Below are 56492 nucleotides of genomic sequence, written 5' to 3'. Positions count from 1 at the left end.
GGGTCAGCCCCAGGCCGATGCAGGCCAGCAGGCGGCCCAGCCTGAGCCACTCCGGCAGCGGGCCTAGCCGGGACCGCCCCTTGAGCAGGCCAGGCAGCAGCCGCAGCGAGAAGATGAGCAGCAGAGCGAGCAGCAGCGGAGTCTGACTGGCACGGGTCAGCCCCCAGTAGACTGCCAGCGGGTAGAGCAGCAGGGCCCCACCGGCCAGCCAGGAGATCCAGCGCGTCATGATTTGGCGCGAATCGGCATCAGGCGTCGGCCAGCAGACGCTCGACCGCATCCACCACGTCGTTGACGCTGCGCACCGACTTGAACTCCTCCGGCTTGATCTTCTTGCCGGTCAGCTTCTGCAGGTGCACCACCAGATCGATGGCGTCGATGCTGTCGAGCTCGAGATCCTGGTAGAGACGGGCCTCGGGGGTGACGGCCTCTTCGTCGACTTCGAACAGCTCGACGAGGGCGGCCTTGATCTGGGCAAAGATGTCATCACGGGTCATGGCTCAGGCCTCCCCTTTCGACTGGGCCTGCACCAGGGCGACCAGGGCCGCGACACAGGCGAAGTGGCGACGGGTATTTTCATCCTCGGCGGAGAGCACGATGCCGTAGCGGCCCTTGATGGCGAGGCCCAGTTCCAGCGCATCGATGGAGTCCAGCCCCAACCCGTCACCGAACAACGGTGCCTGGCTGTCGATGTCGTCAGGGGTGAGCCCCTCGAGGTTGAGACTGTCGATGATGAGTTGTTTTATCTCTAGGTGCAGGTCTTGCATAACTGTTCCATACGCTGTCATTGGGGCCCCGGTTGCAGGGCCCGGGTGAGAAACCGGGTCAACTGGCGGGCGGCCAGCGCACTGCTCTGGCCGGTGGCGACCACGTCTTGTGCCGCCACTTGCTGCAGAAATTCTATGGTGAACGTTGGCTTATTTTCCGGGATCTTGAACCATTTGTCCTGCTTGGTGAGAAAACGGGCGCTGCAGTGGATCCGCACCAGTTGCACCGGCACCTGGCCGCGCACCGCCAGCTGGGCCGCACCACGCTGCAACTTGATCGCCTCCCCCGGGGTAGTGCGGGTCCCTTCCGGGAAGATCAGCAGCAGGCCGCCGGCCCGGATCCGCGCCATGCACAGGGCCAGCAGATCCTCTCCCGCCACATTGGGCAGGTAGTCGGCCGCCCGCACCACACCACCGATGAAGGGGTTGCGCCAGAGGGACTGCTTGACGATGCAGTCGCACACCGGCATCTCGGCCGCCAGGATGACGTAGTCGAGCAGGCTGGGGTGATTGGCCACCACCAGGGCACCTTGCAAGTCTGCTGGCATGCCTTTCACCCGATAATCCAGCACCCCCCAGCCGCGCAGCATGCCCAAAAACAGCCGGAAGCTGTGGCGGATGCTGAGCTGAGCCAGGGTGCGGCGGCGCTCCCCGCGCAAGCAGAGCGCCAGCAGCGGAAACCAGCACAGGGAGAGCAGCAGGCCGCCCACCCCGAACAGGGTGAAGCCAAGGGCCGTGCCGATCAGCCGCCAGCCCCGGTTCAGCGCCGCTGCCATGCCCACTCCTGGCGGCCATCGCAAAGGGTCAGGGTCGGTTCATGCCGCAGCAGGGCCCGCCAGAAGGCCAGGCTCTGCGGCAGCGAACGGGCAGTGGGTTCCACTACGGGTCGCACGCCTTCGCAGCGCCACTGTTCGCCCGCCTCAAGCACCATCCCCAGGGCGTGGGGCGGCGCCTCATCCGGCAGCCAGGGGCGATGAAACTCGGGTACCGGCCCCTCGAAGGCCACCAGCATCACCCGCCGGGCACCGGCCTGCAGGGCCGCCACTGCCTCGGTCAGACCCGCCATCATGCTGCTTTCCCCTGCCGCCAGCGAGGTCATGGGGATGGCGGCCTTACCCTGGATGGAGCAGAGCCCTGCGGCAGTATTGTGCACCGACATGGAGAAGTCGGTGGGCGACAGCGTCTGCCCATCCGCCAGCGCCTGCAGCAGCGTCATGGAGCGGGCCAGCTCGCCATGGCGGCTGGCGAAGATGGCGTAATCGACAGCATGGCGAGCCAGCAGGCATAACCCCACCTGCACCGCCAGCCGGGACCCTTGGCTCAGGCGGCGCGCCATCATCATGGGGAGCAAGGGGGTAGCGGGAAAGGACGGGTCGACGGGCCAACGGCCCTGCTGTGCCCACCCCTGCCAGGCGGCCTCATCGGCCAGACCCGGAGACAGTGCCTGGCTATCCAGCAGCGAGAAAGAGAGCATATTTCAGGCAACCTGTCCTTAAAACGGTGGGTGGGAGCGAAGACGATAAAAAGCACTCATCCGGCTGGCAGAGCCTGTTCCACGGCATGGAATGGCGTCATCAGGTTAATACCGGTCGGATAATACCATTATTCATCAAAAATAATAGCTGGCGCAGATTATCCACCGCCTTGATGATTGAAAATAAATGATTTGTGTTGTCTTATTGCCATCCGCAAGTGGTGAATATTCTCTCCAAGGAATATATTATGAAACTCGTTAATAAAATTTGCATGGTGTTGACCTGTGTCCTGTTGGCCGCCTGTTCCACCAGCCAGCCCATTCGCAATATGGCCGCCAATCCGGTTGCTTTTAATTTGACCGATGAGCAGGTTGCCAATGCTATTATTACGGCCGGAACCAGCAAGAGCTGGGTGATGAAAAAAGAGCGGCCCGGGCTTATTCGTGGCCAGGTCAATGTGCGTCAACATCAGGCGGTGATCGATATTCCCTATAGCGCTCGCGATTATTCCATCAATTATGTGAGCAGCGTCAACCTTGATGACAAGGGCAAGGGCAGCATCCATCGCAGTTATAACCGTTGGGTGCTGGGTCTGAATCAGGCCATCCAGACCGAACTCGCCCGCGCCCAAAACCATTAATCCGGCAGGAGCCACCCCGTGAAGCATTATCAGACAGACCCCTACAACGCGCTGGAGGCCATCAGCGAAGCCCAGAAAATCGCTTTCGCCCCCATGCTGTTTCAAGCCAGCTGGTGTCTGCGCGAGACCGGGGTGCTCGCCTTTCTCGAGAGCCGCGGCCAGCAGGGCGCGCCGCTGGCCGACATCGCCCAGGCATGTGCGCTGAGCGAATACGGCGCCGGCGTTCTGCTGGACATGGGGCTCGGTGGTGGACTCTGCTATCTGGCCGAGGAGCACTATCTGCTGGGGCGGGTCGGCAAGTATCTGCTGAACGACCCCATGACCCGGGTCAATCTCGACTTCACCCAGCACCTCTGCTATCAGCCCCTCGCCCACCTGCTCGACGCCATCCGTCAGGGCACCCCGGCCGGCCTGCAGGTATTCGGTCCCTGGCAGACCCTCTACCCGCACCTGAGCGAGCTGCCGGAAGAGGCCCGCCGCAGCTGGTTTGCCTTCGATCACTTCTACTCCGACTGGGCGTTCCAGCAGGCGCTGGACAAGGTATTCGGCTATGAACCGCACCACCTCTACGATCTGGGCGGCAACACCGGCAAGTGGGCCCTGGCCTGCGCCCAGCGGGATCCCGCACTGCGGGTCACCATCCTGGACTTGCCCGAGCAGCTGGCGCTCGCTCGCCGCAACATCGAGGCGGCGGGGCTGACGGAGCGAATCCAGGGCCATCCGGTGGATCTGCTGCAACCGGGCCCCCTGCCCGGTGAGGCCGACATCTGGTGGATGAGCCAGTTCCTCGACTGCTTCAGCCACGAGCAGATCGTCGCCATCCTGAACCGGATCCGGCTGGCCATGAAACCGGACGCCCGGGTCTGCATCCTGGAGCTGTTCTGGGACAGGCAGGCCTTCGAAGCCGCCAGTTTCAGTCTCAACGCCACCTCCCTCTACTTCACCAGCCTGGCCAACGGCAACAGCCGCTTCTACCACTCCAAAGAGCTGTACCAGTGCCTGCGCGAGGCGCATTTCCATGTGGAGGCCGAGCACGAGATCCCGGGACCGGGCCACACCCTGCTGGTTGCCCGCCCGCTGCACACGAGGCCATAATGCCGACATCGACATGAAGATGATGATGAAACGAAAAGGAGCACGGCATGCCGCGTAACTGCATGGCACTGATGGCGCTCGGCCTGGCCCTGGGCAGCCTGATCAGCGGCTGCGCCGACATCAAGGAGGCGGGCCGCACCGTGGGTCACACCACCCGGGACGTGACCCGGGAGATTGGCCACACCACCCGGGATGTGACCCGCGAGATAGGTCATGGCACCCGGGATGCGGTCAAGCAGGTGGGGGATGAGATCAGCAAATGACAACGGGGGCCGAGGCCCCTGTTGTCATGAGGGCGTCAACCGCTCCACAGGGCCATCAGCCGGGACCATGGTCTCCTCCTGCTCGTGCGACAGCCCGGCGAAGGCATCGGTCAACGCCTTGATGGCGAAATCCGCCTTGCTTTAAATGCCGTAGTTGTGGGCCCGGCACCAGACATTATTCATTCATCTTTTCTCTCCCTCGTGGGCATGCATCACAGCAGCCTCAGGCTGCCCGTGAACGGCTGCCTGCCATTCGCCCAAGTTCAAAAAGGAAAGACAAAAACCACATTAAAAACAATTAATTAATATATTCCTGACGGACTGACGGCAGAACTGGTGCGGTAAAAAAGAGTTCAATGTCGATGGATAAATCATGAACAAATTCATCCACGACAACAGCCCATTAATTAGACTGCTGTCATTGCGCCAAGCAATAATTCAATATGCAGTGATTGCCGACCATTACGTAGATCCATATTAAATGCATCATCAATATCGCCGGCAATTATCCAATCAATAATAAAAATACTGTCTGACATTCTGTATCCCGCAATTCAGGTGATGCCATCCGCTGTTTCCACCCTCTATTTATTGCGAAAACGGATGGCCACGCTTTTCAATCAAGATAAGGATATATGATGAAAAAGTCCCTGCTGGCCGGTGCCCTGCTGCTCTGCCCCGCCGCCTTCGCTGCCACAGTGCACTGGGAATACAGCGGCGAGGCCGGCCCGGCGAAATGGGCCAGCCTGACCCCGGAATATGGCCAGTGCGCCGGCAGCAACCAGTCGCCAGTCAACCTCTCGGGTCTGGTGGAGGCCGAACTGGCGCCGTTGCAGTTCCACTACCTGCCGGGTGGCAAGACGCTGGTTAACAACGGCCACACGGTGCAGGTCGACTATGCCCCCGGCAGCAGCCTGGAGCTCGATGGCATGAGCTTCGAACTCAAGCAGTTCCACTTCCACGCCCCCAGCGAAAACCTCATCGAGGGCAGATCCTATCCGCTTGAGGGGCACCTGGTGCATGCCAACGCCAAGGGGGAGCTGGCGGTAGTGGCGGTGATGTTCGAGCCGGGCCAGGCCAATGGGGCACTGAGCCAGGCCTGGCAGGACCTGCCAGCCAAGGCGGGGGAGATCCACGCCTTCAAGGAAGCGGTCTCGGCGGAGTCACTGCTGCCCGCCCAGCGCGACTACTACCGCTTCAGCGGCTCCCTGACCACGCCGCCCTGCTCGGAAGGGGTCCGCTGGCTGGTGATGAAGCAGCCGGTGCAGGTGGGCCAGGCCCAGATCGACGCCTTCAAGGCGGTGATGCACCACCCCAACAACAGGCCAGTCCAGCCCCTCAACGGTCGCCTGGTGCTGCAATAACGCCCCCGGCAACTCACAGAGCCGAGATGAAAAAAGAGGGCCCGCTGGCCCTCTTTTCTATTCACCACGAGCCGTTACAGGCTGGCGGCAATCTTTGCCCCCAGGGCCGCGTTGTTGAGCACCAGCTGGATGTTCGCCGCCAGGGAGTTGCCGCCGGTCAGCTCGCACACCCGGGCCAGCAGGAAGGGGGTGGACTCCTTGCCCTTGACCCCCTGCTCGTCTGCCTCTCGCAGCGCCTGGGCAATGGCCGCGTCTATGTCGGCCTTGGGCATGGCGAACTCGGTCGGGATGGGGTTGGTGACCACGGCGCCGCCGGCCAGGCCCAGCTCCCACTTGAGGCGCAGCGCCTCGGCGATGGCCGCCGGGGTATCGAGGCGGTAATCCACCTTGAAGCCGCTCTCCCGGGTGTAGAAGGCGGGCAACTCCTCGGTCTGGTAGCCGATGACCGGCACCCCCTGGGTCTCCAGGTACTCCAGGGTCAGACCGATGTCGAGGATGGACTTGGCGCCGGCACAGACCACGGCCACCGGGGTCTGGGCAAACTCCTGCAGGTCGGCGGAGATGTCGAAGGTCTCCTGGGCGCAGCGGTGCACGCCGCCGATGCCGCCGGTGGCGAACACCCGGATCCCCGCCATGGCGGCGATGATCATGGTGGACGCGACCGTGGTCGCCCCCAGACCCTTGTTGGCCAGCACGAAGGGGATGTCGCGACGGCTGCACTTGGTGGCGGCATGACCGGCACGGCCCAGCGCCTCCAGGGCCCCCTCATCCAGACCCACCTTGAGGCGGCCATCGATGATGGCGATGGTGGCCGGCACGGCGCCGTTGTCCCGCACCACCTGCTCCACCTGGCGCGCCGTCTCCACGTTCTGCGGATAGGGCATGCCGTGGGAGATGATGGTGGACTCCAGGGCAACGACGGGTTTGCCGGCGGCCAGGGCTTCGGCGACTTCAGGTTGGATATCGAGGTAAGCGTTCAACATGGGTACTCCTCCAGCATGCGTTCAACGGCGGCCTTGGATAGGCCGGAAAAGACGGTATCGGAACAATTGACGGTGAGGGCGGCGCAGCCGAGGGCGAACCGGGTCGCCTCCATGATGCCCTGCTCCAGCAACCAGGCGTGGGCCAGCCCTGCCATGAAGGCATCGCCGCCGCCGGTCACGTTGACGACAGGGCTGCCGAGCACGGGCAGATGGCCCTGGCACTCCCCGTCGCTGTAGAAGATCCCCTGATCGCCGAGGCTCAGGAACAGCCGCTGCACCCCGGCGCGGTGGAACCAGGCCGCCGCCATGGGCCAGGTATCTGGCCCGGCGATGCGGAAGCCGCACAGCTGTTCCGCCTCACTGCGGTTCGGCTTGAGGGTGTGGATGCGGTGCAGCCAGGGGCGGATCTTCTCCACCTTGGCCACAGAGACGGTGTCGACGAAGATGATGTGCTCACCCTGGCGCTCAAACAGCCAGTCCAGGGTGTGGGTGGCGAGGTTGGTGTCGAGGACCCAGAGCCGCGCCGCCTGCAGAAAACCGCTCAAGGGGGTGAGCCTGGCCGGAGTCAGCTCGTCTATGATGCCCATGTCGTTGACGGCGCAGCTCATCTCGCCGCTGCCATCGTGCAGGCTGAGGTAGCAGGAGGTGGCCTGCCCCTCCAGCACCAGCACCTGGCGCACGTCGACCCCGGCGCGCTGGCTCACCTCCAGCAGGTGATGGCCGTACTGATCGTTGCCCACCGCGGTCAGCAGCCGGGTGTCGGTGCCGAGCCGCGCCAGGTTCTCGGCGATGTTGCGCCCCACCCCACCGGCGGAGGTGCGCACTCGACCCGGGTTGGAGTCGCCGATACGCAGGTTGTCGTGGCTGCAGCCGCAGATATCCATGTTGGCGCCGCCGATCACCACGGCGTAGGGGCCTTCGCGCAGCACATAGCCGCGCCCCTGCACATAACCCTGGCGCATCAGGCTGGAGATATGGCTCGCCAGCGCCGAGCGGCTGATACCCAGTCTGTCTGCCAGCTCCTGCTGGGCAATCATGGGATCCTGGCGCAGCAGGGCGAGGATCTCCTGTTCACGTTCCGTCATAGACAAACATCCAGTTACAAACGTTTGTCCATTATTTCCGAAAAACGTTTTCCCGCCATCCTCTCGTGCAAGAAATGTCGGGTCAGCCACAAAAAATCACCGGGCAGTGCCCGGCGATCAAAACATGGTTTTCAGATGATGCCACTCAACCCAGCTGCACCCAGACCTCGCCCCCCTCCAGCCTCACCGGCCAGCAGGCGACGCTCAGGGCCGGATCATCCAGGCAGCGACCGTCCATCAGGGCGTAGCGCTGTTTGTAGAGGGGGGAGGCAACCACGGGCTCGCCCCCGGCGTCTCCCACCAGGCCGCGCCCCAGCACCGCCACCCCGGCCAGGGGATCCACCCCGTCCAGGGCATAGACCCGCTCTCCGAGGCGAAACAGCGCCAGCACCCGCCCATTCAGCCAGGCGCTGCGCCCAGCCTGCTCCGGCAGCGCCGCCAGCTCGCACACCCGATGCCAGGCCCCGGTCGCTGACTGCAAGGTCTCTTCTTTTATGTCGCTCATACCACCTCCTTGATACTGATATCCGGTACCCATTGCCCCCGCTCCTCACGGCGCGGCGGCGTCTCGTCCTCGGGCCGGTTGACGAAGGCCTCGAACAGCTTGAGCTTGTCAGGATCCGCCAATGTGCTCTTCCACTCGCACTGCCAGGTGCCGACTATCTCCCCCATCATGGCCTCCAGCTCGTCCCCGATGCCGAGCCTGTCTTCGATGATCACCGACCTGAGGTAGTCGAGCCCCCCTTCCATGTTCTCCATCCAGACCGAGGTGCGTTGCAGCCTGTCCCCGGTGCGCACATAGAACATCAGCAGCCGGTCGATGTAGCGGATCAGGGTCTGCTCGTCGAGATCGGTGGCGAACAGGTCGGCGTGGCGCGGCCGCATGCCGCCGTTGCCGCACACATAGAGGTTCCAACCCCGCTCGGTGGCGATGACGCCGATGTCCTTGCTCTGGGCTTCGGCACACTCCCGGGTACAGCCTGAGACCGCAAACTTCAGCTTGTGGGGCGCCCGCAGCCCCTTGTAGCGGTGCTCCAGGGTCTGGGTCAGGGTCATGGAGTCCTGTACCCCGTAGCGACACCAGGTCGAGCCAACGCAGGACTTCACGGTGCGCACCGACTTGCCGTAGGCCTGGCCGGTCTCGAACCCCGCCGCCACCAGCTCGCCCCAGATGGCGGGCAGCTGGTCGACCCGGGCACCGAACAAGTCGATGCGCTGGCCGCCGGTGATCTTGGTGTAGAGGCCGTACTTGCGCGCCACCTCCCCGATGGTGATGAGGCCGTCAGGGGTGATCTCCCCCCCCGGGATGCGCGGCACCACAGAGTAGGTGCCGTCCTTTTGCAGGTTCGCGAGGAAGGCGTCATTGGTGTCCTGCAACCCGCGATGGGGCTTCTCCAGCACGTGCTCGTTCCAGAGCGACGCCAGGATAGAGGCCACCGTCGGCTTGCAGATGTCGCACCCCAGCCCCTGGCCGTGCTTGTCCCGCAGCGCCTCGAAGCTCTTCAGCTCGCCGACCCGGGCCAGGTGATAGAGCTCCTGGCGGCCGTAGGCGAAGTGTTCGCACAGCCCCTTGTCCGCCTCCACACCTAGGTCCGCCAGGGTCTGATCCACCACCTGCTTGAGCAGGTTGCTGCAACCGCCGCAGCCGGTGCCCGCCCTGGTACAGCTCTTCACCGCCGACAGCTCGTGGTTGCCCGCCCGAACGGCGGCCACCACCTCCCCCTTGCTGACGTTGTGGCAGGAGCAGAGGATGGCGCTGTCCGGCAGCACCAGGGGGGCGGGGGCGGCGCCTGCCTCCCCCACCAGCAGGGAGAGCGGCGGCTGGGGCAGTGCCACCCCGTTCTGGTAGTACTGCAGCAGCCGCTCATAATCGGCGCCGTCCCCCACCAGGATGGCGCCGAGCAGGCGGCTCCCCTCGCCGTCGGTCACCAGCTTCTTGTAGATGCCCTTGACCCTGTCCAGCAGCAGCAGCTCCTGGGCACCGGCGGTGCTGGCGTGGGCGTCGCCGATGGAGCCCACGTCCACCCCCATCAGCTTGAGCTTGGTGGACATGTCGGCCCCGACAAAGCGGGTCTCGCCACCGCACAGGCTGGCCACGGCGGCCCGGGCCATCTGGTAGCCTGGGGCCACCAGGCCGAAGATGCGCCCCTGCCAGAGCGCGCACTCGCCGATGGCGAGGATGGCGGGATCCGAGCTGTGGCAGCCGTCGTCGATGCAGATGCCGCCGCGCTCCCCGACCGCCAACCCGGATTGCCGGGCCAGGGCGTCGGCGGGGCGGATGCCTGCGGAGAACAGCAGCACGTCGGTCTCAAGGTGGGTGCCGTCCTTGAAACGCAGGCGGTGGCGAGCCTGCTCCCCCTGCTCTATGCATTCGGTGGCCTTCTCCACCAGCACCTCGACCCCGAGGGCCTGGATCTTGTCTCGCAGCACGGCGCCACCGCTCTCGTCGAGCTGCACCGGCATCAGCCTGGGGGCGAACTCCACCACCTGGGTCTTGAGGCCGAGCAGGCGCAGGGCGTTGGCCGCCTCCAGCCCCAGCAGGCCGCCACCTATGACCACGCCGCTGCGGGCCTGGGCGCAAGCATCGCGGATGGCGGCGAGATCCCCCAGGGTGCGGTAGACGAAACACCCCTCCCGCTGATGGCCGGGGATGGGGGGCACGAAGGGAACCGAGCCGGTCGCCAGCACCAGACGGTCGTAAGGGAACTGCTCGCCGTTGGCCAGGGTCAGGGTGCGGGCGGCCCGGTCGAGCACCTCCACCTCGGCCCCCAGCCGCAGCGTTATGCTGCTCTCTTCATACCAGGCGGGATCCGCCATGCGCAGCGCCTCCGGGGCCTTGCCGCCGAACACCTCGGAGAGGTGCACCCTGTCGTAGGCGGAGTCAGGCTCGGCCCCGAACACGGTCACCTCGAAGCGCGCCAGCCCGCCCGCCGCCACCAGCTGCTCGACGAAGTGGTGACCCACCATGCCGTTGCCCACCACCAGCAGGCGTTGCTTTTCGGCGGATCCGGCGCTCTGGCGATCGATCAGGTCCACGCCATCGCCGATCACCCACTGTTGCTCTTTGTCAGCCATATCTCTCTTCCTTGAATCCGGTGGGCTCAGGCGCGCAGCTTGCTGCGCACTTTCTCGGCCGCCTTGAGGGGGGTCACCTTGCGCTGCTTCTCGTAGAGGAAGCGCAGCACCTGCTGGCGCAGCTTGTGGTAGTGGGGGTCATCCGCCAGGGCGACCCTGTCTCTGGGCCTTGGCAGGTCCACCGTCAGGATCTCGCCGACGGTGGCACTGGGGCCGTTGGTCATCATGCAGATGCGATCGGAGAGCAGCACCGCCTCGTCCACGTCGTGGGTGATCATGATGACGGTGTTGCCAAGCTCCGCCTGGATCGCCATCAGGGCATCCTGCAGATGGGCCCGGGTCAGGGCGTCGAGGGCGCCGAACGGCTCGTCCATCAGCAACACCTTGGGGGAGAGCGACAGGGCGCGGGCGATCCCGACCCGCTGCTTCATCCCCCCCGACAGCTCGTGGGGCATCTTCTGGCTGGCGTGATCCATCTGCACCAGGGAGAGGTAGTAGTCCACCCGCTCCGCCACCGCCCGCTTGTCAGACTCCACCTGGGCCACCGCCAGCGCCACGTTCTGCTGGACGCTGAGCCAGGGCAGCAGGGCGTGGTTCTGGAACACCATAGCCCGCTCGGGCCCCGGCCCCGCCACCTCGCGGCCATCGAGGATGATGCCGCCGAGGGTCGGCTCCAGCAGCCCGGCCACCAGGTTGAGCACCGTGCTCTTGCCGCAGCCCGAGTGACCGATGAGGGAGACGAACTCCCCCTTCTCGATGCGCAGGTTGACCCGGCTGAGGGCCTCGAAGCTGCCCTGCTCCGTCTCGAACGAGATGCCGACGTCGCTTATCTCCAGATAACTCTTCATTGGCTCTTCTCCTGCCTGAATAGGAATGTGATTAACGCAGCACCTGGCGCTTGTCCCAGGACAACCAATGCTGCAGGGCCTGTACTGCCCGGGTTTTCTCGCAGCGTCGTTAGCGCAGTACCTGGCGCTTGTCCCAGGACAACCACTGCTGCAGGGCCAGCATGCCCCTGTCCAGGGCGCAGCCGATGAGGCCTATGGTGATCACCGCCACCATGATGCGGGCCAGGGAGGCCGAGCCGCCGCTCTGGAACTCGTCCCACACGAACTTGCCGAGCCCGGGGTTCTGGGCCAGCATCTCAGCCGCGATCAGCACCATCCAGGCCACCCCCAGGGAAAGCCGCAACCCGGTGAAGATCATGGGCAGGGCCCCGGGCAGCACGATGCGGTGCACATGGGTCACAAAGGAGAGGCGCAGCACCCGGCTGACGTTGTGCAGATCCCCATCCAGCCCCGCCACCCCCACTGCGGTGTTGATCAGGGTCGGCCAGAGGGAGCAGAGGGTCACCGTCAGGGCCGAGGTGAGGAAGGATTTGGCGAGCCAGGGGCTCGGGTTTGCGTAGAGGGCGCTCACCACCAGCGTGATGAGGGGCAGCCAGGCCAGGGGCGACACCGGCTTGAGCAGCTGGATCACCGGGTTGGCGGCGCGATAGAGCCCCTGGTTCATGCCGAGCAGCACCCCGCACGGGATGGCGATCAGGGTCGCCAGAGTGAAGCCGCACAGCACGGTGAGCAGGCTGGTGGCTATCTGATCGAAGAAGGTGGGGCGCCCTGTGTAGGGGCGCAGCTTCACCTCGGCCGCCGGATCCGCCGCCAGCCTTGCCGCGTTGCGAACCTGCTGGCGCTCGAGGAAGGCGCTCGCCTTCTCCCGCTCCGCCAGATGCTCCTGCCCCAGGGACCAGAGCTGGCTGGCGGTGGCGAGCGGCCCCGGCAGGGTGCCCAGACTGGTCTGCACCTGGCTCGCCCCCCACTGCCAGAGGCCGAGGAACAGCAGCACGCCGAGCAGGGGCTGCACCAGGGTTTTCCAATCAATGATTTTCCACTGAAGTCGTTTCATTGCGCTCTCCTCGCTCATTGCACCCGCTCATCGCCCTTGAGGCCGATGGCGAACTGCTGCAGATAGGCGTTGGGGTGGCGGCCGTCGTAGATGAGGCCGTCGATGAAGCCATCCTGGGGGCCGCGATAGCCCTGCTCGCTGGCAAAGTCCGGGAAGTCCGTGGCCTTGAGCTTGCCCTCGGCGATCAGCGCCTCGGCGGCCTGGCGATAGACGCCCGGTTGATAGACTGCCTTGGCCACCTGCTCGAACCAGGCGTCCGGCCTGGCGTCGGGGATCTGGCCCCAGCGCCGCATCTGGGTCAGATACCAGATGGCGTCGGAGTAATAGGGGTAGGTGGCGTGGTGGCGGAAGAAGACGTTGAAGTCAGGCAGCTGGCGCTTGTCCCCCCTGGCATACTCGAAGGTGCCGGTCATGGAGCTGGCGATCACCGCCTCGTCGGCCCCCACGTACTCGGGCTTGGCCAGCAGCTTGGCCGCCTCGCGCCGGTTGCCGTTCTCTTCCGCATCCAGCCACCAGGCCGCCCGCAGCAACGCCTTCACCAGCCGCACATGGGTGTTGGGGTGGCGCTCGGCCCACTGCCGGGTGACGCCGAACACCTTCTCCGGATTGTTGCGCCAGATCTCCTGATCCGTGATGACGGGCACCCCTATGCCCCTGGCGACCGCCTGCTGGTTCCAGGGCTCACCCACGCTGTAGCCGGCTATGGTGCCCGCCTCCAGGGTGGCGGGCATCTGGGGCGGCGGCGTCACCGACAGCAGCACGTCCGCCTGGCGCTGGCCCGAGTTGTCGCCGAGCTTGGGGGCATAGAAGCCGGGGTGCAGGCCGCCTGCCGCCAGCCAGTACCTCAGCTCGTAGTTGTGGGGGGAGACGGGGAACACCATCCCCATGTTGAACGGCTTGCCCCCCTGACGGTAGTCCGCTACCACGGGCTTGAGGGCGGCGGCGTTCACCGGGGGCGGCACCTGGCCCGCCTTCGCCTTGGGCAGCTGGGGCGCCATGGCGGCCCAGACGCTGTTGGCCACCGTGATGGCGTTGCCGTTGAGATCCATGGCAAAGGCCGTCACCAGCTCGGCCTGGGTGCCGATGCCGATGTGGGCCGCCAGGGGCTGGCCCGCCAGCATCTGGGCGCCGTCCAGCTCGCCGTCTATCACCCGATCCAGCAGGATCTTCCAGTTCGCCTGGGCTTCCAGGGTCACATAGAGCCCCTCGTCCTCGAAGTAGCCCCGCTCGTAGGCCACCGCCAGCGGCGCCATGTCGGTCAGCTTGATAAAGCCGAGCCTGAGCTCCTCCTGCTCGGGGGCACCCACAGCCGCCAGCACCGGCAGCGACAGCGCCGCCAGCAGCAGCCCCGCACATCCTTGTCGTCCCTTCATTGCATCTCCTCGCTCGGTTCAGGGTCTGGGCATTCGCGCCAGTCTGTCGGGGGGATCGCTGTGCTGCCTCGTTGCAGCGCTGCGACCCGGACAGCGTGTTGCGACCAAAAAAAGCCCCACCGATCCGGGATCGGTGGGGCCTCTTTGCCCTGTTGCAGCGAGGTGGCCGATCTGGCCCCTCACTGCGTCTCTTCACTTCATTGCACTCGTCTTCTTGTTATTTTGTTATTCACTTTCCGTGCCAGCTCGTCCAAGCCGCATCGGGCGGCCCTTTCCGGTCTTTGTCTCCCCGCTTTTTCCCCCAACTTGCCTCAATTAGGCGCAATTGCACCAAAACGGTTTGCCAGCGGGGCGCTCAGGCGGGCAATGCCTGCAGCAGTTGCCGCGCCAGCTCCCCCAGGCTCAGGTGGCGGCTCATGGCGGTGCTGCGCATCAGGCGGTAGGCCTGATCCTCGTCCAGCCCCTGATGGCGCATCAGGCGCCCCTTGGCCTGCTCGATGAGCCGCCGCTCCTCCAGCTTCTGGCGCAGCTCGCTCTCGGTCTGCATCAGGGCCTGCACCATGGCGAGCTGGCTGCGGGCGAGGCGCAGCCACTGCTCCACCGGCTCCCGCTCGCCGCACGGATGGGGCACCAGCAGCACCCCCTGCTGCAACAAGGCGAGCTGGGTGTCGCCCCCCAGCCGCTCGCAGAACAAGAGGCGCGGCAAGCCGGGCCAGAGGGAGAGGCCGAGGCGCACCTCGGCGCCGAACTGGCGGCAACTGACCAGCAGGGCGTCCCCCTGATCCATCGGGGTCAGCAGCTGGCGGGTGTCGAGTATCCTGGGCTGATGGCCGTAGTGGCTGACCAGCAGGGCCAGGCGATTGGCCTGGCCCGGATCATCGGCGTGGATCAGCAGGCGGGAGGGGGGGCCGTCCTGGCCCCGGGGAAGAGTAGTCATGGCGCTCCTTGCCAACGGCTATCGCAACGTGTCTGCCGAAAATGCCGCAACATGAAGGCCAACTATTTGAATCTACCTCCTTTTTATCCATCAGGAGGTAGTGGGGGTAGAGGGGAAAAACCGGCTCAGGCCACCCGCTCCATGGTCTGGTTCAGCAGGGCCTGCAGCTCGGCGCCCAGGTTCACCACCTCCCCCATGATCATCAGCACGGGACTCTGGCCGAGCAGGGCACGGGCGGCCTGCTCCAGTCCCTCCAGCCTGGCGTGATGGATCTGCTGGCGCGCACTGCACCCGGCCACCACCAGGGCCACCGGCAGATCCCCGGATGCCCCCGCCGCCAGCAGCCCCTGCCGGATCTGGGCCGCCCGCTCCAACCCCATGTAGAACACCAGGGTGTGGCCGGCCCGGGTCAGCCCCTGCCAGCCTCTATAGTCCCCCTCGTCCATCAGATGGCCCGTCACCAGGGTCAGGGAGCGGGCCAACCCCCTGTGGGTCAGGGGGATCAGGGTGCTGGCGGCGCAGCCCAGAGCCGCCGTGATGCCGGGCACCAGCTCGGCCTCTATGCCGTGGCGGGCCAGATGCAGCGCCTCCTCCCCGCCCCGGCCGAATACCAGGGGATCCCCCCCCTTGAGGCGTACCACCCGCTTGCCGGTGCGGGCCAGGGCCAGCAGCAGGGCGTTGATCTCCTCCTGGGTCGGGCTCGGCTCGCCGCAGCGCTTGCCCACGTCGAAGCGGGCCGCCCCCTGGGGGATCCGGGTCAGGATCTCGCTCCCCACCAGGCGGTCATAGACCACCACCTCTGCCGCCTCTATGCGGTGCAGGGCGCGCAGGGTCAACAATTCGAGGGGCCCTGGGCCCGCTCCTACCAGACTGATTTGGCTCATCGCACACTCCTTGTGTTGCTGCCCAGGCCTCAGGCCTAGGCGATATAGACATGCTTGATCAACAGCTTGTCGATCTCTGGCAGGCAGGTACCGCAGTTGCTGCCGCAGCCAAGCAGGGCCTGCAGCCCCGCCAGCTCGCTCACCCCCTGCCGGGTGATGGCATCGACGATGCGCTGCTCCGACACCCGCAGGCAGGAGCAGACCAGCCGGCTCTCCCCGGCCAGGGCCAGGCTCAGGGTCTGGCTCAGGGCCCCCGCCTGCAGCGGCGTGCCGAGCAGGCTGGCCAGCAGATCCACCTTGATGTCAGGGTGCCGCTCCCCCACCAGCAAGATGCCCTCGATGCGGTCCCCGGCCAGGGCCAGGGCGAGCCAGCCCTCCTTCAGGGGCAGCCGCAGCCAGTGCCCCTCCGACCCCAACCGCTGCCACAGCCCCTGGGGGCTGTCGGACCAGGAGGCCAGCAGGGTGCAGTTGCCCTCGGGCAGGGGGCGCCTGGCCCACCAGTCCACCGGCTCGCGCCAGTCATGGCGGCCGCACCAGAGCCCCTGCCAGCGGGTGGCCTGCGCCCTGGCCTGCACCCGCCCCTGCTTGAACATGGGCTGACCGGAGAGGGGATCCACCACGGCGGCGATGAGGCGGTTGACCGCCCCCTGGCTGCACTGGCTGTCGGTCCAGTGCATGGGCAGGAAGGCCTCCCCCTCCCTGAGCCCCTCGTCCAGCCCCACCAGCAGCAGGGCCTCGCCGAGCTCGCTGTGAAGGCGCACCAGATCCCCCTCCCTGGCACCGAGCGCCAGCAGGCTGGCGGCCCCCACCCGCACCCTGGGCCAGGGCTCGGCCTCCTGCAGACGGGGCACGTGGCCGGTGCGGGTCATGGTGTGCCACTGATCCCGCAGCCGGCCGCTGTTGAGGAGCAGGGGGAGATCCTCTCCTGGCTCGGCCTTCGGCTGCGGGGGGAAGTGCTGGGCCAGGGGCAGCAGGCGGGCCCGGCCATCCGGGGTGGCGAAGCGCCCGTCCTCGAACAAGCGGGCACGGCCCCGGGGCCAGTCGGCGTTGACGGGCCAGCTCAAGGGTTCCAGCGCCTCGAATTCGGCGCGGCTGAGGCGGGCCAGCCCCGAGATGTCGAACTGGCGAGCCCCGTCGTTTTCAAACCCGGAGAGGGCGGCATGCTCGCAGAAGATCTCATGCTCGTGCTCATAGGCGAACCCCTCGCCAAAGCCGAGTCGACGGGCGAGCCGGGTCAGCGCCCACCAGTCGGGCCTGGCCTCCCCCGGCAGGGGCAGGAAGGCGCGCTGGCGGCTGATGGTGCGCTCGGAGTTGGTGACGGTGCCGCTCTTCTCCCCCCAGGCGGCGGCCGGCAGCAGCAGGTGGGCGAGGCGCGCCGTGTCGGTGTTAGCCGTCACCTCGGAGACCACCAGCAGCTCGCAGCGGCTCAGGGCCTCGCGCACCCGGTTGCCGTCCGGCAGGGAGACCGCCGGGTTGGTGCCGAGCACCCAGAGGGCGCGGATCTCCCCCCTGTGCACCGCCTCGAACAACTCGACCGCCTTGTGCCCCGGTCCGCGCACCATGGTCGGGCTTCCCCAGAAGCGCTGCACCCGATCGCACTCGGCCTCGCCAAAGCCCATGTGGGCGGCGAGCTGGGTCGCGAGCCCCCCCACCTCGCGCCCCCCCATGGCGTTGGGTTGCCCCGTCATGGAGAAGGGGGCCGCCCCCGGCTTGCCGATGCGGCCGCACAGCAAGTGGGCGTTGATGATGGCGTTGGCCTTGTCCACCCCCTGGTTGGACTGGTTGATCCCCTGGCAGAACAGGGTGACCGTCCTGGGGGTGCGGGCAAACAGCTGGTAGAAGCCGAGCAGATCGCTGCGGGAGAGGCCGCAGCTGCGGGCCACCTCGTCCAGTTGCCAGGCGGGGTCGTCCAGCGCCGCCGCCAGCGCCTCGAAGCCGCTCACATGTTGCGCCACATAGGCCTGGTCCCAGCCGTCGCTGTCGAGCAGGTAACGGCACAGACCGTTCCAGAGCGCCACGTCGCTGCCGGGCTTGAGGGCCAGATGCAGATCCCCCTGCTCCGCCGTCATGGTGCGGCGGGGATCCAGCACCACCAGCCTGAGCTCGGGGCGGCGCGCCCGCGCCTGCTGCAGGCGGCGAAACAGCACGGGGTGGGTCCAGGCGGTGTTGGCACCGGTGAGCACCACCAGATCCGCGAGCTCCAGATCCTCGTAGCAGGCTGGCACCAGATCCTCCCCGAAGGCGCGCTGGTGGGCCACCACCGCCGACGACATGCAGAGCCGGGAGTTGGTGTCCACGTTGGCACTGCCGAGGTACCCCTTCATCAGCTTGTTGGCGACGTAGTAATCTTCGGTGGTGAGCTGGCCAGACAGATAGATGCCGATGGCCTCGGGCCCGGACTGGGCCATGATGGTGGCAAGGCGATCAGCCAGGGTGTCCAGCGCCTCCTCCCAGCCGATGCGCTGCCCCAGCCAGCGCGGATAGAGCAGGCGATCGGGGAAGGCCAGGCTCTCCAGCAGGCTGGCCCCCTTGACGCACAGGGCGCCGCCGTTGGCCGGATGATCTTCATCCCCCTGCAGTTGCCAGCGCTCCCCCTCCCGGCTCAACCGGATGCCACACCCCACTCCACAATAGGCACAGGTGGTCTTCATTCCCTCGCTCCTTGTCGCCGGCAGCCCCCGGGGGCCGCCCCTTGTCCCGTTTGATGGCAGGCCCATAAAAAAAGCGTCCGCCCCCCTGCGGGGACGGACGCCTTTGTCCGGATGAGCCTGGATCATCTTGTATGGGGAAGGGACTGCAAACCCCGCGCCAGGATGCCAGGTGCGCCGCCATTGGGTGCCAGGGTGCAGGGCTGCGCCAGGGCGGTGCAACTGCTCCCTTGTTGGGCCCGCCGGACGGGAGTCGGCGCCACAGGCTGGGCAAGGGGCGCGCCGGGGGTATAATGCGCCGCCACAGAGGAGAACGAGATGAAAGAGTCAGGTTACGACGCCGCGCAGCGGGTCGATGCACGGCCGGATGCGGCCCCCGATTATTGCGCCATCGGGCTGGTCAATCCCAAGTCACCGGAGAACGTGGGGGCCGTGATGCGGGCCGCCGGCTGCTACGGGGCAGAAGAGGTCTACTACACGGGTCAGCGCTTCGAGCTGGCACGGCGTTTTGCCACCGACACCAAGCAGATGGTGGAGAAGATCCCCCTGCTCGGGGTCGAGGATCTGCTGGACTTCGTCCCCGAGGGCTGCACCCCTGTGCTGGTGGATCTCATCGAGGGAGCCACGTCTCTGCCGGACTACGAGCACCCCGCGCGGGCCTTCTACATCTTCGGCCCTGAGGATGGCACCCTGGAGCCCGCCCGCTTCGCGGCGGTGAAGGAGGTGATCTACGTACCGACGCAGGGTTGCATGAATCTGGCGGCTTCGGTCAATGTGATCCTCTACGATCGGCTGGCCAAGCAGCTGCGTGCCAAGTAAACAACAGGTGTTCTACGTAACCACACCTCAGGGTTGCATGAACCTCGCGGCCTCGGTCAATGTTATCCTCTACGATCGGCTGGCCAAGACGCTGAAGGCTGAAGGCTGAGCAAGACGGTGATCTACGTGACCACAGCCAATGGCTGCATGAACCTCGCCGCCTCGGTCAATGTCATCCTCTACGACCGGCTGGCCAAGACGCTGAGGGCTGAAGGCTGAATGCCAAGCAAGAAGATGAGCCTGGTGGCCAGCCAGCAGGCCGCCTCAATCCTGTGATGGCGCCTCCCTGCGCACCTTGGCCTCCTGCTCCCTGATAAAGTCCTGGTAGTCGTCGTAGAGCCGGTTTTCCCGATAGATACGTGCCAGTGTCCCCTCCCTTATCAGGGTGCGCATGCCGGGATCCCAGAGCCCATGCAGCTGCCTGCCCTTCTCGTTGTCGGCGAAGATGGGGTAGGTCGGGATCCAGCGCAGGAACACCTGTGCCAGTTCGGGCGGGAGGGCGTCCCTGGGGTAGAGGGCACCGTCGGTCAGGTAGTAGCGATAGCGCCCCTTGAGCAGCAATTGCAGCGCCATCTCATGGCTGTCTATCTCGAACCAGCGCATGGGCACCGGGATGAACTTGTCAAAGGCCCAGCCCCGCAGCCAGAGCACCTCCTGCTCCTTGAGGCTCTGCTCGCCGTCCCAGTGCGGCAACCAGCGGCTCTGCATCACCACGCTCACATAATCCGCCGAGTCGGGGTAATCGGGCTGATGGGTGCCTTTCACCTCTCCACGATAGACCCCCATCGCCATGTCCCCCGCCTTCTGGGACACCACCGCCAGCGCCCGCTTGTAAGGGACCAGGTGCGGGCGCACCACATAGCCCTCGGGCTCATAGATGGCGCGCACTATGTCCAGATAGACACCTTCGCCATCCTGCTGGCAGAAGCCGGGCCAGTCATCGCAATAGACATGCAGGGTATCCGCCCGCACGGGCCAGATGAGCAGCAGGCAGCAGAACAGAAAAAGACGAACCATGGGTTTCCTCAGTGGTATGACCGTCGGCAGGCGCTCATCGCCAGGCGGTCCGTTCAGGCATACTGATAGCATAGAAAGCCAGCGTGCCCGGTGACATTTTTCCCGATTTTGCGAGCGGGTCGAGGGTTATTGCCCCCTCGATCGGTATCATGAACCATAAGATTCATTAGTGACCTAACTGAGGGGAGCCTTCTCATGCCAACCATCAAATCCCTGCTCTGTCCCGTCGATTTTTCCGAGATGTCCAAGGCCGTGCTCGACTACGCCGTCTTCATGGCCCAGAGCCATCAGGCCGAGCTCAAGCTGGTCCACGTGGTGGATCAGCTGCACGGTTTCGACAGCTACAAGATCCTGCACATGACCGCCATCGAGATCACCCACGAGATGGAGCGTCAGGCCAAGAGCCAGCTCAAGGAGCTGGTCGCCAGCCTGCCCATCTCGGCCAAGTTCGAGGTGCGCTTCGGCCGCGCCGCCGACGAGATAGTGATCCAGGCGAAGGAAGACAAGGTGGATCTGCTGGTCATGGGCAGCCACGGTCGCTCCGGCATCAGCCACCTGCTGGTGGGCAGCGTGGCGGAGTCCGTGGTGCGCCACGCCCCCTGCCCGGTGCTGGTGGTGCGCAAGTAACTCCAGCCCCCGACCACAAGGCCAGCCCATGCTGGCCTTTTTGCTCTCTATGCCCCCTCAACCGTGGGCATAGATGACGCTGCCCCCCTTGATGGTGTCTATGATGGCCCTGGACTGCTCCCTTGGCAGGGCCGGGCAACCCCAGCTGCGGCCCAGCTTGTCATATTTTTGCAGGTGTCTCGGGCTCGCATAGTCAGCCCCGTGCACCACGATGGCGCGCTTGCGGGCATTGCTGTTCTTGCCGGGACTGAGTCCGTCCAGGCGCAGGGAGTAGCCGTGCTTGCCCTGGTAGGTTTCGGCGGTGCGATAGACCCCGAGGGAACTCTGCCGGGAATTCATCTGGTTGGAGAACTGGCGCGCCGCCAGCTCCCCCGAATTGCGACCGTGGCTGACCCAGGTGTGGTAGAGCAGCTTGTGGCGCTTCACGTCGATGACGAAGAGGCGGCGCATGGTCGAGGGTTTGCTGTAGTCGATGATGGTGAGTATGGGTTTGCGCTTGTGGCGCACATCTTGATAGCCCTGCAGGGCCTTGCGGAACACCTGCTTGTCCAGCTTGCCCGCCAGACCCAGCTGGCGATAGAGATCCTGATCCCAGCTGGCGTGACTGTTGCTGCTGAAGCAGAGGGCCCCCAGCAGCAGCGGCAGCCCCAGCCAGAGGCTGGCCAGCCGCGACATCCAATACTGTCGCTTCATCCTTGAAGTCGCTCCCCTTCCTGAACTGGCGCTCTGAATGACGCCATGTCTCGCTGGATAGTTATATGCAAGCCACTGATAGTGCGCAATAAAAAACCACAAAAATGCCGACCTGAGTCGGCATTGACGGCACTGTGCTGACGACCTGGCTCAGGCACGGATCAGATAGTCCGCCTGACCGACCCACTTGTAGCTGGTCAGCTCGGTCAGCCCCATGGGGCCACGGGCGTGCAGCATCTGGGTCGAGACCGCGACTTCGGCCCCCAGGCCAAACTGGCCGCCATCGGTGAAGCGGGTGGAGGCGTTGACGTAGACCGCCGCCGAACCGGCACCGTTGACGAAGCGCTCCGCATTGGCGAGATCGTTGGTCAGGATGGCGTCGGAGTGGCCGGCGTTGTGCTGGCGCATGTGGGCGAGCGCCTCGTTGACGTCCGCCACCAGCTTGATCCCCAGGGTCAGCCCCAGCCACTCGGTGTCGAAATCTTCCGCTCCCGCCTCGCACAGATTGTCGCTGCCGGCCAGCAGCGCCATGGCGTTGAGCGCCCCCACCAGGGTCACCTTGCGCTCGTTCATCAGTGCCACCAGTTGCGGCAGGAAGGTGGCGGCCACCTTCTCGTGTACCAGCAGGGTATCGAGGGCGTTGCAGGCGGAGGGGCGTTGCACCTTGGCGTTGTCGATGACCGCCAGGGAGCGCGCCAGATCGGCGCTCTCGTCCACGAAGATGTGGCTGATGCCAAAGCCACCGATGATGACGGGGATGGAGCTGTTCTCCTTGCACATCTTGTGCAGCCCGGCGCCGCCGCGGGGGATGATCATGTCCACATAGCGATCGAGGCGCAGCAGCTCGCCCACCAGGGCCCGGTCAGGGTTGTCGATGTACTGCACCGCATCACCAGGCAAGCCCGAGGCCGCCAGCGCGCGCTGGATCACCCGTACCAGCTCCAGATTGGAGTGGAAGGTCTCGCGCCCACCGCGCAAGATGCTGGCGTTGCCGGTCTTGAGGCAGAGGCTGGCGATGTCGATGGTGACGTTGGGACGCGCCTCGTAGATGACGCCGATGACCCCTATGGGCACCCGGCGGCGGGAGAGGCGCAGGCCGTTCTCCAGCACCCGGCTGTCGATTTCGGCGCCGACCGGATCGTCAAGGGAGATCACCTTGCGCACGTCCGCCACTATGCCGGCGAGGCGGGCGGGGTTGAGCAGCAGGCGATCCAGCATGGCTTCCGACAGGCCGGCGTCGCGGCCTGCCGCGATATCCTTCTCGTTGGCAGCCAGGATCTGCGCACTGTGCGCCTCCAGTTCATCGGCGATGGCGGCCAGCGCACGGTTTTTCTGCGCCGTGCTGATGGTCGCCAGCTGATAGGCGGCCTCGCGGGCCGCCTGCCCCATTCTCTCCAGACTCATAATGTGGTTCCTTTCTGAGTGCCGCCTTACGGCAGCACCATGTCATCTCTATGAATGGTCCATGGCCCCGTTACTTCAGGCTCTGGGCCGATGCATCACAGCAGCACCATATCGTCTCTGTGGATGGCCCATGACTCCATAGCCATGGCCGCAGCCGCAGGGTCTATCAGGGCCGACAGCTCACAACAGCACCATGTCGTCTCGGTGGATGGCAACGGCGCCATAGCCGTAACCCAGCACGGCCTCTATCTGATCCGAGTGTACGCCCCGCAGCTTCTCAAGCTCCAGATGATCGTAACGGCAGATGCCGCGGGCCAGCTCGCTCCCCTGGGGGCCCAGGATCCGCACCACGTCGCCTCGGACGAAGTCTCCCTTGACCGCGACTATGCCCTTGGGCAGCAGGCTGGAGCCCTTCTCCTGCATGGCGGCCACGGCCCCCTGATCCACCTGGACTTCCCCGTGGGGGGGCGGCCCTGCCAGGATCCAGCTCTTGCGCCCTTCCAGCGGCGAGGCCAGGGCCGGGAACAGGGTGCCCACCCGCTCGCCGGCGGCGAGGCGACCGATCACTTCCGGGATCTGGCCGGTGGCGATCACCACGTTGACCCCGGCACGGCGCGCCACATCGGCGGCCTGCAGCTTGGTGGCCATGCCGCCGGTCCCCAGACCGCTGACGCTGTCACCGGCGAGGGATCGCAGGGTATCGTCTATGGTCTGCACCTCTTCGATGAGCTGGGCATCCGGGTTGGTGCGGGGATCCGCGGTGAAGAGCCCCTTCTGGTCGGTGAGCAGGATCAGCAGATCCGCATCCGCCAGGATGGCGGCGCGGGCGGAGAGGTTGTCGTTGTCCCCCACCTTGATCTCGGCGGTAGCCACGGCGTCGTTCTCGTTGATGACGGGGATGATGCGGTGATCGAGCAGGGTGCGCAGGGTGTCGCGGGCATTGAGGTAACGCTCCCTGTCCTCCAGATCGGCGCGGGTCAGCAACATCTGGCCGATGTGCAGGCCGTAGAGGTTGAACAGGTCCTGCCATACCCGGATGAGCTGGGTCTGGCCCACCGCCGCCAGCATCTGCTTGTTGGGCAGGGTCGGCGCCAGCGGAGGGTGCCCCAGGAGCTCACGCCCGGCGGCGATGGCGCCAGAGGTCACCAGAACGACACGGTGTCCGTGTCGATGCAGGGCGGCACACTGCCTGACCAGCTCCACCATGTGGGCACGGTTGAGACGGGCAGATCCCCCGGTGAGCACGCTGGTGCCCAATTTGACGACTATGGTTCTGTTTTCCATGGGAACAAAGGGTTAGAAAAGTAAGGAATCCCTTTATACCCACGGCCCTGTTGCCCTGCAAGGCAATTAAGCCTCACCGCTGTCATGGCAAAGAAGGAGGCCCTGCGGATCCATGACCGCAGGGCCCGGGCGGATCAGGCCGCTGTCACATTCAGCTCGGCGGTGACCTGCTTGGCAGGAGACAAGGTGCACTCCAGCAGGGTCAGCTTGGCGCTGATGAGTTTGTAGAAGTGGTTGAGGGTACGCTCGACTTCGGCCTGATGCTTCTTGGGCAGCGGCTTGTCGATCCACGCCCCGTCCGCATTGTAGAAGCCAACCTGATAGTGATAGCGGAAGCTGTGGTCCTCCTGCTCCAGCACTAGCCACCAGCCCCAGAACTCCCGCTTGTCCGGCGCCGGTTTGGCGCTGACGCAGACGGAAAGGCAGTCGAAGCGGTAGCGTCCCTCCTCGCACAGATCCTCGCGCAGATAGGGGCCAATGGCCGCGAATTGCCGCAACAATCGCTTGTAGGTCACTCTTTCTGACATGCTAACCTCCCTGTTGAACAAGCCATACCATCACATGATGATGTTACATTTTTAGTTCTATATCATGTACATAAGTGTTTCTTTAGCCAATCTACCGTCTCTTTGAGCGCCTCGTCATACACCTCCAGCAGAGGCTGTTTGTCAAACACCACCGCCTTGCCATTGCGGCTGGCGGAGGCCAGGGCCCGGACATCCTGCTCGGGACAGATGAAGTCACGCTTGTGGCCGATGCTCAGGATGGGCACAGAGGTGCGACTCCCCAGCAATCCCTGGGTCTTGAGGGAGAAGACCTGGCACTTGGTGCGCAGCAGATCCCACTGGGCCGCATCGGCCCCCAGGCGGTTCGCCAGCCCGTCCCGCATCATGCGCGGACAGCGGGCAAACATCTCCTGATTGGTAAACACCTGATTGATGCCGGCCCCGATGCAGACCACAGTCCTGAGCTTGAAGGGTTCGATGAAGGCGAGGCGCGCCGCCACATTGCCGGCGAGGCGGAACCCCACCATGGCGATGCGCTGATGATCGACCCAGGCCACCTCGGAGAGGTGGTTGAGCACCGCCTGGTGCAGGCGACTGGTGTCCTGCACCAGCGGCCAGTGCTCCGCATAGCCGGTTCCCGGCATGTCCAGGGACAGCATGCCGATGCCGTGGGGCTCGAGGCACTTGAAGTAGAAGTTGAGGAAGTCGACCTGGAGGGCGTCGATGCCGCCGCTGACGATGACCAGAGGCACAGGCCTGTCGGTGGTGGGCAGGTGCAGGTAGCCCTGAATGGTCTTGCCCCGGAACGGGACCTGCAGCTCCTTGAGGGGCACCTTGAACAGCCTGCCAGCCTCGCGGTAGGCCATGTTGCAGAGCAACTGGGCCTGATCCGCCAGCTCGTCATTCTTGAGGTGGGGATAGCTCGCGATGGAGTAGTAGCGCACCGCCTTGAGCAGATTCTTCAGCGCTCCGGCGCTATCGCCCTGGCTGACCAGCTCGCGCCCGGCATTGAAATAGCGGCCAGCCAGCTGGCTCCACTCATAGACCCAGTTGCCGGGCACATAACCCTTGATGGTATCCAGATAGCGCTCGTGGCTGCGTTCTCCCTGCCCCATGGCGATGCGGGCCAGGGTCTGCTCCACTTCCACCGGATCCGCCCCCTGCCAGGCCCAGGTCGGCCGGCGCAGCAGGCGATACCAATGGGGCGACAGGGCGCCGTCGATGAAACTCTCGGCCAGGGAGCTGTCCTGCTCTTCGACCGGGCTGGAGTTGGATATTTCGGAGGTTTCCAATACCTTTTTGACCCGGGTGAACAGCTTTTCCGTCAGGTTGGTATCGTCGTTTGGTTCCAAGATGGTGACTCTTCTGTCTCAAACAATGGCCCATCTTAACCACTTTTCACCGCGGGCAGCCACATCATAAACACATAAGGCCCCAAACAGGGGCCTTATGAAACCGTCTTGCCATAGGCGCGAGCAACCCGCCCCCGCAGCAGTCAGGGGCGGTGCGCCAAGGCAGCGTCGATTACTCTTCGTCGCAGATAGGGTTGGCAAACTCCAGCGCCATGTCCCAGGGCTGCTCAATCCAGGTGTCCTGCGGGATGGCCACTTCGAAGTCATCCACCAGCGGCTCGCCCATGGGCTTGGCGAAGATGGTGATGAACTTGGCCTTGGGATAGAGGTCACGGATCGCCTTGGCGGTGCCACCGGTATCCACCAGATCGTCCACTACCAGCCAGCCTTCGCCGTCACCAGCGGTGGTGGCGGCCTTGACGACCACCAGCTCACGCTGGCTGTTGTGGTCATAGCTGGAGATGCAGAGGGTTTCGACGTTGCGAATGCCAAGTTCGCGGGCCATCAGGGCAGCCGGTACCAGGCCACCACGGCTGACCGCGATGATCCCTTTCCACTGGCTGACGGGCAGTTGGCGACGGGCCAGACGGCGCGCTTCACGTTGCAGGTTATCCCACGACACATAGAATTTCTTTGGCATGCTATCGATCTCAACGAGTTATAAAGGCAATCACTTAAGACGTAAGAGTCCCGGCAGACACACGGGATCCGGTAAATTCTGGCCCCCGTTTCCTGAATTTTGCTTGCACTTTTGCGGCCTCAGGGGTGAACCCTCGGCAGCAAAAAGCAGATGCATTGAAAGCAGGACGGGCATGGCTGGCGGCCATATCGATCGAAACCCAGACCTCAGGCCAGCTATTGGGCCGGTATGATAGCACCCTTTGCAGATAAAATGACTGGCAAACGTATGCGAAAAACAGGAAAAGTCGGCCATCTCCTGCCAGCTTCGCCTCCCCTCGGGGCCAGGTCCTCATCAACAGGGTGCTCATTTGAAGAGCAAACCTCGAATTTCGGGTAAAAAAATAGCAGGGGGAGGATGGAACCCTCACACACCTGCTGCTTTTCTGCTTTCTCTATCAGCCTGGCTGACTGCCCGTCTTAACGACGACCGGCGTAGGGGTTCGGATAGTTGAAACCCTGGGTATAGAGAGACTGGGCAAACCAATAGGTTGAATTGCTGCCTGACATATTAAAACTCCTGATTGCTTAACAAGTTACGTACCTATAATGCGGGTTCAGATCCTTGAACAGACACTCGGTTCCGTGGAGGCGCACTTGCTTTGCTTCGGTTCCATGGAGGCATTGATTGTCATCCTGACAAGTGGTTGACCCACGGCGGCTAATTTACCACCCGGCGGCAAAAAGACAATATTTTTGTGATGCACATCACGAATTTCATCTTCTGCTGGTACACATAGGCAAGGCAGTCATGTCCGCCATTCAGGCTCCCTTTATCAGCACAAGCAGACCGCAATTTGCGCAGATCGCTCACATTTTTGTGTGATTGACTGTATTATCGTTACCCTCTTCTGCGGCCCACTGGGCCCTGTCCATTTCCGTGCTGGTAAGGAGTCCCGACGTGGCACAGCTTAGTTCTCTGTCTCCCAAGTTGATTTGGCAATTCTTCGAGCAGATCTGCTCCATTCCCCACCCCTCCAAGCACGAGGCCAAGTTGAGCGCCTGGATAGTGCAGTGGGCCCAGGGAGAAGGCCTGGCGGTCAAGCAGGACGCCGTGGGCAACATCATCATCAAGAAGCCGGCCACCCCGGGCATGGAAAACCGCAAGGCCGTGGTGCTGCAGGCCCACATCGACATGGTGCCCCAGGCCAATGCCGATACCCAGCACGACTTCACCAAAGACCCTATCGATGCCTACATCGACGGTGAATGGGTCACCGCCCGTGGCACCACCCTGGGCGCCGACAACGGCATGGGCATGGCAGGCTGCCTGGCCGTGCTGGCGGACAAGACCATCAAGCACGGCCCGCTGGAAGTCCTGCTGACCACCGACGAAGAGACCGGCATGACAGGCGCCTTCGGCCTGGAGGCGGGCTGGCTGGAGGGCGAGATCCTGCTCAACACCGACTCCGAAGAGGATGGCGAGGTCTACATGGGCTGCGCCGGCGGCGTGGATGCCAATATCCGCTTCCCGCTGGAGCTGGTTGCCGCCACTGAAGGGGAAGGCTTCGAGCTGCAGGTCAAGGGGCTGCGTGGCGGTCACTCCGGGGTCGACATCCACCGCGGTCGTGGCAACGCCAACAAGCTGCTGGTACGCCTGCTCAAGGCCGCCGAGCCGCTGGGGGTGCGTCTGGCCGAGATAAGCGGCGGCACCCTGCGTAACGCCATCCCCCGCGAAGCCCGCGCCACCCTGCTGGTGCCCACCGCCAGCGTCAGCGAGTTCAAGGCCCTGGTTGACCGCTACGCCGGCATCTACCAGAGCGAGCTGGCCGCCACAGAAGCGAACCTGACCGTGTTGCTAAGCGCCCGGGACACGCCCGCCAAGCTGATGAGCGAATCCCTCCAGACCCGCCTGCTGGACGCCCTGGTGGCCTGCCCCAACGGGGTGATGCGCATGAGCGACGCCATCCCGGGCGTCACCGAGACCTCCACCAACCTGGGGGTCATCAAGACCCTCGACGGCGAGGTCTATGTGCAGTGCCTGATCCGCTCCCTCATCGACTCCGGTCGCGAGAGCGTAGAGCAGATGACCCGCGCCCTGTTCAGCCTGGCGGGCGCCAGCTGTGAATTCACCGGCGCCTACCCGGGCTGGGCACCGAACGTGGACTCCCCCGTCATGGCCCTGGTGCGCAACAGCTACCAGACCCTGTTCGGCGAGATGCCGAACGTCATGGTGATCCACGCCGGCCTCGAGTGCGGTCTGTTCAAGAGCGCCTACCCGGATTGGGACATGGTCTCCTTCGGCCCGACCATCCGCGGCGCCCACGCGCCGGGCGAGAAGGTACACATCCCGGCGGTCGAGCGCTTCTGGCAACTGCTGGTCCACGTGCTGGAACAGATCCCGGCCAAGTAAGCACTGCCTCCCCTGCCGCTTCATGCCCCGCCCAGTGCGGGGCATGTCATTGGTGCTCCTCCTTGCTCTCCCTGCGTTGCCTCTTCACAGCCCCTTCCGCCCCCTCTTGAAATCGTATCCATAAGCAACCCTGTATTTGAAAACCTTTTCCATGATTTATGTAAATTTACAACACAATAAGTTGATCGAGATCACAAAAGCCTCTAGCATCAAAGTGTGACCAAGGTCACATGAAACAATAATCAACAGAGCGAAGAGGTAAGACTATGTTTGAGAACCTGGCAGTGCTGTTCCACCTGAAGGGTGCATCCAGCAAGAAAGGCACACAAGAGAAAGACACTTATGCGCCTTCGACTCGCAACTACTACTTCCGCTATGGCGCCTGATGTCGCCCGTCCGGAAGTTGACATTGACGACGTAATAAAACTACAAAACAACTCAACAATTCACACCACAGCCACCCCCTCGGGGCGCTGTCCTGCCCGGGCCAGATGTTCCACGGCCAAACCTGAACTCCAACCATGAAGATGGGGCCCACAGGCCCCATTTTTTATTGCTCGTCCCCGACGCCACCTTGCTGTGATACCGGCCCTGGCGCAGTGGACGCCGGCATCAGACCGCCTTTCCCAGCGGCGCCGCCTCCACCGCGGGCAAGGGGAAGTGACAGGCCACCTGATGGGCCTCTGTGCCACAGGTCTCCAGACTCGGCGAGGTGGTGCGGCACAGCTCGGTGGCATAGGGGCAGCGCTGATGGAAGTGACAGCCGCTCGGGGGGGAGATGGGTGAGGGGACGTCCCCGGTCAGCAGGATGCGCTGGTTGCGCCTGCGGGGATCCGGCACCGGGATCGCCGAGATGAGCGCCTGGGTATAGGGGTGGCGCGGGTTCAGGTAAAGCTGCTGGGCCTCGGCCAGCTCGACGACCCGGCCCAGGTACATGACCGCAATCCGGTCCGAGATGTGTTTGACCACCGACAGATCGTGGGCGATGAAGATGATGGCCAGGTTCATCTCCCGCTGCAGGGTGAGTAGCAGGTTCACTATCTGGGACTGCACCGAGACATCCAGCGCCGATACCGCCTCGTCACACACCAGGAGTTTGGGCTTGAGGGCGATGGCGCGGGCGATGCCGATGCGCTGGCGCTGACCGCCGGAAAACTCGTGGGGATAGCGATCCACCGCACTCTTCGGCAGCCCCACCTTGTCCAGCAGCTCCAGCACCCAGCCACGCCGCTGCACTGTGTTGCCTTTGCCATGGATGATGAAGGGCTCTTCCAGGATCTGGCCCACGGTGTGGCGGCTGTTGAGGGATTCTGCAGGATCCTGAAACACTATCTGCATCTCCTGGCGCAGGGATCGCATCTCCCCGGGTGACAACCGGGTGATGTCGCGCCCCTCGAAGCTTATCTGCCCCGCCGTGGGCTCAAACAGCTTGAGCAGGGAGCGGCCGAGGGTGGACTTGCCACAGCCGGACTCCCCCACCAGCCCCAGGGTCTCCCCCTGCTTGAGATCGAAGCTGATGCCATCCACCGCATAGACGGTGTAGGGCTTGCGCAAGAAACCGCCCCCCATCTTGAAGTGCTGTTTCAAGTCTCTTACCGACAACAAGACGCTCATATGCTCAACTCCTTCCAGTGGTGGCAGGCCACTGCGTGGCGATCGCTCAGCTGCTCTGTCACCGGGTTGGTGCCCACACAGAGCTCGGTGGCGTGGGGGCAACGGTTGGAGAAGCGGCAGCCCGCTGGCATCTCGTGCAGGGCGGGCACTTGGCCCTTGATGGTCTTGAGCAGGCTCTTGGGCACGTCTTCGAGGCGCGGGATCGAGGCCATCAGACCATGAGTATAGGGATGGCGCGGGTGGTCAAACAGCTCGAAGATGTCGGCCCGCTCCACGGCGCGGCCCGCATACATCACCACCACCTCGTCGCACAGCTCCGCCACGACCCCGAGATCGTGGGTGATGAAGATGATGGCCATGCCGGTCTGGGCCTGCAGCGCCTTCATCAGATCCAGGATCTGGGCCTGGATGGTGACATCCAGCGCCGTGGTCGGCTCGTCGCAGATGAGCAAATCCGGCTCGCAGGCCAGCGCCATGGCGATCATCACCCGCTGGCGCATGCCGCCTGAGAGGTTGTGGGGATATACGGCGAAGCGCTGGGCCGGCTCCGGGATCCCCACCTTCTGCAGCATGGCGATGGCGGCCTCCTTGCGCTGGGCCTTGCTGAAATCAGGCCTGTGCAGGTGAAACACCTCCATCAGCTGATCCCCGACCGTCTGTACCGGGTTGAGGGCCGTCATGGGCTCCTGGAAGATCATGGAGATGCGGTTGCCACGCACCCTGTACATCTGATCCGGCGCCAGGGTGAGCAACTCCTCCCCCTGAAAACGGATGGAGCCGGCAACCACCTGACCGTGGGGCCTGGGCAGCAGCCCCATGATGGCGAGCGAGGTGACGCTCTTGCCGCAGCCGGACTCGCCGACTATGCCTAAGGTCTGGCCCGGGGCGACCTGGAAGCTGACCCCGTCGAGCACCTTGATCTTGCCGTCATCGACCGTGAACTCCACCTCGAGATCCCTGACCTCCAGGATGGGGGCCCTGCCCTTGCCGTTATCGGCGGTGCACTTTCCCCCATTCTCTCGAACGTTCAGGATGGGGGCCTCTGTCTCTGCCATCGTCTCCCCCTTCTCAATGATGCGCATAGGTCTTGTCGATCAGGGTGATGGGAGCGAGCGACTCACCCGCTTCCTTGGCCTTTCGGGTCTCTTCCTGCACCTTGGGATCGAGCCAGAGCAGGCCGCCACTGCTGTGGGGGTAGCCATCCATGGGCCAGTAGAGCAGATCCGGGGTGTTACGGGTGGCGGGCACCTCGGGCAGCATCAGGTGGCGCCAGCTGCTGGCCCGCACGTAGTTGAGCTGCACCCCGGGCACGAAGATGGCCAAGTCATAGATACGCTGCTGGATCTGGCGGGAGATCCCGGCCCGCTTGGTCATGTCGAACTCGACGTTGTAGGCGTCGATCAGGGCGTCCAGCTCCTTGTCGGCCACGTTGAACAGGTTGTTGGTCTGGGGCTTGTTGGCGTTGTCGGAGTGGAACGACTCCCAGTATTGCGGGTAGAGACCGCCGCCACCCCAGCCGAGCCAGGCCGCCTCGTGCTTCTTCTCCAGCATCACCTTGAAGCCGGTGGCGCCATCCACCAGGTTGAGCTCCAGATCCAGGCCCGCCTTCTTGGCCTCTTCCTTGAGCACGGTCAGCCGCTTGGAGTGCTCCTGGCTGGTATAGGTCAGCGCCAGGGTCAGCCGCTCCCCCTTGTCGTTTTGCAGGATGCCGTCCGGCCCCGGCTTGTTGTAGCCACCCTTGGCGAAGTACTCCCGCGCCTTGGTGATGTCATAGGCCCGCTCCGGCAGCTTGATGTCGGTGAATTCGCCAAAGCCAGAGCCGAAGGTGGTGGCCCTGTCATAATCGCCGTGCAGCACGGTTGCTATCATCTTGTCCAGATTCATGGCGTGCTGGATGCCGAGGCGCACATTCACGTCCGCCAGCTTGGGGTTGCTGACGTTGAGGTGCACCCCCTGCCCCCCCTGCTTGGTGTCTGTCATGGCCATCACCTTCTGCACGTACCCCTTCTTGTATTCCGGGGTCACGGCTTTTTCATGCCACCAGTTGGGCAGTATCATCTCGAAGGTGTCCAGCTCCCCCTTGAGGAAGTGGCGGAACGCTATGTTGTGATCCCGGATCACCTGCACCTTGATGCGGTCGAGGTTGAATCTGTGCTGGTTGTAGCGATCCTGCTGGGCCCACCAATCCTTCTGCTTGCTGAAGGTGATGGACTTGCCCTTCTTCACCTCGCTCATCACATAGGGGCCAGTGGTCGGCACCACAGCCCAGTTGTACTGCTTCACCCAGTTCGGCCCCATCTTGTAGTAGTGCTTCGGCTGGGGCCACAGTTCGGTGGTGTTGAGGAGATCCAGCCTGGCCTTGCGGCTGCCCGCCTTCACCAGGATGGTGTGATCGTCGACCTTCTCCACCGCCACCACCTCTGTGGTGTAGTAGTTGTTGAACCAGGGCCCCTTGATGTCCTTGGAGCGCATCATCTCGTAGCCGAAGGTGTAGTCGTCGGCGGTGACCGGCTTGCCGTCAGACCATTTGGCGCGGGGATCCAGCTTGAAGTAGACGGTCTGGCTGTCCGGTGCTATGGCCCAGGCGCTCGCCAGCGAGGGAATGGGGTTGCCGGTGTTGGGGTGGAAGCTGATGAGCCTCAGCTGGTTGTCCAGGATGAAGGAGCGGAACGAGCCGTTGGAGTCTGGCCCCACGGTGCGAAACGTCAGCGGAAAGCTATCGATGAAGAGGTTGAGGGTGCCACCGGGCAGCGCCTTGGGGGAGGCGAAGGTGGGGTCGGTGTCGTTGGTCTCCCACTTGAGATCCGCAGGCAGGTTGGCGGCCCACACCCAGGATCCGTTCACCAGCACGAAGAGAGCACCTATCCATTTGATTTTATTGTTCATGTTTGACTTCCAAGTCAGGCCCCTGCACCGGGGGCGTCTCAATTAAGGGTTGGATACCCAGGGCCCTGAGGCAGGCCCCGGGTCACTGATAACGGGTAAACTTGCGCGGATCGAATGCCTCGCGGATCGCCTCCCCGATGAAGGAGACCATGATGAGCACCAGGCTCACCGCCGCCACCACAGAGCTCACGATCCAGATGGCATCCAGGTTGTTGATCCCCTGGGAGAGCAGCTCCCCCCAGCTCGGGGTCGGCGGGGCCAGGCCGAAGCCCAGATAATCCAGCGCCGTCAGGGTGGAGATGTTGCCCACCACGGCGAAGGGGGCCAGGGTGACTATCATCATCAGGGTGTTGGGCAGTATGTGGTGGAAGATGATCCGCCCCGTGGTCGCCCCCTGCGCCCGCGCCGCCATCACGTAGTCCCGTGCCCGCTCCTTGTAGGTGAGGGTGCGCATGTACCAGGTGATCCCCATCCAGCCGAACAGCACGTTGATGCCGACAAAGAGGCCGAAGTTCGGCTTGGCCAGCGACACCAGGATCATGATGACGTAGAGGAAGGGCACCTGGGACCAGATCTCGATGAAGCGCTGCAGGATGAGGTCAAAACGGCCGCCGAGAAAGCCCATCATGCAGCCGATGCTGACCCCGATGACATAGCTCGCCACCAGGGTGATGAAGGCGAAGCCGATGGCGATGCGAAAGCCGTAGACCAGCCGCGCCAGCACGTCGCGACCGCTGGTGTCGGTGCCGAGGAAGTGGCGCTCCGCCAGGCTCGGGGCATAGGGCGGGTAGGCCTCCTCCTTGAAGTCCTGCTCATAGGGGTTCCAGGGCACCAGGGGCAGCAGCACCCAGTCCCCCTTCCCTTCCTGCGCAAATTTGCCCTTGAGCTGGCGGTAGTTGGTCTCGTACTCGTAGTCGAGCCCGAAGTGCTGGCCCGGGATCACGTCGCCATAGGTGGGAAAGTAGAGCTCTCCCTGATAGCTCACCGCCAGCGCCCGGCTGTTGACCAGCAGCTCCGCCAGCAGGGAGATGACCACCAGGGCCGAGAAGATGACAAAGGAGTAGTAACCGCGCTTGATGGACTTGAAGCGCTTGAGTTTTTTCAGCGTTACCGGGTTCAGGTTCATGGTCAGTCTCCAAACCGTACGCGGGGGTCAACAGGAGGTGCAACGCAGATATCGGAGACTAGATGGCGTGATATCAGCATCGGCATGGCTAGAAGGGTCTGGTTCATGGTCAGTCTCCAAACCGTACGCGGGGATCAACGAGGGCCACGCAGATATCGGAGACGATATTGCCGATGAGCATCAACATGGAGGTGATGGCCAGTATGCCCATGACGGTGGGGTAATCCCGCTCGACGATGGCCTCGTAGCCGAGCAGACCTATGCCGTCGATGTTGAAGATGGTCTCGATGAGGAAGGATCCCCCGAAGAAGACGGTGAGCACGGACCCCAGGTGGCTGGCGATGGGGATCAGGCTGTTGCGCATGGCGTGGTCGGTCACCGCCTTGCGAAACGGCAGCCCCTTGGCCACGGCGGTGCGCACGTAATCCGCCGACAGGTTCTCCATCAGGCTGTTCTTCATGGTCATGGTGAGGATGGCGAAATCCCCGATGGCGTAGGCGATGAGCGGCAGCAGGGCGTGGGCAAAGACGGTGCGGATCTGATCCCAGCTGCTCTCCATGTATTCGAAGTCCTCCCCCGGGAAGCCCCCCATGGGCAGCCACTCCAGGTGGAAGGCGAAGACGGTGATGAGGAAGATCCCCACCACGTAGGCGGGTAGCGCATAGGCCATGTAGATGAGCATGGAGCTGAGCGAATCGAAGCGGGTGTTGTGCCTGAGGGCCTTGGCCACCCCGAGCGGGATGGAGACGGCGTAACTCAGCAGGAAGGTCGCCAGCCCGAAGAAGGCGGTCACCGGCAGCCTCTCCTTGATGAGATCCCACACCGGCTCGTAGTAGCGGGTCGACTCCCCGAGATCCAGCACCGCCAGCTTCTGCAGCCACTCCCAGTAGGCGATCAGCATGGGCTTGTCGAGGCCGTAAAACGCCTTGAGCTCCTCGATCTGCTCATCGGAGAGCGCCTGCGCCCCCTTGCTGCCGCTGGAGCGACCTGTCTCGTTCTGTGAGACCTGCGCCTGCAGCAACATGCGCTCGACCGGGCCGCCCGGCACGAAGCGGGTGATGGTGAAGACGAGCAGGGTGATACCGAGAAACGTCGGGATGATCAAAAGCATCCGACGTAAGAAATACGACAGCATGGTGGAACCTCGTCCTTGTTGTTCTTTTATGGTCAGTCACATCCGGTGACCGGCCTCTCCTTCCTGGCATTACTCACTGAATTGACTGGTATTGGCAGACAATCCCGCTCGGTCACTGTAAAAGCTCTGCAACAAAAATCAAGTAGAACTAAGCCCATCAATCGTCAGTGACGTTCGCAGCATCACTCACTGATGTTTTTTTCCAAAAAATCCAACTTCAATATAAAAAACTGCTACGCCTTCTCATTTAACTTGTTTTTAATAATTAAAAAATTAATTACACATCCGTTTAAATCCAACAAAAAATCAATAAAAACATACAGATAAAATCAAACACCCTCTGATCTCATTTTACCTATTAAAGAAGAGGGAAATATCCCAACACCGAAACCTGAACAGAAACTGCCTCGCGACCGAATACAGATTTAAATACTGAAAAAATGTCATTACGCGATATGAAGAACATCGCGACAGGCGATTTATCGATAAGTTCAAAAATAATCAATAAAATGGCAAAATACAAAATTAACAACATCTTTACATTAATGTTCGCACTCCTTGCGGAATAAAACGCCAAAAAAAATGCCACCGCCCTGCATAGTCTTCTGACGCCCCATCTCTTCCCCATCCTGGCCGCTCCATTTGACGTCAATCATCAAACCTTGATAAGCCTTACGCACCGCTCCAACGAGGGCGGTAAGGGAAGCAAACAAAAAAACAATCAGGAAGGATACTAACGATGCTTAGGAAAAGCAGACTCTCTGCTGCCGTAGCGTTTGCCTTGGCGAGCGCGGCAGTTGTGGGCACCCCTGCCCTGGCCGAAGAGGGCCAGAATGTCGAAAAACTGCAGAAGATCAAGGTCACCGGCTCGCGGATCTCCCGGGTCGATGTGGAAGGATCCACCCCTGTCGTCTCAGTGACCAAGGCAAAGATCGAGCAATCCGGTCAGCAGACCGTCGCCGATTACCTCAAACAAGCCTCTTACAACTCCTTCGGTGGCGTCTCCCCGGCCTCCGGCAGCTCCTTCCAGTCCCAATCCACCGTCGGCCTGCGCGGCCTGGGGTCAGAGCGCACCCTGGTGTTGCTGAACGGCAAGCGGGTAGCGGGTTCCCCCACCATGGGCGGCACCTCCATCAACCTCAACACCATCCCCATGGCCGCCGTTGAGCGGGTCGAAGTCAACCTAGACGGCGGCTCCGCCATCTATGGTTCCGACGCCATCGGCGGTGTCATCAACGTGGTGCTCAAAGAGGGCTACGACGGCCTGACCTTCCAGGGACGCCTCGGCTCCCCGACCGAAGAGGGCGGTGACGAGAGCAGTGGCTCCGTCGTGGCAGGCGTCAATGGCGAGAAGGGCTCGCTGATGGCGGTCTACGAGCACGACAAGAAGGACGTCATCTACAGCCGTGATCGTGATTATCTGGCCAAGCAGGGCAACGATGCCCCCAGCGCCTACGGTCGCAACGTGGAGGGGATCACCGGCCTCGACGCCAACGGGGATCCCATCTGGAAATACGGCCCCCTGGCCGGTGCCACCAATGCCGACGGCAGTTGCAAGGAGCCCTTCATCGGTTTCGAGGGCGGCTGCAACTTCAACTACGGTCAGGTCGCGGCCACCACGGCCTCCCGCAGCCGTGACACCCTCTACGTGAATGGTCGCTACCACATCAACGACACCGTCGACTTCGTGCCGCAGATCATCGGCTCCCGGGTCGAGAGCTTCGGCCGCTTCGCCCCCGCCGCCGGTGCCTTCGCCATAGATCCGTCCAACCCGAACAACGCCCAGTTCTTCACCGACAACGGCCTGGACGCCGCCGCCACCCAGGGTCTGGGTGAAGCCGCCTACGCCTACTACCGCTTCAGCAACGTCGGTCCCCGTGACAACTATGTCACCGACATGACCGGCAGCCTGAACCTCGGCTTCGAGGGCACTGTCACCACAGAATCCGTGGGCGACATGCAGTGGAACGCCGGTTACATGTACTCCAAGACCGACAACAAGGAGAACGGCACAGGTTACGTGCTGCAATCCGCCGCCCAGCAGGCCATCGCCGACGGCAAGTTCGTCGGGGGCGAGTTCGATCCCAAGAGCACTGCCGCCATGGCAGCCGACACCAGCCGCCGCTCCACCATGGACTTCTACCAGTGGTACGCAGGTGTCCAGTGGGACATGGGTGAGCTGCCGGCCGGTCCGGTCAGCTGGTATGCGGGCGCCGAGTACAACGACTGGGTCTATACCGACAAGTACGATGCCCAGTCCGAGGCCGGCAACATCATCGGCTCCTCCGGCAACTCCTCCGGCGGGGTGCGCGACGTCACCGCCGCCTACATCGAGTCCCTGGTGCCCATCACGGATCAGATCGAGCTGAACCTGGCCGGTCGCTTCGATGACTACAGCGACTTCGGCAGCGCCTTCTCCCCCAAGGCGAGCCTGCGTTACCAGCCGCTGGACAACCTGATGCTGCGCACCTCCTGGTCCCGCTCGTTCCGCGCCCCCAGCCTGAGCGATCTCTACGCGGCTGACTCCTTCTCGGCCGACTGGGCCAAGGACTATGTCTACTGCGAGGCCAACGGCATCTCGGCGGCGGACTGCCCGAACCGCCAGTACGACACCACCCGCACCTCCAACGAGGAGCTGAAGGAAGAGACGGCGGACACCTGGAACTTCGGGGTGGCCTACAGCCCGCTGGATGACCTGAACCTCTCCCTGGACTACTACACCATCAAGATCGAGGACGTGATCCAGCTGAACACCCTGCAGTCCGTCATCTATGACGAGCTGAACAACGGGGGCTCCAGCAACGTCACCCGCAACAGCCAGGGCAAGATCAGCGGTGCCATCGCCCCCATGGTCAACCGGGGAACCCTGAACACCAGCGGCCTGGATCTCAAGCTGGATTACCGCTACGACCTGACCTCCGCCACCATCCGCTATGACCTCGGCGGCACCTACATCCTGGAGTACAAGGAAGGCCTGTACGCCGGTGGCCCCGTCATCGACAAGATTGGCCAGAACGGCAAGCCGCAGATGCGCTTCAGCTCCGGCGTGGGTGTCAATGTGCCCCAGTGGTGGAACATGGATACCTACCTGAGCGCGAACTACATCGACTCCCAGAGCCAGGACTACATCGCCGACACCGGTGAGGAAGTGGGCCACATCGCGTCCCAGACCACCTGGAACCTGAACGTCGGCGTGGATGCGCCCTGGAACGGCAAGATCCAGGTCGGGGTGAAGAACATGTTCAACGCGGGCCCGTCCCTCGAGAGCGATGGCTTCACCTATGACGAGGAGCTCTACAGCATCGACGGTCGCATCTACTACCTCGACTACGCCCAGAAGTTCTGATCCACCAGGAAAGTGACGAGCCGGCCCCCTCGGGCCGGCTCTGCCCAAGGTTCCAAGGAAGTCACGGAGATAGGGTAATCCTATGAAAAAAAGGACTATTACAATGAAGAAAGCGCTCCTCGGCAGCCTGGTTTCGGCTGCCCTGCTGACCAGCTTCAATCTGAGTGCCGCCTCTGCCGGTCAGGCAGTGGACGCTCAAGCCGCCACCGACAATGCCTCCAAAGTATCCCAGCAGAAGATCGACAGCTACGCCGAGTCTGCCGAGTCTGCCCTGGCCCAGTACAAGGCCGCCCTGCGCCAGGTCGACAGCCTGCGCACCTACAACGAGCAGGTGGGCAAGATGGTCGACTCCCAGAGTGCCGAGCTGGCCTCGATGCAGCGCCAGATAGCCCAGATCGATCAGACCAGCACCGAGGTAGTGCCCCTGATGCTCAAGATGATCGACTCCCTCGATCAGTTCGTCGCCCTTGACCTGCCGTTCCAGAAGGTCGAGCGGGAGGACCGCGTGGCGGCCCTGACCGACCTCATGAACCGGGCCGACGTCACCATCTCCGAGAAGTACCGCAAGATCCTGGAGGCCTACCAGATCGAGGAGGGCTTCAGCCGCACCATAGAGTCCTACAAGGCCAGCCTGGACAAGGATGGCAGCGAGAAGACCTACGAGTTCCTGCGCGTCGGCCGCATCGCCCTGCTCTACCAGTCCCCGGATGGCAACGAGACCGGCATGTGGAACAAGAAGACCCGCCAGTGGGAAGAGCTGCCCCAGGAGTATCGCAGTGCGGTTGAACAGGGCCTTCGCATCGCCAAGAAGCAGGCGCCCCCCGCGCTCATCAAGCTGCCGGTTCAAACTGCGGAGAAAGCATCATGAAAGGAATCAGACTCGCCATTGCCTCCCTGATCGCGGGAGCCACCCTGATCACCCTGCCGGTGACCGCCGCCGAGAAACCGGTAGACCTGAACGCCCTGCTGAGCCAGGTCAAGGCCGCCAGCACCAGCGAATCCCAGCTCAACAAGGAGCGGGAGGCCCGCTTCCTGGCTGACAAGAACGAGCAAGGGGCCCTGCTGGCCAAGGCCAAGGCGGATCTCGCCGCCGAGACTGCCAAGGGCGAGCAGCTCAAGGCCACCTTCGATGCCAACGACAAGCAGCTCACCGAGCTGACCGAGACCCTGCGCCAGCGCTCCGGCAACATGGGCGAGATGTTCGGCGTGCTGCGCCAGTTCGCCGGCGAGTTCAAGGGGATCTTCAACGCCTCCGCCCGCCGGGTCGAACACCCTGAGCAGACGGCCCTGCTGACCCGCCTGGCGGAGAGCAAGGAGCTCCCCTCCAGCGACGATCTGACCGCCTTCTGGACCACCACCCTCGGCCGCATGGTGGACGGTGGCAAGGTGAGCCAGATCCCGGCCACCGTGGTCTACGGCGAGGGCAACCAGGCCGAGAAGACGGTGACCCAGATAGGCGAGTTCAACACCGTCTCCGAGGGCAAGTACCTCACCTTCGTGCCGGAGACCGGCAAGTTCGAGCAGCTCTCCCGTCAACCGGAGAAGAGCGTGCTGGAGCCGATCGCCGAGTTTGAACAGGGCAACGGCGCCGTCGAGCCCATCTTTATCGACCCGTCCCGCGGGGTGATCCTCTCCCTGCTGGTGCAGTCACCGACTCTCAAGGAGCGGATTGATCAGGGGGGTGAAGTGGGTTACGTCATCATGGTGCTCGGCGTGCTCGGCACCCTGCTGGCCATCTTCTGCGGTATCCGCCTGTCGTTGATCGGCTCGTCCATGCGCAAGCAGCTGAAATCCGAGCAGATCATCAAGGGCAACCCCATCGGCGAGATGCTGGGGGCCTATCAGTCCCACCGCGGTGACAACATAGAGGATCTGGAATCCAAGCTCGACGAGATCATCCTGCGCAACGTGCCCAAGTTCGAGAAGGGCATCAGCATCATCAAGCTGATCGCCTCGGTCGCGCCACTGCTGGGTCTGCTGGGTACCGTGGTGGGCATGATCGCCACCTTCCAGGCCATCACCCTGTTCGGTACCGGGGATCCCAAGCTGATGGCGGGCGGCATCTCCGAGGCCCTGGTCACCACCATGCAGGGTCTGGTGGTCGCCGTGCCCATGCTGTTCCTCTACACCATAGTGCAGACCCAGAGCCGTCGTCTCATCCAGGTCCTGGAAGAGCAGAGCGCCGGTTTCGTCGCCCGTTATCAGGAACGTCTGCACGCCGCCAAAGCCGCAGCCTAAGGAGTCACCCATGTGGTTCTGGTTGATTGAAGAAGTCGAGTCGGTCCGCCGGTTTCTGGGATTGGGGGGCGACGTGCTGGTCGCCCTGTTCTTCCTGACCCTGATGATGTGGGCCCTGCTGCTGGAGCGCTGGTTCTACTTCATGGCGGTCTATCCCAAACAGGTGAAGCAGACCAAGGCGACCTGGCTGGCCCGCAGCGATCACCTCTCCTGGTCTGCCAAGCAGATCCGGCGCGAGCTGGTCTCCCGGGTGGCCATGGCGGTGGACAAGGGGATGCCGGTCATCAAGGTGCTGATCGCCCTCTGTCCGCTGATGGGGCTGCTCGGCACAGTGGTGGGCATGGTGCAGGTGTTCGACACCCTGGCCATCACGGGCACGGGTTCCCCCAGGGCCATGGCCTCGGGGATCTCCAAGGCGACGGTACCGACCATGGCGGGCATGATTGCCGCCCTTTCCGGCCTGTTTTTTGTCAACCAGCTCGATCACAAGGCCAAGTTGGCGGTGCAGAAGCTGGAAGACAACCTGAAACACGGCTGATGCAGGATGCACATCCCCGGCAGGCTCAGGCCCGCCGGGGCACAGAACAAGCAAGGAGTTTTTTGCCATGAGAAAACGTCACAGCGACAGCGGTGCCGATGAGGCGGCCATCGATCTGACCCCCATGCTGGACATAGTGTTCATCATGCTGATCTTCTTCATCGTCACCACCTCGTTCGTCAAGGAGTCCGGCGTGGAGATCAACCGCCCGAGCGCCAGCACGGCCGAGACGGTGAAGAAGGGGAACATCATGGTCGCGGTCCGCGAGAACGGCCAGGTCTGGGTCGACAAACGGGTCGTCGAAGTGGGCGCCGTGCGTGCCAACATCGAGCGGCTGCGGGCGGAGAACCCGGAGAGCGCCGTGGTGATCCAGGCCGATACCGAGTCCCGTTCCGGGCTGGTGGTCCAGGTCATGGATCAGATCCGCATGGCCGGTGTCCAGAACATCTCCATCGCGGCGAGCAAGAGCAGCTGATGCCGGAGCGAGCACCATGAGATACCTGATAGCGATAGCTGTCTCCTGTGTGGTGGTGTTCTTCCTGTTTCTGGGAATGAACAAGCTCATCACACCGGATCACCGGGAGCTGACGGAGAGAGAAGACGTCACCATGACCGACTTCATTCGCCTCAAGCCCCAGGAGACCCTGCAAGAGAAACAACGGGAACTGCCCAAACCGCCGCCCCCGAACCGCCCGCCGCCCCCACCCGAGATGGAGGTGGCGAGCACGGACAGGCCCAAGATGGACAGTGCCCCCATGGACATGCCCAAGCTCGACATCCCGGTCAACATCGGCGGCGGCAACGCCCTGGGTGCCTACAGCACCGGCGGCGGCGGTGGCGGCATGGGCGGCAACAACGGCGCCATGCCCATGGCGACCTTCGAGCCCATGATGCCCCGCAAGGCGGCGCTGGCCGGTCTCGCCTCCGGCAAGGTACTGGTGGAGTTCACCGTCACCGAGCGCGGCACCGTCAGCAACATCCGGATCGTCAAGGAAGAGCCCCGCAGCTACGACCTCGGCAAGGAGGCGCGCAAGACCATTGCCAAGTGGACCTTCAAGCCGGCCATGGTGGACGGCAAGCCCCAGGCAAGCCGCATGCAGCAAGAGATCGAGTTCGCGGTCAACTAAGGAAGGTGGCGATGAAAAAGTTACATACCCTGATCCTCGCCCCGGTGGCCATGGCGGTACTGCTCAGTACCGCCGGCTGGGCCGCCGAGCAGCCCGCCCTGTCTGATCGCGCCTACCGCGCGGTCAACAAGGCCCAGGCGTTGATCACCGAGAAGAAATACGGCGAGGCCAATGCCAAGCTGCAGGAGGCGCTGTCCGGCGCAGGCGAGCGGGTCTACGACAAGGGGGTCATTTTGCAGACCCTGGGCTTCGTGGCCGCCCAGCAGGAGAAATACAGCCAAGCGACCAGATACTTCGCCGATGCCATCGCCACCGGCGGCCTGCCGCAGCCGGTGGCCCAGCAGGTGCGCTACAACCTGGCCCAGCTCTATATGGCGGAGGGGAACTTCAAGGGCTCCATCAGCACCATGAAGGAGTGGTTTGCGAACCTCGGCAAGGAGGAGAAGCCAACCCCGCACGCCTACATCACCCTGGCCAACGCCCATGTGCAGCTCAAGCAGTACCGGGAGGCCATACCGGCGGTGGATCAGGCGATCAAGCTCTCCGCGGGCAAGGCGCCGGAGTCCTGGTATCTGCTGAAGATGGCGGCCCACTACGAGCTGAAACAGTACAAGCCGGCCACCGAGGTGCTGACCGCCCTGGTGGACAAGTACCCGGAGAAGAAGAAGTACTGGACCCAGCTCTCGGCCATGCACATGCAGGCGGGCAACGATGCCAAGGCCCTGGCGGCGCTGGAAGGCGCCTACAACCTCGGCATGCTGACCGAGGCGGCCGAGTTGCAGCGGCTCGCCAACTACCTGGCCTTCGCCGGCATTCCCCACCGCGCCGCCCGCGTGATGGAGAAGGCGATGAAGGAGGGGACCATCGAGAGCAGCGCGGCCAACTACAAGACGCTGGCCAACTACTGGCATCAGGCCAAGGAGCTGGATCCGGCCATCGACACCCTGGCCAAGTCCTATCAGCTGGCCCCCAGTGCAGAGCTGCAGCTGAAGATGGCGCGCATGATGATCCAGAGCAAACGCTACAAGGATCTGGTCGCCCTGGCCGCCAAGCCCGCCGCCAATGCCAGCGGCGAGCAGCGGGCGGATCTGAAGTTCCTGACCGGGGTCGCCTACTTCGAGCAGCAGAAACCCAAGGAGGCGCTCAGCGCCTTCACCCAGGCCGCCCAGAATGGCAACGTCAGTGGTCGCGCCTCCCCCTGGATCAGCTTCCTGAAGGAGCAACAGGGCGGCGCCGTCACTCAATAAACCGGCACGCCATGGGCAAGCATCCGCCCATGGCGACTGCCCATCCACAAGGGGGTCAGCCCCGCAGCTTGCCTGGTGGCAATTGGCCGCTCTTCGGAGCGGTCTTTTTTATGGTCCCCTCCCCCGATTGTCACGAGATCCCTTCCTTGTATGAGGCGCAAAAAAATCCGGAGCCTGGGCTCCGGATTGGGTCATTGGGTTGACGCGGGGTAAGCCCCTCAACCGATTATCAGTAGTTGCACACCCGCTTCAGCAGCCGGGACAACTCAGTAGTTGCACACCAGCTTCCAGCTGCCATCGCCCGCTCTGAGTTCGCTGCTGGTACAGCATCCGGGACAACTCAATAGTTGCACACCAGCTTCCAGCTGCCATCGCCCGCTCTGAGCTCGCTGCTGGTACAGCAGCCGGGACAACTCAGTAGTTGCACACCAGCTTCCAGCTGCCATCGCCCGCCTTGGGCTCGCTGCTGGTCCACCAGTTGGCCTGCCACACCGCCTTGCCGTTGGTCATGCGGTCGTTGCCATTGGCGTGATCCCCGCGTGGCCAGGTCGGATAGGCATTGTAGTCCGCCGGGTTGACGTTCTGGCTGGCACAGGTGGTGCCACCGCTGCCGCCGTCACCACCGCCACTGCTGCCCAGCACCGCCTCGGCCAGGGCCGGGAAGTCGGACTTCAGGCCTATGGTCTGGCTGCCGGCAATCAGGCGCATGCCGCTCGGCACGCCGGCGGCCGGCAGGTAGTAGGTCATGGCCACTTCCACCTCGGTGCCCGGCGCCCAGGCCTTCCAGGCCGGCAGCGTCAGGGCCACCTTGTGGAAGTCCTTCTCATTGGCGATGCCGTCGGAGTTCTGGTTGCCGCCGCTCTCCACCACTTTCAACCCCATGCCGCTCTGGTCGGTGATGGTGTCGGAGGTGGAGGTGGGCATCAGGAACTCGATGCGGGTGCCGCCCGGTATGGTCTGGGTCGACTTGTTGGTGAGCTTGAGGGTCGGGTTAATCGGGTAGTTGGAGTCCCCTTCCTTGAAGCCGGAGAGGCTCACGCCGATGTCGAGCTGGGCGGCCGGGGCCGGCAGATCGTTCTGCTTCAGGGCCGCCTTGTCGGCCTTGCTGAACTTCTCGTAGGCGAGGCTGGTGAGGGTGCTGCCCATCACGTACTCGTTCTTCGCGGCGTCGAAGTCATAGTCCCCCGCCATCTCCCAGAACATGACGCCCCCCAGACCCCGCTTGACTATGTAGTCGAGCTTGTGACCCATGGACTCTTCATCTTCGGTGGAGAGGAACACCTTCTTCTGCTCGTTCCACAGCCAGGGCGCGTGGGCCTTGTCGTCGTAGTAACGCACATACTGGCCTTGCATCACGTGGGCCGGGTTGTTGGGATCCAGACCCCAGGCCTGGCCGTAGCTCGGCAATGTGGTGATGCCGAGGCTGGCCGCGTGCTCCAGGTTCTTGGCATGCCACATGGGCACGGCGCCACCGCCTATCTCCTTGCCGTTCTTGTCCAGATCATGCCAGATGTTGTCGATGCCCACCGCCCCATTGCCGCAGGGGATGGTGCTGCCACCTGTGCCCGGCTGGCAATCGCTCTGGCTCGGCAGCGCCGCCTTGCCCCCCAGGCCGTGGGTGCCACCGGTGACCCCCTGCCAGCCACGGGTGTAGTAAGGCACCCCTATGTTGATCTTGCCCGCCGCCAGGGCGCCGCGGAAGTAGTGGGCCGCCCAGGCGGAGTTGAGGTAGCCGATGCCGCCAAACTGGGCCTGGGTGTAGACACCCCACTGGGACAGCTCGGGATCCGCCTTGTTGTCGAACAGGGCGGCGTTGTGGCCGACGAAGTGGTTCCAGGCGCCGTGGAAGTCATAGGTCATCAGGTTGACGTAGTCGAGGTACTGAGTGACCTGGAAGTTTTCCATGCCACGCAGCAGGTAGGCCGAGGCCGGTGAGGCGATGGTCAGCATGTACTTGCGACCGTCCTCGGTCCCGGCGCTGTCGAGCTTGTTGCGCAGGGTCTTCATCAGCACTTCATAGTTCGCAAACAGCTTGCCGCGACACTGGTTGGAGAGCGGGAAGTCGTTGGGGTTGCCCGCATCCTTCATGGAGGTGGGGTACTCGTAGTCGATGTCCACCCCATCGAAGCCGTACTGGCGGATGAAGCCCACCGCCGAGTCGGCGAAGGCGTTGATGCCGGCGGTGTTGACCGAGCAGTCACCCTTGGTGGTGGCGGCGTAGAAGCCGCGAGTATCGGCCCAGCCCCCCACGGAGATGAGGGTCTTCACGTCCGGGTACTGCTTCTTGTACTTGGACAGCAGGTTGAAGTGGCCCTGATAGGCGAACTCGGGATCCATCTCGGCGCCCGGCACCCCGTTCCAGGTCAGCTTGGTGGCGGCGTCATCCACCTTGATGGTGTGGCTCTGCTCGTCCACCGCCGCGAAGGCGTAGTTGATGTGGGTGATCTTGTCCCAGGGGATGTCGCCCACCAGGTAGGCTGGCAGGCCGTTCTTGCCGGTGCGCCAGGAGGTGAAGTAACCGATGACGCGGCGGCCATGGTCATCCCCCATGCACTCGCTGCCGTCGGCGCGGTAGATCTGGCGCACGTCGCAGGAGAGGTTGCCGCCGGTGGGGGGCAGGGCCGCCTCTTCCACCTGGACATCCACCTGGGCCGACTCGCCAGAGAGATTTGCCTTGTCGGTCGCCACCAGCTTGAGGCCGGTCAGCCCCTTGTTCTGGGGCGTCCAGCTCAGTTGCCAGGGGGCGCTGCTGTCCTCGCCCACCTTCTGGCCATTCACGAAGAGCTCGACCTTGGCGACGTCGTCATTGGCGTCGGTGACATTGCCGCTCACGGTGAGGGCGCGGCCCAGGGTCACCCTGGCCCCGGCGGCGGGGCTGGCGATACTCACCCTGGGGGCCTCGGGCGCCACCACGGCGGCGACCAGGAAGCTCGAATCCGCCTCGCTCAGCACCTTGCCGTCTTTATCCAGCGCCCGGGCCTTGAGGGTGTGATTGCCCACGCCGGCGGCAGACCAGCTGGCACTCCAGGGGGAGGCCGTGGCCGTGGCGACCAGGGTGCCGTCGATCAGGTATTCCACCCGGGCGAGCGCCGTGACCGGGCCGCTCAGGGTCACCGCCAGGGCCAGGCTGGCCCCTTCGCTGACGCTGCTGCCCACGGCGGGGGAGCCGATGGCGACCACCAGGGCCGGCGGCGGCACCTCGCCGCCAAAGAGTTTCCAGGCATCGGCCCAGACGGCGCCGACACCGGGTTCGTAGTGGTAGGGCGACGCGCCGCACCAGCCGGAGTAAGGGAATTCCTTGCATTCATAGAGGGCGCCTGCGTTGCTGACGATGTCGCCAGCCTTGTAGGCGGTGCCGGCCTGATAGGCGGGGTAGGCGGCCTGCGCCCAGGCAGGGACGGCCGCAAGGGCGACCAGCATGGCGAGCCTGCTGGGCCTCAAGATCTGTTGCATATTGTTATCATCCTTGTTTTGTCTTGGCTTTTAAGACCGGGAAAAGCGCAATCGCAACAGGGAACAAGGGAGCGACAACAGGCCATGGACGGGCCACAAACCCTCAAGTCACCCTGGGTAACCCCGCTGTCTGGCCCGCTTGGGGCAGATCGGAGGCTTTGCGTCCCGGCATCACTGCCGGTTTGCCCTTTGCCTGGGTTCCGTGAGGAACGGCTCGAGTATAGGAAGCAAGTGGCAACCGCTCAATCTTTATTCTCTAAGGAAAATATGTGAATGCCGGCCGGCTCACACTTCCCCTCAATCGGCCAACTAACTATTAAGTCATTAATATCAATCTGTTAGCCACGTCAAAAAAACGGGCTCAGCCTCTTTTGTCTCCCCATAATGTGCGTTGCCTCACTGGTCAGAGCTGCCAGAAATGTGACAATGCGCGCCCTTGGCCAAAGCGCCAAGGCTATGGAAACACTGGCAAAAATAAAAAAAGGAATACCCATGAAAGGAAGACCTACCCTGCTGTCCCTGGCCGTGGGGCTCGCCCTCGCGTCCCCGTCTCTCCATGCCGCCGGCTTCAGTTGCCCGGCCGACAGCGCCCTCACCCCCATCCCCGCCATCCAGGGCAGCGGCGACAAGAGCCCGCTCGTCCCGGGCGATCTGTTTGAAAGCCCCGGGACTGTCAAGGTCAAGGCCCTGGTCTCCGCCCTCGGCGAGAGCCTGAACAGAGGCTTCTACCTGCAGGATCTGCAGGGGGACGGCAACCCCGAGACGTCGGACGGCATCTTCGTCAACCTCAATGACAAGCAGTTCGCCAGCAAGTACCCGGGCATCCAGCCGGGCGCCCTAGTCTGCCTGGAGGCCAGGGTCGAGGAGTTCTACGGCCACACCCAGCTCAAGCCACTGGTTGACGGCAGCGCCCCGCGCCTGGCGGTGTTGGCCCAGGGCGAGGCACCGGCCGCCACGGCGCTGCGGGTGCTGGAAGGGGAGACCCTGGCCCGGGCCCTGGAGCGCCACGAGGGGATGCGGGTGCGCCTCGACGAGGACAGCGCGCTCAAGATAAGCCGCAACTTCAGCTACGACTACGCCGCCAAGCGCAACAACCTGGTGCTCGCCCACGGCGCCCCGCTGATGAAGCCGACCCAGCTCCATGTGGCGGGCAGCCCAGAGGCCGTGGCGCTGGCCGAGGCCAACGCAGGCAACCGCGTCTTCCTCGAGTCGGACTTCAAGGCCGCCAACGGCAAGCTCCCCTGGCTGCCAGCCTGGGAGCCGGAGCAGGGCTATCTGCGCATCGGCGATGCCCCGCTCAACCTGGAGGCCATGGTGGGCTACAGCTATGACGAATACCGGCTGATCGTGCCCAAGGATCAGCGCATCACGGCGGGGGATCTGCTGCGCACCGACGAGAACGACCGCCAGGGCGCACCGGCCCGGGCTCATGGCAGCGACCTGCGGATCGGCAGCTTCAACGTGCTCAACTACTTCACCAGCCACTCCAGCGTGGGGGGCGCCCTCAACGTGCTCTGCGCGGATCAGGCGGATGCGGACAGCGCCAAGGGCTGCAACCGCGGCGCCAAGAGCCTGGAGGAGTTCCAGTTGCAACGCGCCAAGATAGTCAACGCCATCGCCGAGATGGACGCCGATCTGCTCGGCCTGATGGAGATGGAGAACAACGGCTTCGACGAGCACGCCGCCCTCCACGATCTGGTGCAGAGCCTCAACGCCCGCCAGAAAGAGGCGAGCAAGCACTACGCCTTCGTCACCCTGCCCAAGGCCCTGCTCACCGAGGAGCGCTTCTTCGGCGGCGACGCCATCATGGTGGCCATGATCTATCGCCCCGCCCTGCTCACCCCGAGCGGGGATGCCGAGGTTATCCGACTGCCTGAGCAGCGCTACACCACGGGCGGCGTCGCCAGGAGCGCCGGTCAGCGGGACTCCCTGGTGCAGCGCTTCACCGTGGCGGGCAGCGACGCCCCCCTGACCCTGGTGGTCAACCACCTGAAATCCAAGGGATCGGGCTGCTACGAGAACGGGGATGGCAAGACGGAGCCTGCGGATCTGCAGGGCAAGTGCACCGAGTTTCGGGTGAGCGCCTCCAGGGTACTGGGGGAGGCGGTGAGCAAGATGCCGGGCCAGGTGCTGCTGGTGGGGGACTTCAACTCCTACGCCAAGGAGGATCCCATCCGGGTGCTGACCGACTATGCGCCGGTCGCGGGGGAGCGTCAGATCCGCTCCGCCTCCCACACCTTTATCGGCGAGCAGCCCTATGAGCAGATGGGCCAGGCGGTGGGCAAGAGCTATGGTCTAGTGGACTTGAACGTCAAGTTCAACCAGGCGAAGGCCATCTCCTACAGCTACGAGGCCGAGCTCGGCACCCTGGACTACGCCCTCGCCAACCCGGCGCTGGCAGACAAGGTGGTGGCGGTGGCCGACTGGCACATCAACTCCTTCGAGAGCAACCTGTTCGAATATGGCGGCGCCTTCACCGGCGATCTCATCAAGTCGGACAACCCCTTCAGCGCCTCGGACCACGACCCCGTCATCGTCGACCTCAAGCTCAAGGAAGAGAGCAAGGGGGGTGGCGGTGCCATGGGGGCACTGCTGCTGGCCCTGTTGCCGCTGGCCTGGCGGCGTCGGCACTCGTCATGATCCGCATTGAATAATGCTAAAAGCCCGCGACAGCCGCGGGCTTTTTCATTTTGGTCATTTGATTTGTAAATGAAGAGGCAGTTATCATGAAAAAAATAAATGCCCGAACAAACAAAAAGGCCACCGCAATGCGGTGGCCTTAAGTGTTTGGTGGAGCTACGCGGGATCGAACCGCGGACCTCTTGCATGCCATGCAAGCGCTCTCCCAGCTGAGCTATAACCCCAACTCACCTCGGCGCTACCAAAGTTATCTCTGGCAACGGAGGCGCATGATAGGCATCACCCGCTTTGCTGTCAACCCAAAAATAACGCCCGCTGGAGCGTTTAGTCAAAATTCAGGCAGTTAGCTGTTTTTACCGCCAACTGCGGCGCTATGTCGCTGTTTTATGTCATGAATCTGAGCGCCGCACAAAAGCAAAGGGCCCCCTTGCGGGAGCCCTTTTTCAAGCAATGGCAGAGGCTTACTCGGCCGCCATCCGCGCTTCGATATAGGCCAGGGCACGATCGATGCGGGCCAGCACCCGCTCCTTGCCCACCAGCGCCATCACGGCATCGATGGCAGGGGACTGGCCCAGGCCGGTCACGGCCACGCGCAGCGGCATGCCGACCTTGCCCATGCCCTGACCCAGTTCGGCGGCAGTGGCTTCAATCAGCTCATGCAGCGCCTCGGTGGTCCAGGTCTCCAGGGCCGCCAGTTTGGCCCTGGCCAGGGTCAGCGGCTCGGCAGCGACGCCGCGCAGGTGCTTCTTGGCGGCCGCTTCGTCGATGGCCTCGTACTCTTCGAACAGGTAGCGGCTCTGGGCGGCCACCTCCACCAGGGTGTTGCAGCGCTCGGCCAGCAGGGTCACCACGGCAGGCAACGCCGGGCCCTTGCTGGTGTCGATGTTCTGGGCGGCCATGTGCCATTCCAGGTGCTTGGCCACATAGGCCGGATCCAGGCTGCGCATGTAGTGGTTGTTGAGCCACAGCAGCTTGTCGGTGTTGAAGGCGGAGGCAGACTTGGAGATGGCATCCAGGCTGAACAGCTTGATCATCTCGTCGAGGCTGAAGATCTCCTGATCGCCGTGGGACCAGCCCAGACGCACCAGATAGTTCAGCAGGGCTTCCGGCAGGTAGCCGTCGTCGCGGTACTGCATCACGGAGACAGCACCGTGGCGCTTGGAGAGCTTGGCGCCGTCGTCACCCAGGATCATGGAGACGTGGGCAAACTCAGGCACGGGCGCGTTCAGGGCCTTGTAGATGTTGATCTGGCGCGGGGTGTTGTTGATGTGGTCTTCGCCACGCACCACGTGGGTGATCTCCATGTCCCAGTCATCGACCACCACGCAGAAGTTGTAGGTCGGCGCGCCGTCGGTGCGGCGGATGATGAGATCGTCGAGCTCGGTGTTGGCGAACTCGATGCGGCCACGGACGTGGTCATCGAACACCACTGAGCCTTCGGTGGGGTTGCGGAAGCGAATGACGTGGGGCGCATCGGCCGGGTGATCGTGGGCGGCATCCCGGCACTTGCCGTCATAGCGGGGCTTCTCGCCGCTCGCCATCTGACCTTCGCGCAGCGCCTCCAGGCGCTCCTTGGAGCAGAAACACTTGTAGGCGCGGCCATCGGCCAGCATCTCGTCGATGATTCCGTTGTAGCGATCGAAGCGCTTGGTCTGGTAGTAGGGGCCCTCATCCCAGTTCAGCTCCAGCCATTCCATGCCCTCAATGATGGCGTCGATCGCCTCCTGAGTGGAACGTTCCAGATCGGTATCCTCGATACGCAGCACGAACTCGCCGCCCTGGCTCTTTGCGAACAACCAGGAATAGAGTGCGGTACGGGCACCGCCGACATGCAAAAAGCCGGTCGGGCTGGGAGCAAAACGGGTTTTGACTTTCATCTTTAAGCCTTGTGTAGAGGGCCTTGGGCCAATGCGTTAGAAAAAACCGTCGCATTTTAGCACTCAGAATCACGGATGGGAAAACCATGCAATAGTCGGGGCCTAAACAGGTCTTGATTCGGCCGGGGTACCGTTCTTTGAGAGGGATCGCAGAACCGCCCCTCATTTTCAGCTTTGCTGATCAACATTGCTGGAGGAATCTCCCGCCATGCCGATAATTCATACAACTTTCTACTCACAAGGAACACGAGATGCAGTTTCGCTCCATCCAGAATCGCATCCTGGTACTGGCGGGGGTCGCCATGACCACGGCCCTGGTCATCCTGATCCTGCTCAACCAATACTCGAGCAAGCAGTCCCAGCAGCTGACCATCAGTTCCAGCCGCGCCGCCCTGCAGCAGGAGGCCTGGCAGAAGGTGAGTGCCAACGCCCGCGCCGAGGCCGCCACCATCACCCAGTTGCTGCAAAAGGGACTCTCCTATACCCAGCAGATGGCCAGCGTCTTCGCCCAACAGCAAGGGGGCAAGCTGCCGCTGGATCGCCAGCAGGCCACGGATCTGCTCAAGGCGCAGCTCGGCCTGGAACCCCAGCTCTACGGCGCCTTCGCCGGCTTCGAGCCCAACGGCTTCGACGGCCAGGACAGCGCCTTCGCAGGCCAGAGTGCCCTTGGCAGCGATGACAAGGGGCGCTTCGTCCCCTACTTCTATCGCGACAAGGAGAACATTGGCTCGGATCTGCTGCTCTCCATCGAGAAGAGCGACCCGGACGAATTCGGCAATCCGGCCAACGACTACTACGCCTGCCCGAAACGGGAGGGGCGCTCCTGCCTCATCGATCCCTTCAAGGTGGACATCAACGGCCAGCAGGTGCTGGTGAGCACCATCACCACCCCCATACTGGTGGGCGGTCAGTTCAAGGGCATTGCCGCGCTGGATCTGGCGGTGGACTCCATCAGCCGCCAGGCCCAGTCCCTCAACAGCAACATCTATGACGGCAAGGGAGAGACCCTGATCGTCAGCGCCGCCGGCGTCATCACGGGCACCAGCGGGGACCCCGGCCTGCTCGGCAGCCGCGCCGACAAGCTGCTGGGCGACGGCTGGCAGCAATACCTCAAGCCCGAGCTGCAACGCCAGGAGCTCGACGAGGCGTTTCGCATCTCTGTGCCCATCGCGGTGCCGGGCATGGCCCGCAACTGGGCCATCATAGTCACCCTGCCCTATCAGGTGGTGCTGGCGGGGGCCGATCAGCTGGAGAGCCAGCTCACCGAGATGAACCGGGCCGCCATGACCCAGCAGCTCATCGGTGCCCTCATCGTTCTGGTGCTGGCCCTGGCCACCATGCTGGTGATCGCCCGCAGCATCACGGGCCCCATCCGCCAGATGGTCAGCCTGGTGGATGACATCGCCGATGGCGAGGGGGATCTCACCAAGCGCCTGAACACCCGCTCCCAGGACGAGCTGGGGTCACTGGCCCGCGGCATCAACCGCTTCATCGACAAATTGCAGGTGCTGCTCGAGGACGTGCAGAAGACCGCAAGCGAGGTCCATCGCCACGCGGGGGATACCGACCGCATCGCCGGCCAGACCGACAGCAACCTGCAGCATCACCAGGCGGAAATGGAGCAGATGCTGACCGCGGTGCAGGAGATGTCCTATGTCAGCCAGGAGGTGGCCACCCACGCCAACAACACCGCCGACTCCGCCAAGCAGGCACAGGGGGCGGCGGATCAGGGCAAGGTGCGCTTCCAGCAGGTTATCCAGTCCATGCACAAGGTGGCGGCCGAGGCGGGCAAGGGGGCCGAGGTGGTCGAGGGGCTGGCCCACGACAGCGAGCAGATCACCAGCATACTCACCGTCATCCAGGGCATCGCCGATCAGACCAACCTGCTGGCGCTCAACGCCGCCATAGAAGCGGCCCGGGCCGGCGAGCAGGGGCGCGGCTTTGCGGTGGTGGCGGACGAGGTGCGCAAGCTGGCGGGCAACACCCAGCAGGCGGTGCAGAACACCCAGGAGCTGATCGAGAAGATCCGCCACAGCTCGGCCAATGCGGTCAATGCCATCCAGCAGAGCCAGCAGCTGACCCATCAGGCGGTGGGCGAGGCCGATCTGGCGGAGGCGGCCCTCGACAGCATCTTCCAGGCCATCGCCACCATCAACGACATGACCTATCAGATAGCCTCCGCCGCCGAGGAGCAGAGCTCGGTTTCCGAGACAGTCTCAGGCAACCTGTCAAAAACCAACGCACTGGCCAACGACATCGCCCAGGATGCGACCAATACGGCGAAAGCCAGCCAGGCCTTGCGCCAGGCGGCCGAGCGTTTGCAGCAGTTGCTGGGGCAATTTCGTCTCAGCTGATAATTTTCATGCTCAGGGCTCTCCCCCTCGGGGGCGAGTCCGTTTACCATAGGCGCTATATTTGCCTGATGGCAGGCAATGTAGTGAGAGGTAAATGCCGTGCCCACCCCGGACCGTCGCCCACGTGGCCATAACAGACGAGCCCAGCAGCGTCGCCAAGACGAATCACAAGGAACCCTGCTCCATCGTATCAATGCCGCTACCCTGCCCCTGCGTCAGCGCCTCGGTCAGGGCATGAGCGGCCTTGGTCAACGCAACAAGGAACCCAGAACCAGCTCATTCAAGCTGGCGAGCCCGCTGCCGCGCAAGCACACCATAGGCCTGCTGGTGCTGGTGCCTCTCTGGCTGTTGCTGCTGGCCTGGGAACCCGCCCCCGCCGCCCCCAGGGCGGCCCCTTCCGGTTCACTCGCCGTGCCGCTGGCGGTGCCGACCCAGGCGCTGACCGTGGGCAACGGGGCCGCAGGCAGTGCGCCGGTCGCAGCCAAACCGGTCGAGGAGAAGGTGGATGGCACCTGGCTGCAGCACGAGGTGCAGGCCGGCGAGACCCTCTACTCCATCTGGCGCAAGTTTGAACTGCCCGGGGCCGAGCTGAGCCGCCTGATCGCCATAGAGGGGCCGGACAGGCCGCTGACCCGGCTGCAATCGGGCAAGTCGGTGTTCATCCTGGTGGACACAGGCCGCCGCATCCAGCGGGTCGAGATCCGCTCCTTCGGTCAGGCAAACTACCGCTACGACCGACAGGGTGAAGGGTTCGCCCTCAAGGAATAAAAAAACGGGAGGCCATGGCCTCCCGTTTTTTTGACCAGAAGCATGAAACAAGCCGCTGACTTCCCAATACTTTTAGCTCGCTCAAAAAATGAAAAGTGCCAAATTGACAAGGGATCGGGCTCCAGTACAATCGATTGTGCTTTAGACAGGGATTGTACTGCATGCCACTGGAACAAATTGACGTAGTCAGTCATGGGTAGGCCCCTGCATTCTAGGCAAATGCTGCCCAACAAGGCGTTAGTTTCATTTTGTTATAGATAGGACTTACCACATGTCTGACATTCGCACCGGCCAAGTAAAATGGTTCAACGAAACCAAGGGTTTTGGCTTCATCGAGCAATCCCAGGGACCGGACGTTTTCGTTCACTTCTCCTCCATCCAGAGCACTGGTTTCAAGACCCTGGCTGAAGGTCAAAAAGTCCAGTTCACCGTGACCCAGGGCAAGAAAGGCCCCCAGGCTGAGAACGTGACTCTGCTCTAAGCCGCACTCGTGAACTCGCAGGAGGAGCCAAGGCCCCTCCTATTTTTTTGCCCGCCGTTTCCCCTTCCCCGCCACGCCCATAAGCCTGTTCGCAGCAACCACAACCCTCCCCAACACCTGTGCACAAACCGGCTACAGAAGACATGGGTCTGATCTGGCTGAATGCCGGATACGACAAATCATCGCTGCGCGATGTGATGGACAATTCAAATGGATGATGAGGACTTCGAAGAGAGATTGGAGCGGGAAACGAGACTCGAACTCGCGACCCCAGCCTTGGCAAGGCGCGGATCATGCTCTACCAACTGGATGTGGCAATGAGTGCGTTGAAATATTGGATTTGTGTACTTCGAGGAGAGAGATTGGAGCGGGAAACGAGACTCGAACTCGCGACCCCGACCTTGGCAAGGTCGTGCTCTACCAACTGAGCTATTCCCG

48 protein-coding genes, 1 tRNA gene, 2 pseudogenes and 1 riboswitch (1 of these 52 running past the window's edge) are annotated in these 56492 nt (G+C 63.4%); of the genes and pseudogenes, 20 read left to right on the top strand and 31 right to left on the bottom strand.

Going from position 1 to position 56492, the window contains the following annotated elements:
• The 5 genes in view from AC3WR3_RS07430 to AC3WR3_RS07410 are tightly spaced (at most 19 nt apart) and all read right to left on the bottom strand, a layout consistent with a single transcriptional unit that may run on beyond the window.
• Positions 1-229: the 5' end (the start) of a COG4648 family protein gene (locus AC3WR3_RS07430; protein WP_492291551.1), read on the bottom strand. It extends 359 nt beyond the left edge of the window; the window shows 229 of its 588 coding nt (coding positions 1-229); it begins with the start codon at positions 227-229; its stop codon lies beyond the left edge, outside the window.
• 19 nt (positions 230-248) lie between these two features.
• On the bottom strand, positions 249-497 hold the full coding sequence (locus AC3WR3_RS07425; RefSeq protein ID WP_005297934.1) for an acyl carrier protein: 249 nt from the start codon (positions 495-497) through the stop codon (positions 249-251).
• Between the two features lie 3 nt (positions 498-500).
• The gene (locus AC3WR3_RS07420) at positions 501-767 is read right to left on the bottom strand and encodes a phosphopantetheine-binding protein (protein ID WP_371165963.1); all 267 of its coding nucleotides are present in this window, start codon (positions 765-767) and stop codon (positions 501-503) included.
• 17 nt (positions 768-784) lie between these two features.
• Positions 785-1543, bottom strand: a complete 759-nt coding sequence (locus AC3WR3_RS07415; RefSeq protein WP_342059082.1) for a lysophospholipid acyltransferase family protein — start codon at positions 1541-1543, stop codon at positions 785-787.
• A complete protein-coding gene (locus AC3WR3_RS07410) occupies positions 1528-2241 on the bottom strand; it encodes a beta-ketoacyl synthase chain length factor (protein ID WP_492291550.1) in 714 nt (237 codons plus the stop codon). The genes AC3WR3_RS07415 and AC3WR3_RS07410 overlap by 16 nt, the downstream gene beginning before the upstream one ends.
• Before the next feature lie 248 nt (positions 2242-2489).
• On the opposite strand from AC3WR3_RS07410, the gene AC3WR3_RS07405 reads away from it, so the two are divergent.
• Genes AC3WR3_RS07405 through AC3WR3_RS07395 form a run of 3 tightly spaced genes read left to right on the top strand, consistent with a single transcriptional unit; the run spans position 2490 to position 4240 of the window.
• Positions 2490-2882 (top strand): hypothetical protein, encoded by a 393-nt coding sequence (locus AC3WR3_RS07405; protein ID WP_202046583.1) that lies wholly within the window; start codon positions 2490-2492, stop codon positions 2880-2882.
• Between the two features lie 18 nt (positions 2883-2900).
• Positions 2901-3977: a methyltransferase gene (locus tag AC3WR3_RS07400; RefSeq protein WP_342059084.1), complete on the top strand. Its 1077-nt coding sequence runs from the start codon at positions 2901-2903 to the stop codon at positions 3975-3977.
• Positions 3978-4024: 47 nt separating this feature from the next.
• Entirely contained in the window at positions 4025-4240 is a 216-nt protein-coding gene (locus AC3WR3_RS07395) for a hypothetical protein (RefSeq protein WP_492291549.1), read from the top strand.
• A gap of 407 nt (positions 4241-4647) precedes the next feature.
• Here the strand turns inward: AC3WR3_RS07395 and AC3WR3_RS07390 are convergent, their stop codons facing one another.
• Positions 4648-4779 carry a hypothetical protein gene (locus tag AC3WR3_RS07390; protein ID WP_342059085.1) on the bottom strand — a complete coding sequence of 44 codons (132 nt, stop codon included), beginning with the start codon at positions 4777-4779 and terminating at the stop codon, positions 4648-4650.
• A 99-nt stretch (positions 4780-4878) separates the two neighbouring features.
• Here AC3WR3_RS07390 and AC3WR3_RS07385 point away from each other — a divergent pair, with 99 nt between their 5' ends.
• Complete coding sequence (locus tag AC3WR3_RS07385) at positions 4879-5604, top strand: carbonic anhydrase (RefSeq protein ID WP_492291548.1); 726 nt, start codon at positions 4879-4881, stop codon at positions 5602-5604.
• Positions 5605-5678: 74 nt separating this feature from the next.
• Here AC3WR3_RS07385 and AC3WR3_RS07380 read toward each other — a convergent pair whose 3' ends face one another.
• From AC3WR3_RS07380 to AC3WR3_RS07335, 10 genes are all read right to left on the bottom strand, one after another.
• Positions 5679-6587 (bottom strand): pseudouridine-5'-phosphate glycosidase, encoded by a 909-nt coding sequence (locus tag AC3WR3_RS07380; RefSeq protein WP_492291547.1) that lies wholly within the window; start codon positions 6585-6587, stop codon positions 5679-5681.
• The gene (locus tag AC3WR3_RS07375) at positions 6581-7672 is read right to left on the bottom strand and encodes a PfkB family carbohydrate kinase (protein ID WP_247625675.1); all 1092 of its coding nucleotides are present in this window, start codon (positions 7670-7672) and stop codon (positions 6581-6583) included. Before AC3WR3_RS07375 ends, AC3WR3_RS07380 begins: the two co-directional genes overlap by 7 nt.
• A 145-nt stretch (positions 7673-7817) precedes the next feature.
• Positions 7818-8177 (bottom strand): nitrite reductase small subunit NirD, encoded by a 360-nt coding sequence (nirD, locus tag AC3WR3_RS07370; protein ID WP_492291546.1) that lies wholly within the window; start codon positions 8175-8177, stop codon positions 7818-7820.
• A complete protein-coding gene (gene nirB / locus AC3WR3_RS07365; RefSeq protein WP_492291545.1) occupies positions 8174-10747 on the bottom strand; it encodes a nitrite reductase large subunit NirB in 2574 nt (857 codons plus the stop codon). Before nirB ends, nirD begins: the two co-directional genes overlap by 4 nt.
• Before the next feature lie 26 nt (positions 10748-10773).
• Positions 10774-11595, bottom strand: coding sequence for an ABC transporter ATP-binding protein (locus AC3WR3_RS07360; protein ID WP_139437223.1), 822 nt, complete (start codon positions 11593-11595; stop codon positions 10774-10776).
• A gap of 109 nt (positions 11596-11704) precedes the next feature.
• Positions 11705-12649, bottom strand: coding sequence for an ABC transporter permease (locus AC3WR3_RS07355; protein WP_492291544.1), 945 nt, complete (start codon positions 12647-12649; stop codon positions 11705-11707).
• A 14-nt stretch (positions 12650-12663) separates the two neighbouring features.
• Positions 12664-14022, bottom strand: a complete 1359-nt coding sequence (locus tag AC3WR3_RS07350; RefSeq protein ID WP_492291543.1) for a CmpA/NrtA family ABC transporter substrate-binding protein — start codon at positions 14020-14022, stop codon at positions 12664-12666.
• A 355-nt stretch (positions 14023-14377) separates the two neighbouring features.
• Positions 14378-14959, bottom strand: coding sequence for an ANTAR domain-containing response regulator (locus tag AC3WR3_RS07345; RefSeq protein ID WP_492291542.1), 582 nt, complete (start codon positions 14957-14959; stop codon positions 14378-14380).
• A 125-nt stretch (positions 14960-15084) separates the two neighbouring features.
• Entirely contained in the window at positions 15085-15843 is a 759-nt protein-coding gene (cobA, locus tag AC3WR3_RS07340) for a uroporphyrinogen-III C-methyltransferase (RefSeq protein WP_492291541.1), read from the bottom strand.
• A gap of 35 nt (positions 15844-15878) precedes the next feature.
• Positions 15879-18494 carry a nitrate reductase gene (locus AC3WR3_RS07335; protein ID WP_492291540.1) on the bottom strand — a complete coding sequence of 872 codons (2616 nt, stop codon included), beginning with the start codon at positions 18492-18494 and terminating at the stop codon, positions 15879-15881.
• Between the two features lie 315 nt (positions 18495-18809).
• Here AC3WR3_RS07335 and AC3WR3_RS07330 point away from each other — a divergent pair, with 315 nt between their 5' ends.
• From AC3WR3_RS07330 to AC3WR3_RS07320, 3 genes and pseudogenes are all read left to right on the top strand, one after another.
• On the top strand, positions 18810-19310 hold the full coding sequence (locus AC3WR3_RS07330; RefSeq protein ID WP_492291539.1) for an RNA methyltransferase: 501 nt from the start codon (positions 18810-18812) through the stop codon (positions 19308-19310).
• Position 19311: 1 nt separating this feature from the next.
• Positions 19312-19419 (top strand): annotated as a pseudogene (locus AC3WR3_RS07325) (TrmH family RNA methyltransferase); the annotation flags it as partial.
• 2 nt (positions 19420-19421) lie between these two features.
• Positions 19422-19529: pseudogene (locus AC3WR3_RS07320) on the top strand (TrmH family RNA methyltransferase); the annotation flags it as partial.
• A 45-nt stretch (positions 19530-19574) separates the two neighbouring features.
• On the opposite strand, the gene AC3WR3_RS07315 reads toward AC3WR3_RS07320, so the two are convergent.
• On the bottom strand, positions 19575-20327 hold the full coding sequence (locus AC3WR3_RS07315; protein ID WP_429160197.1) for a hypothetical protein: 753 nt from the start codon (positions 20325-20327) through the stop codon (positions 19575-19577).
• 195 nt (positions 20328-20522) lie between these two features.
• Here AC3WR3_RS07315 and AC3WR3_RS07310 point away from each other — a divergent pair, with 195 nt between their 5' ends.
• Entirely contained in the window at positions 20523-20954 is a 432-nt protein-coding gene (locus AC3WR3_RS07310; protein WP_492291538.1) for a universal stress protein, read from the top strand.
• A 57-nt stretch (positions 20955-21011) separates the two neighbouring features.
• Here AC3WR3_RS07310 and AC3WR3_RS07305 read toward each other — a convergent pair whose 3' ends face one another.
• The 6 genes from AC3WR3_RS07305 to gpt form a co-directional block, all read right to left on the bottom strand.
• The gene (locus AC3WR3_RS07305) at positions 21012-21647 is read right to left on the bottom strand and encodes a murein L,D-transpeptidase catalytic domain family protein (protein WP_202046597.1); all 636 of its coding nucleotides are present in this window, start codon (positions 21645-21647) and stop codon (positions 21012-21014) included.
• 150 nt (positions 21648-21797) lie between these two features.
• Positions 21798-23051 carry a glutamate-5-semialdehyde dehydrogenase gene (locus tag AC3WR3_RS07300; protein ID WP_492291537.1) on the bottom strand — a complete coding sequence of 418 codons (1254 nt, stop codon included), beginning with the start codon at positions 23049-23051 and terminating at the stop codon, positions 21798-21800.
• A 180-nt stretch (positions 23052-23231) separates the two neighbouring features.
• Positions 23232-24335 carry a glutamate 5-kinase gene (gene proB / locus AC3WR3_RS07295; RefSeq protein ID WP_202046599.1) on the bottom strand — a complete coding sequence of 368 codons (1104 nt, stop codon included), beginning with the start codon at positions 24333-24335 and terminating at the stop codon, positions 23232-23234.
• Positions 24336-24469: 134 nt separating this feature from the next.
• Positions 24470-24862, bottom strand: a complete 393-nt coding sequence (gene crl, locus AC3WR3_RS07290; RefSeq protein ID WP_202046600.1) for a sigma factor-binding protein Crl — start codon at positions 24860-24862, stop codon at positions 24470-24472.
• A gap of 62 nt (positions 24863-24924) precedes the next feature.
• On the bottom strand, positions 24925-26193 hold the full coding sequence (frsA, locus tag AC3WR3_RS07285) for an esterase FrsA (protein ID WP_202046601.1): 1269 nt from the start codon (positions 26191-26193) through the stop codon (positions 24925-24927).
• A gap of 172 nt (positions 26194-26365) precedes the next feature.
• Positions 26366-26833 carry a xanthine phosphoribosyltransferase gene (gene gpt / locus AC3WR3_RS07280; RefSeq protein ID WP_005325980.1) on the bottom strand — a complete coding sequence of 156 codons (468 nt, stop codon included), beginning with the start codon at positions 26831-26833 and terminating at the stop codon, positions 26366-26368.
• A 939-nt stretch (positions 26834-27772) separates the two neighbouring features.
• Here gpt and AC3WR3_RS07275 point away from each other — a divergent pair.
• Complete coding sequence (locus AC3WR3_RS07275; protein ID WP_202046602.1) at positions 27773-29224, top strand: aminoacyl-histidine dipeptidase; 1452 nt, start codon at positions 27773-27775, stop codon at positions 29222-29224.
• Positions 29225-29836: 612 nt separating this feature from the next.
• On the opposite strand, the gene AC3WR3_RS07270 is transcribed toward AC3WR3_RS07275, so the two are convergent.
• From AC3WR3_RS07270 to AC3WR3_RS07250, 5 genes are all read right to left on the bottom strand, one after another.
• A complete protein-coding gene (locus AC3WR3_RS07270) occupies positions 29837-30838 on the bottom strand; it encodes an ABC transporter ATP-binding protein (protein WP_202046603.1) in 1002 nt (333 codons plus the stop codon).
• Complete coding sequence (locus AC3WR3_RS07265) at positions 30835-31893, bottom strand: ABC transporter ATP-binding protein (RefSeq protein ID WP_492291536.1); 1059 nt, start codon at positions 31891-31893, stop codon at positions 30835-30837. The genes AC3WR3_RS07270 and AC3WR3_RS07265 overlap by 4 nt, the downstream gene beginning before the upstream one ends.
• A gap of 13 nt (positions 31894-31906) precedes the next feature.
• Positions 31907-33724 (bottom strand): extracellular solute-binding protein, encoded by a 1818-nt coding sequence (locus AC3WR3_RS07260; protein ID WP_492291535.1) that lies wholly within the window; start codon positions 33722-33724, stop codon positions 31907-31909.
• A gap of 82 nt (positions 33725-33806) precedes the next feature.
• The gene (locus AC3WR3_RS07255; protein WP_205642345.1) at positions 33807-34850 is read right to left on the bottom strand and encodes an ABC transporter permease; all 1044 of its coding nucleotides are present in this window, start codon (positions 34848-34850) and stop codon (positions 33807-33809) included.
• A 109-nt stretch (positions 34851-34959) separates the two neighbouring features.
• Positions 34960-35985, bottom strand: a complete 1026-nt coding sequence (locus AC3WR3_RS07250; RefSeq protein WP_319912655.1) for an ABC transporter permease subunit — start codon at positions 35983-35985, stop codon at positions 34960-34962.
• Between the two features lie 739 nt (positions 35986-36724).
• Here AC3WR3_RS07250 and AC3WR3_RS07245 point away from each other — a divergent pair.
• From AC3WR3_RS07245 to AC3WR3_RS07215, 7 genes are all read left to right on the top strand, one after another.
• Complete coding sequence (locus tag AC3WR3_RS07245) at positions 36725-39331, top strand: TonB-dependent receptor plug domain-containing protein (RefSeq protein ID WP_265437597.1); 2607 nt, start codon at positions 36725-36727, stop codon at positions 39329-39331.
• Between the two features lie 103 nt (positions 39332-39434).
• Positions 39435-40199, top strand: a complete 765-nt coding sequence (locus tag AC3WR3_RS07240) for a DUF3450 domain-containing protein (RefSeq protein WP_139439730.1) — start codon at positions 39435-39437, stop codon at positions 40197-40199.
• On the top strand, positions 40196-41569 hold the full coding sequence (locus tag AC3WR3_RS07235; RefSeq protein ID WP_492291534.1) for a MotA/TolQ/ExbB proton channel family protein: 1374 nt from the start codon (positions 40196-40198) through the stop codon (positions 41567-41569). Before AC3WR3_RS07240 ends, AC3WR3_RS07235 begins: the two co-directional genes overlap by 4 nt.
• Before the next feature lie 10 nt (positions 41570-41579).
• Positions 41580-42107, top strand: a complete 528-nt coding sequence (locus AC3WR3_RS07230; protein WP_068979220.1) for a MotA/TolQ/ExbB proton channel family protein — start codon at positions 41580-41582, stop codon at positions 42105-42107.
• Between the two features lie 67 nt (positions 42108-42174).
• Positions 42175-42582: an ExbD/TolR family protein gene (locus AC3WR3_RS07225; RefSeq protein WP_005327075.1), complete on the top strand. Its 408-nt coding sequence runs from the start codon at positions 42175-42177 to the stop codon at positions 42580-42582.
• Positions 42583-42598: 16 nt separating this feature from the next.
• Positions 42599-43234 (top strand): energy transducer TonB, encoded by a 636-nt coding sequence (locus AC3WR3_RS07220; RefSeq protein WP_106887700.1) that lies wholly within the window; start codon positions 42599-42601, stop codon positions 43232-43234.
• An 11-nt stretch (positions 43235-43245) separates the two neighbouring features.
• On the top strand, positions 43246-44481 hold the full coding sequence (locus tag AC3WR3_RS07215; RefSeq protein ID WP_139436722.1) for a tetratricopeptide repeat protein: 1236 nt from the start codon (positions 43246-43248) through the stop codon (positions 44479-44481).
• A gap of 414 nt (positions 44482-44895) precedes the next feature.
• On the opposite strand, the gene AC3WR3_RS07210 is transcribed toward AC3WR3_RS07215, so the two are convergent.
• Positions 44896-47934, bottom strand: coding sequence for a glycosyl hydrolase family 18 protein (locus AC3WR3_RS07210; RefSeq protein WP_492291533.1), 3039 nt, complete (start codon positions 47932-47934; stop codon positions 44896-44898).
• A gap of 113 nt (positions 47935-48047) precedes the next feature.
• A riboswitch (cyclic di-GMP riboswitch) is annotated at positions 48048-48131 on the bottom strand.
• A gap of 295 nt (positions 48132-48426) precedes the next feature.
• Between AC3WR3_RS07210 and AC3WR3_RS07205 the strand changes: the two genes are divergently transcribed.
• Complete coding sequence (locus AC3WR3_RS07205; protein ID WP_492291532.1) at positions 48427-50574, top strand: ExeM/NucH family extracellular endonuclease; 2148 nt, start codon at positions 48427-48429, stop codon at positions 50572-50574.
• Between the two features lie 148 nt (positions 50575-50722).
• Here the strand turns inward: AC3WR3_RS07205 and AC3WR3_RS07200 are convergent.
• Both AC3WR3_RS07200 and gltX read right to left on the bottom strand, forming a co-directional pair.
• Positions 50723-50798: transfer RNA gene (locus AC3WR3_RS07200), tRNA-Ala, on the bottom strand.
• 237 nt (positions 50799-51035) lie between these two features.
• The gene (gene gltX, locus AC3WR3_RS07195) at positions 51036-52451 is read right to left on the bottom strand and encodes a glutamate--tRNA ligase (protein WP_265437259.1); all 1416 of its coding nucleotides are present in this window, start codon (positions 52449-52451) and stop codon (positions 51036-51038) included.
• A 251-nt stretch (positions 52452-52702) separates the two neighbouring features.
• Here gltX and AC3WR3_RS07190 point away from each other — a divergent pair, with 251 nt between their 5' ends.
• The 3 genes from AC3WR3_RS07190 to AC3WR3_RS07180 all read left to right on the top strand — a co-directional run bounded on the left by AC3WR3_RS07190 (position 52703) and on the right by AC3WR3_RS07180 (position 56054).
• Positions 52703-54805 (top strand): methyl-accepting chemotaxis protein, encoded by a 2103-nt coding sequence (locus AC3WR3_RS07190; RefSeq protein WP_492291531.1) that lies wholly within the window; start codon positions 52703-52705, stop codon positions 54803-54805.
• A 99-nt stretch (positions 54806-54904) separates the two neighbouring features.
• A complete protein-coding gene (locus AC3WR3_RS07185) occupies positions 54905-55573 on the top strand; it encodes a LysM-like peptidoglycan-binding domain-containing protein (RefSeq protein ID WP_139436730.1) in 669 nt (222 codons plus the stop codon).
• 271 nt (positions 55574-55844) lie between these two features.
• Entirely contained in the window at positions 55845-56054 is a 210-nt protein-coding gene (locus AC3WR3_RS07180) for a cold-shock protein (protein WP_005327092.1), read from the top strand.
• Positions 56055-56492: the final 438 nt, after the last annotated feature.

It is taken from the genome of Aeromonas sp. EU05-FHT14A05 (assembly GCF_058791175.1).
This window is presented reverse-complemented; position numbering and strand designations above follow the sequence as displayed.

What these genes read in the sequence shown, in the direction of transcription:
- AC3WR3_RS07415 (WP_342059082.1), bottom strand. Translation starts at nt 1,543, where the DNA reads ATGGCAGCGGCGCTGAACCGGGGCTGGCGGCTGATCGGCACGGCCCTT.
- AC3WR3_RS07395 (WP_492291549.1), top strand. Translation starts at nt 4,025, where the DNA reads ATGCCGCGTAACTGCATGGCACTGATGGCGCTCGGCCTGGCCCTGGGC.
- AC3WR3_RS07270 (WP_202046603.1), bottom strand. Translation starts at nt 30,838, where the DNA reads ATGAGCGTCTTGTTGTCGGTAAGAGACTTGAAACAGCACTTCAAGATG.
- crl (WP_202046600.1), bottom strand. Translation starts at nt 24,862, where the DNA reads ATGTCAGAAAGAGTGACCTACAAGCGATTGTTGCGGCAATTCGCGGCC.
- AC3WR3_RS07420 (WP_371165963.1), bottom strand. Translation starts at nt 767, where the DNA reads ATGCAAGACCTGCACCTAGAGATAAAACAACTCATCATCGACAGTCTC.
- AC3WR3_RS07315 (WP_429160197.1), bottom strand. Translation starts at nt 20,327, where the DNA reads ATGGTTCGTCTTTTTCTGTTCTGCTGCCTGCTGCTCATCTGGCCCGTG.
- AC3WR3_RS07380 (WP_492291547.1), bottom strand. Translation starts at nt 6,587, where the DNA reads ATGTTGAACGCTTACCTCGATATCCAACCTGAAGTCGCCGAAGCCCTG.
- gpt (WP_005325980.1), bottom strand. Translation starts at nt 26,833, where the DNA reads ATGCCAAAGAAATTCTATGTGTCGTGGGATAACCTGCAACGTGAAGCG.
- AC3WR3_RS07345 (WP_492291542.1), bottom strand. Translation starts at nt 14,959, where the DNA reads ATGACTACTCTTCCCCGGGGCCAGGACGGCCCCCCCTCCCGCCTGCTG.
- gltX (WP_265437259.1), bottom strand. Translation starts at nt 52,451, where the DNA reads ATGAAAGTCAAAACCCGTTTTGCTCCCAGCCCGACCGGCTTTTTGCAT.
- nirD (WP_492291546.1), bottom strand. Translation starts at nt 8,177, where the DNA reads ATGAGCGACATAAAAGAAGAGACCTTGCAGTCAGCGACCGGGGCCTGG.
- AC3WR3_RS07330 (WP_492291539.1), top strand. Translation starts at nt 18,810, where the DNA reads ATGAAAGAGTCAGGTTACGACGCCGCGCAGCGGGTCGATGCACGGCCG.
- AC3WR3_RS07230 (WP_068979220.1), top strand. Translation starts at nt 41,580, where the DNA reads ATGTGGTTCTGGTTGATTGAAGAAGTCGAGTCGGTCCGCCGGTTTCTG.
- AC3WR3_RS07215 (WP_139436722.1), top strand. Translation starts at nt 43,246, where the DNA reads ATGAAAAAGTTACATACCCTGATCCTCGCCCCGGTGGCCATGGCGGTA.
- AC3WR3_RS07300 (WP_492291537.1), bottom strand. Translation starts at nt 23,051, where the DNA reads ATGAGTCTGGAGAGAATGGGGCAGGCGGCCCGCGAGGCCGCCTATCAG.
- AC3WR3_RS07335 (WP_492291540.1), bottom strand. Translation starts at nt 18,494, where the DNA reads ATGAAGACCACCTGTGCCTATTGTGGAGTGGGGTGTGGCATCCGGTTG.
- AC3WR3_RS07385 (WP_492291548.1), top strand. Translation starts at nt 4,879, where the DNA reads ATGAAAAAGTCCCTGCTGGCCGGTGCCCTGCTGCTCTGCCCCGCCGCC.
- AC3WR3_RS07360 (WP_139437223.1), bottom strand. Translation starts at nt 11,595, where the DNA reads ATGAAGAGTTATCTGGAGATAAGCGACGTCGGCATCTCGTTCGAGACG.
- AC3WR3_RS07260 (WP_492291535.1), bottom strand. Translation starts at nt 33,724, where the DNA reads ATGAACAATAAAATCAAATGGATAGGTGCTCTCTTCGTGCTGGTGAAC.
- AC3WR3_RS07390 (WP_342059085.1), bottom strand. Translation starts at nt 4,779, where the DNA reads ATGTCAGACAGTATTTTTATTATTGATTGGATAATTGCCGGCGATATT.
- AC3WR3_RS07255 (WP_205642345.1), bottom strand. Translation starts at nt 34,850, where the DNA reads ATGAACCTGAACCCGGTAACGCTGAAAAAACTCAAGCGCTTCAAGTCC.
- AC3WR3_RS07425 (WP_005297934.1), bottom strand. Translation starts at nt 497, where the DNA reads ATGACCCGTGATGACATCTTTGCCCAGATCAAGGCCGCCCTCGTCGAG.
- AC3WR3_RS07355 (WP_492291544.1), bottom strand. Translation starts at nt 12,649, where the DNA reads ATGAAACGACTTCAGTGGAAAATCATTGATTGGAAAACCCTGGTGCAG.
- AC3WR3_RS07180 (WP_005327092.1), top strand. Translation starts at nt 55,845, where the DNA reads ATGTCTGACATTCGCACCGGCCAAGTAAAATGGTTCAACGAAACCAAG.
- cobA (WP_492291541.1), bottom strand. Translation starts at nt 15,843, where the DNA reads ATGAGCCAAATCAGTCTGGTAGGAGCGGGCCCAGGGCCCCTCGAATTG.
- AC3WR3_RS07240 (WP_139439730.1), top strand. Translation starts at nt 39,435, where the DNA reads ATGAAGAAAGCGCTCCTCGGCAGCCTGGTTTCGGCTGCCCTGCTGACC.
- AC3WR3_RS07410 (WP_492291550.1), bottom strand. Translation starts at nt 2,241, where the DNA reads ATGCTCTCTTTCTCGCTGCTGGATAGCCAGGCACTGTCTCCGGGTCTG.
- AC3WR3_RS07265 (WP_492291536.1), bottom strand. Translation starts at nt 31,893, where the DNA reads ATGGCAGAGACAGAGGCCCCCATCCTGAACGTTCGAGAGAATGGGGGA.
- AC3WR3_RS07205 (WP_492291532.1), top strand. Translation starts at nt 48,427, where the DNA reads ATGAAAGGAAGACCTACCCTGCTGTCCCTGGCCGTGGGGCTCGCCCTC.
- AC3WR3_RS07225 (WP_005327075.1), top strand. Translation starts at nt 42,175, where the DNA reads ATGAGAAAACGTCACAGCGACAGCGGTGCCGATGAGGCGGCCATCGAT.
- AC3WR3_RS07350 (WP_492291543.1), bottom strand. Translation starts at nt 14,022, where the DNA reads ATGAAGGGACGACAAGGATGTGCGGGGCTGCTGCTGGCGGCGCTGTCG.
- nirB (WP_492291545.1), bottom strand. Translation starts at nt 10,747, where the DNA reads ATGGCTGACAAAGAGCAACAGTGGGTGATCGGCGATGGCGTGGACCTG.
- AC3WR3_RS07250 (WP_319912655.1), bottom strand. Translation starts at nt 35,985, where the DNA reads ATGCTGTCGTATTTCTTACGTCGGATGCTTTTGATCATCCCGACGTTT.
- AC3WR3_RS07190 (WP_492291531.1), top strand. Translation starts at nt 52,703, where the DNA reads ATGCAGTTTCGCTCCATCCAGAATCGCATCCTGGTACTGGCGGGGGTC.
- AC3WR3_RS07305 (WP_202046597.1), bottom strand. Translation starts at nt 21,647, where the DNA reads ATGAAGCGACAGTATTGGATGTCGCGGCTGGCCAGCCTCTGGCTGGGG.
- AC3WR3_RS07405 (WP_202046583.1), top strand. Translation starts at nt 2,490, where the DNA reads ATGAAACTCGTTAATAAAATTTGCATGGTGTTGACCTGTGTCCTGTTG.
- AC3WR3_RS07235 (WP_492291534.1), top strand. Translation starts at nt 40,196, where the DNA reads ATGAAAGGAATCAGACTCGCCATTGCCTCCCTGATCGCGGGAGCCACC.
- proB (WP_202046599.1), bottom strand. Translation starts at nt 24,335, where the DNA reads ATGGAAAACAGAACCATAGTCGTCAAATTGGGCACCAGCGTGCTCACC.
- AC3WR3_RS07245 (WP_265437597.1), top strand. Translation starts at nt 36,725, where the DNA reads ATGCTTAGGAAAAGCAGACTCTCTGCTGCCGTAGCGTTTGCCTTGGCG.
- AC3WR3_RS07310 (WP_492291538.1), top strand. Translation starts at nt 20,523, where the DNA reads ATGCCAACCATCAAATCCCTGCTCTGTCCCGTCGATTTTTCCGAGATG.
- AC3WR3_RS07210 (WP_492291533.1), bottom strand. Translation starts at nt 47,934, where the DNA reads ATGCAACAGATCTTGAGGCCCAGCAGGCTCGCCATGCTGGTCGCCCTT.
- AC3WR3_RS07375 (WP_247625675.1), bottom strand. Translation starts at nt 7,672, where the DNA reads ATGACGGAACGTGAACAGGAGATCCTCGCCCTGCTGCGCCAGGATCCC.
- AC3WR3_RS07220 (WP_106887700.1), top strand. Translation starts at nt 42,599, where the DNA reads ATGAGATACCTGATAGCGATAGCTGTCTCCTGTGTGGTGGTGTTCTTC.